48 protein-coding genes (1 of these 48 cut by a window edge) are annotated in these 56,494 nt (G+C 71.4%); 20 read left to right on the top strand and 28 right to left on the bottom strand.

Annotation, left to right across the window (positions count from 1 at the left end):
* Positions 1 to 1,140, top strand: the 3' portion of a protein-coding gene (locus tag CCL05_RS25135; protein WP_086562762.1) for an FAD-dependent monooxygenase. 303 nt of this gene lie to the left of the window's left edge; 1,140 of the gene's 1,443 nt are visible here — the last part of the coding sequence; the start codon falls outside the window, past its left edge; the stop codon is at positions 1,138 to 1,140.
* Between the two features lie 75 nt (positions 1,141 to 1,215).
* On the opposite strand, the gene CCL05_RS25130 is transcribed toward CCL05_RS25135, so the two are convergent.
* The gene (locus tag CCL05_RS25130) at positions 1,216 to 1,734 is read right to left on the bottom strand and encodes a MarR family winged helix-turn-helix transcriptional regulator (protein ID WP_086562761.1); all 519 of its coding nucleotides are present in this window, start codon (positions 1,732 to 1,734) and stop codon (positions 1,216 to 1,218) included.
* 105 nt (positions 1,735 to 1,839) lie between these two features.
* Between CCL05_RS25130 and CCL05_RS25125 the strand changes: the two genes are divergently transcribed.
* Positions 1,840 to 2,811, top strand: coding sequence for an EamA family transporter (locus CCL05_RS25125; protein WP_086562760.1), 972 nt, complete (start codon positions 1,840 to 1,842; stop codon positions 2,809 to 2,811).
* Here the strand turns inward: CCL05_RS25125 and CCL05_RS25120 are convergent.
* Positions 2,783 to 3,106 carry an ArsR/SmtB family transcription factor gene (locus CCL05_RS25120; protein ID WP_086562759.1) on the bottom strand — a complete coding sequence of 108 codons (324 nt, stop codon included), beginning with the start codon at positions 3,104 to 3,106 and terminating at the stop codon, positions 2,783 to 2,785. The two genes, CCL05_RS25125 and CCL05_RS25120, sit on opposite strands and share 29 nt — an antisense overlap.
* A 279-nt stretch (positions 3,107 to 3,385) precedes the next feature.
* Positions 3,386 to 5,959, bottom strand: coding sequence for an aminopeptidase N (gene pepN / locus CCL05_RS25115; RefSeq protein ID WP_086562758.1), 2,574 nt, complete (start codon positions 5,957 to 5,959; stop codon positions 3,386 to 3,388).
* A 157-nt stretch (positions 5,960 to 6,116) separates the two neighbouring features.
* Here pepN (CCL05_RS25115) and CCL05_RS25110 point away from each other — a divergent pair, with 157 nt between their 5' ends.
* Complete coding sequence (locus CCL05_RS25110; protein ID WP_086562757.1) at positions 6,117 to 6,617, top strand: DUF1203 domain-containing protein; 501 nt, start codon at positions 6,117 to 6,119, stop codon at positions 6,615 to 6,617.
* On the opposite strand, the gene CCL05_RS25105 is transcribed toward CCL05_RS25110, so the two are convergent.
* Positions 6,614 to 7,630: an aspartate-semialdehyde dehydrogenase gene (locus tag CCL05_RS25105; protein ID WP_086562756.1), complete on the bottom strand. Its 1,017-nt coding sequence runs from the start codon at positions 7,628 to 7,630 to the stop codon at positions 6,614 to 6,616. The two genes, CCL05_RS25110 and CCL05_RS25105, sit on opposite strands and share 4 nt — an antisense overlap.
* A gap of 361 nt (positions 7,631 to 7,991) precedes the next feature.
* Here CCL05_RS25105 and CCL05_RS25100 point away from each other — a divergent pair, with 361 nt between their 5' ends.
* Both CCL05_RS25100 and CCL05_RS25095 read left to right on the top strand, forming a co-directional pair.
* Positions 7,992 to 8,528 (top strand): RNA polymerase sigma factor, encoded by a 537-nt coding sequence (locus CCL05_RS25100; RefSeq protein ID WP_086562766.1) that lies wholly within the window; start codon positions 7,992 to 7,994, stop codon positions 8,526 to 8,528.
* A gap of 1 nt (position 8,529) precedes the next feature.
* The gene (locus tag CCL05_RS25095; protein ID WP_086562755.1) at positions 8,530 to 9,366 is read left to right on the top strand and encodes a hypothetical protein; all 837 of its coding nucleotides are present in this window, start codon (positions 8,530 to 8,532) and stop codon (positions 9,364 to 9,366) included.
* 63 nt (positions 9,367 to 9,429) lie between these two features.
* Here CCL05_RS25095 and CCL05_RS25090 read toward each other — a convergent pair whose 3' ends face one another.
* Complete coding sequence (locus CCL05_RS25090; RefSeq protein ID WP_086562754.1) at positions 9,430 to 12,726, bottom strand: S8 family serine peptidase; 3,297 nt, start codon at positions 12,724 to 12,726, stop codon at positions 9,430 to 9,432.
* A gap of 237 nt (positions 12,727 to 12,963) precedes the next feature.
* Here CCL05_RS25090 and CCL05_RS25085 point away from each other — a divergent pair, with 237 nt between their 5' ends.
* The 9 genes from CCL05_RS25085 (at position 12,964) to CCL05_RS25045 (ending at position 25,669) form a co-directional block, all read left to right on the top strand.
* Complete coding sequence (locus tag CCL05_RS25085; protein ID WP_086562753.1) at positions 12,964 to 13,413, top strand: NUDIX hydrolase; 450 nt, start codon at positions 12,964 to 12,966, stop codon at positions 13,411 to 13,413.
* 231 nt (positions 13,414 to 13,644) lie between these two features.
* Entirely contained in the window at positions 13,645 to 15,399 is a 1,755-nt protein-coding gene (locus CCL05_RS25080) for a TIGR03767 family metallophosphoesterase (protein WP_086562752.1), read from the top strand.
* Positions 15,400 to 15,492: 93 nt separating this feature from the next.
* Complete coding sequence (locus CCL05_RS25075; RefSeq protein ID WP_086562751.1) at positions 15,493 to 16,635, top strand: serine hydrolase domain-containing protein; 1,143 nt, start codon at positions 15,493 to 15,495, stop codon at positions 16,633 to 16,635.
* Between the two features lie 140 nt (positions 16,636 to 16,775).
* Positions 16,776 to 19,310 carry a Pls/PosA family non-ribosomal peptide synthetase gene (locus tag CCL05_RS25070; RefSeq protein ID WP_086562750.1) on the top strand — a complete coding sequence of 845 codons (2,535 nt, stop codon included), beginning with the start codon at positions 16,776 to 16,778 and terminating at the stop codon, positions 19,308 to 19,310.
* Positions 19,310 to 21,772 (top strand): non-ribosomal peptide synthetase, encoded by a 2,463-nt coding sequence (locus CCL05_RS25065; RefSeq protein WP_086562749.1) that lies wholly within the window; start codon positions 19,310 to 19,312, stop codon positions 21,770 to 21,772. The genes CCL05_RS25070 and CCL05_RS25065 overlap by 1 nt, the downstream gene beginning before the upstream one ends.
* A gap of 30 nt (positions 21,773 to 21,802) precedes the next feature.
* The gene (locus tag CCL05_RS25060) at positions 21,803 to 22,810 is read left to right on the top strand and encodes a TauD/TfdA family dioxygenase (RefSeq protein ID WP_086562748.1); all 1,008 of its coding nucleotides are present in this window, start codon (positions 21,803 to 21,805) and stop codon (positions 22,808 to 22,810) included.
* Positions 22,807 to 23,874 carry a 2,3-diaminopropionate biosynthesis protein SbnB gene (gene sbnB / locus CCL05_RS25055; protein ID WP_086562747.1) on the top strand — a complete coding sequence of 356 codons (1,068 nt, stop codon included), beginning with the start codon at positions 22,807 to 22,809 and terminating at the stop codon, positions 23,872 to 23,874. The genes CCL05_RS25060 and sbnB overlap by 4 nt, the downstream gene beginning before the upstream one ends.
* A gap of 44 nt (positions 23,875 to 23,918) precedes the next feature.
* Entirely contained in the window at positions 23,919 to 24,932 is a 1,014-nt protein-coding gene (sbnA, locus tag CCL05_RS25050; protein ID WP_086562746.1) for a 2,3-diaminopropionate biosynthesis protein SbnA, read from the top strand.
* A 14-nt stretch (positions 24,933 to 24,946) separates the two neighbouring features.
* On the top strand, positions 24,947 to 25,669 hold the full coding sequence (locus CCL05_RS25045) for a 4'-phosphopantetheinyl transferase family protein (protein ID WP_086562745.1): 723 nt from the start codon (positions 24,947 to 24,949) through the stop codon (positions 25,667 to 25,669).
* Between the two features lie 3 nt (positions 25,670 to 25,672).
* On the opposite strand, the gene CCL05_RS25040 is transcribed toward CCL05_RS25045, so the two are convergent.
* The 4 genes from CCL05_RS25040 to pepN (CCL05_RS25025) form a co-directional block, all read right to left on the bottom strand.
* On the bottom strand, positions 25,673 to 26,413 hold the full coding sequence (locus tag CCL05_RS25040; RefSeq protein WP_086562744.1) for an anti-sigma factor: 741 nt from the start codon (positions 26,411 to 26,413) through the stop codon (positions 25,673 to 25,675).
* Positions 26,410 to 27,021: an ECF RNA polymerase sigma factor SigK gene (gene sigK / locus CCL05_RS25035; RefSeq protein WP_167409610.1), complete on the bottom strand. Its 612-nt coding sequence runs from the start codon at positions 27,019 to 27,021 to the stop codon at positions 26,410 to 26,412. Before sigK ends, CCL05_RS25040 begins: the two co-directional genes overlap by 4 nt.
* Before the next feature lie 270 nt (positions 27,022 to 27,291).
* Positions 27,292 to 28,329, bottom strand: coding sequence for a hypothetical protein (locus CCL05_RS25030; RefSeq protein ID WP_167409609.1), 1,038 nt, complete (start codon positions 28,327 to 28,329; stop codon positions 27,292 to 27,294).
* Between the two features lie 196 nt (positions 28,330 to 28,525).
* Complete coding sequence (pepN, locus tag CCL05_RS25025) at positions 28,526 to 31,105, bottom strand: aminopeptidase N (RefSeq protein WP_086562742.1); 2,580 nt, start codon at positions 31,103 to 31,105, stop codon at positions 28,526 to 28,528.
* Positions 31,106 to 31,242: 137 nt separating this feature from the next.
* Between pepN (CCL05_RS25025) and CCL05_RS25020 the strand changes: the two genes are divergently transcribed.
* Positions 31,243 to 31,878, top strand: a complete 636-nt coding sequence (locus CCL05_RS25020) for a mycothiol-dependent nitroreductase Rv2466c family protein (protein ID WP_086562741.1) — start codon at positions 31,243 to 31,245, stop codon at positions 31,876 to 31,878.
* 9 nt (positions 31,879 to 31,887) lie between these two features.
* Here CCL05_RS25020 and CCL05_RS25015 read toward each other — a convergent pair whose 3' ends face one another.
* Genes CCL05_RS25015 through CCL05_RS25000 form a run of 4 tightly spaced genes read right to left on the bottom strand, consistent with a single transcriptional unit; the run spans position 31,888 to position 35,647 of the window.
* Positions 31,888 to 32,109 (bottom strand): hypothetical protein, encoded by a 222-nt coding sequence (locus tag CCL05_RS25015; RefSeq protein ID WP_086562740.1) that lies wholly within the window; start codon positions 32,107 to 32,109, stop codon positions 31,888 to 31,890.
* Positions 32,109 to 33,140, bottom strand: coding sequence for a glycerophosphodiester phosphodiesterase family protein (locus CCL05_RS25010; protein WP_086562739.1), 1,032 nt, complete (start codon positions 33,138 to 33,140; stop codon positions 32,109 to 32,111). Before CCL05_RS25010 ends, CCL05_RS25015 begins: the two co-directional genes overlap by 1 nt.
* Positions 33,141 to 33,166: 26 nt before the next feature.
* Positions 33,167 to 34,591: an FGGY-family carbohydrate kinase gene (locus CCL05_RS25005; protein WP_086562738.1), complete on the bottom strand. Its 1,425-nt coding sequence runs from the start codon at positions 34,589 to 34,591 to the stop codon at positions 33,167 to 33,169.
* 30 nt (positions 34,592 to 34,621) lie between these two features.
* Positions 34,622 to 35,647 carry a 2-hydroxyacid dehydrogenase gene (locus CCL05_RS25000; RefSeq protein WP_086562737.1) on the bottom strand — a complete coding sequence of 342 codons (1,026 nt, stop codon included), beginning with the start codon at positions 35,645 to 35,647 and terminating at the stop codon, positions 34,622 to 34,624.
* Positions 35,648 to 35,706: 59 nt separating this feature from the next.
* On the opposite strand from CCL05_RS25000, the gene CCL05_RS24995 reads away from it, so the two are divergent.
* On the top strand, positions 35,707 to 36,903 hold the full coding sequence (locus CCL05_RS24995; RefSeq protein WP_086562736.1) for an RNA-guided endonuclease InsQ/TnpB family protein: 1,197 nt from the start codon (positions 35,707 to 35,709) through the stop codon (positions 36,901 to 36,903).
* Between the two features lie 36 nt (positions 36,904 to 36,939).
* Here CCL05_RS24995 and CCL05_RS24990 read toward each other — a convergent pair whose 3' ends face one another.
* The 6 genes from CCL05_RS24990 to CCL05_RS24965 are packed head-to-tail and all read right to left on the bottom strand — an operon-like array spanning position 36,940 to position 43,026.
* Positions 36,940 to 38,019 carry an ABC transporter ATP-binding protein gene (locus CCL05_RS24990; protein WP_086562735.1) on the bottom strand — a complete coding sequence of 360 codons (1,080 nt, stop codon included), beginning with the start codon at positions 38,017 to 38,019 and terminating at the stop codon, positions 36,940 to 36,942.
* The gene (locus tag CCL05_RS24985; protein WP_086562734.1) at positions 37,997 to 38,821 is read right to left on the bottom strand and encodes a DeoR/GlpR family DNA-binding transcription regulator; all 825 of its coding nucleotides are present in this window, start codon (positions 38,819 to 38,821) and stop codon (positions 37,997 to 37,999) included. Before CCL05_RS24985 ends, CCL05_RS24990 begins: the two co-directional genes overlap by 23 nt.
* Entirely contained in the window at positions 38,818 to 39,906 is a 1,089-nt protein-coding gene (locus CCL05_RS24980) for an ABC transporter ATP-binding protein (RefSeq protein WP_086562733.1), read from the bottom strand. The genes CCL05_RS24985 and CCL05_RS24980 overlap by 4 nt, the downstream gene beginning before the upstream one ends.
* A complete protein-coding gene (locus CCL05_RS24975; protein WP_086562732.1) occupies positions 39,903 to 40,727 on the bottom strand; it encodes a carbohydrate ABC transporter permease in 825 nt (274 codons plus the stop codon). Before CCL05_RS24975 ends, CCL05_RS24980 begins: the two co-directional genes overlap by 4 nt.
* Positions 40,724 to 41,602 carry a carbohydrate ABC transporter permease gene (locus CCL05_RS24970; RefSeq protein WP_086562731.1) on the bottom strand — a complete coding sequence of 293 codons (879 nt, stop codon included), beginning with the start codon at positions 41,600 to 41,602 and terminating at the stop codon, positions 40,724 to 40,726. Before CCL05_RS24970 ends, CCL05_RS24975 begins: the two co-directional genes overlap by 4 nt.
* 2 nt (positions 41,603 to 41,604) lie before the next feature.
* Positions 41,605 to 43,026 (bottom strand): ABC transporter substrate-binding protein, encoded by a 1,422-nt coding sequence (locus CCL05_RS24965; RefSeq protein WP_086562730.1) that lies wholly within the window; start codon positions 43,024 to 43,026, stop codon positions 41,605 to 41,607.
* 156 nt (positions 43,027 to 43,182) lie between these two features.
* Here CCL05_RS24965 and CCL05_RS24960 point away from each other — a divergent pair, with 156 nt between their 5' ends.
* Both CCL05_RS24960 and CCL05_RS24955 read left to right on the top strand, forming a co-directional pair.
* Positions 43,183 to 44,700 (top strand): FGGY-family carbohydrate kinase, encoded by a 1,518-nt coding sequence (locus CCL05_RS24960; protein WP_086562729.1) that lies wholly within the window; start codon positions 43,183 to 43,185, stop codon positions 44,698 to 44,700.
* Positions 44,697 to 45,311: a histidine phosphatase family protein gene (locus tag CCL05_RS24955; RefSeq protein WP_086562728.1), complete on the top strand. Its 615-nt coding sequence runs from the start codon at positions 44,697 to 44,699 to the stop codon at positions 45,309 to 45,311. Before CCL05_RS24960 ends, CCL05_RS24955 begins: the two co-directional genes overlap by 4 nt.
* A gap of 118 nt (positions 45,312 to 45,429) precedes the next feature.
* On the opposite strand, the gene CCL05_RS24950 is transcribed toward CCL05_RS24955, so the two are convergent.
* The 8 genes from CCL05_RS24950 to CCL05_RS24915 form a co-directional block, all read right to left on the bottom strand.
* Positions 45,430 to 46,077 carry a superoxide dismutase gene (locus CCL05_RS24950; protein ID WP_086562727.1) on the bottom strand — a complete coding sequence of 216 codons (648 nt, stop codon included), beginning with the start codon at positions 46,075 to 46,077 and terminating at the stop codon, positions 45,430 to 45,432.
* 132 nt (positions 46,078 to 46,209) lie between these two features.
* Positions 46,210 to 47,589, bottom strand: coding sequence for an amino acid permease (locus CCL05_RS24945; RefSeq protein ID WP_086562726.1), 1,380 nt, complete (start codon positions 47,587 to 47,589; stop codon positions 46,210 to 46,212).
* 120 nt (positions 47,590 to 47,709) lie between these two features.
* Positions 47,710 to 48,603: a TauD/TfdA dioxygenase family protein gene (locus CCL05_RS24940; protein ID WP_086562725.1), complete on the bottom strand. Its 894-nt coding sequence runs from the start codon at positions 48,601 to 48,603 to the stop codon at positions 47,710 to 47,712.
* A gap of 22 nt (positions 48,604 to 48,625) precedes the next feature.
* Positions 48,626 to 49,969, bottom strand: coding sequence for an LLM class flavin-dependent oxidoreductase (locus tag CCL05_RS24935; RefSeq protein WP_086562724.1), 1,344 nt, complete (start codon positions 49,967 to 49,969; stop codon positions 48,626 to 48,628).
* A complete protein-coding gene (locus tag CCL05_RS24930; protein ID WP_086562723.1) occupies positions 49,966 to 50,700 on the bottom strand; it encodes an ABC transporter ATP-binding protein in 735 nt (244 codons plus the stop codon). Before CCL05_RS24930 ends, CCL05_RS24935 begins: the two co-directional genes overlap by 4 nt.
* Positions 50,676 to 51,560, bottom strand: coding sequence for an ABC transporter permease (locus CCL05_RS24925; protein WP_086562722.1), 885 nt, complete (start codon positions 51,558 to 51,560; stop codon positions 50,676 to 50,678). The genes CCL05_RS24930 and CCL05_RS24925 overlap by 25 nt, the downstream gene beginning before the upstream one ends.
* Positions 51,557 to 52,612, bottom strand: coding sequence for an ABC transporter substrate-binding protein (locus CCL05_RS24920; RefSeq protein WP_086562721.1), 1,056 nt, complete (start codon positions 52,610 to 52,612; stop codon positions 51,557 to 51,559). The genes CCL05_RS24925 and CCL05_RS24920 overlap by 4 nt, the downstream gene beginning before the upstream one ends.
* A 231-nt stretch (positions 52,613 to 52,843) precedes the next feature.
* The gene (locus CCL05_RS24915; protein ID WP_086562720.1) at positions 52,844 to 54,043 is read right to left on the bottom strand and encodes an ROK family protein; all 1,200 of its coding nucleotides are present in this window, start codon (positions 54,041 to 54,043) and stop codon (positions 52,844 to 52,846) included.
* A gap of 451 nt (positions 54,044 to 54,494) precedes the next feature.
* On the opposite strand from CCL05_RS24915, the gene CCL05_RS24910 reads away from it, so the two are divergent.
* The gene (locus CCL05_RS24910) at positions 54,495 to 55,076 is read left to right on the top strand and encodes a biotin transporter BioY (RefSeq protein WP_086562719.1); all 582 of its coding nucleotides are present in this window, start codon (positions 54,495 to 54,497) and stop codon (positions 55,074 to 55,076) included.
* 85 nt (positions 55,077 to 55,161) lie between these two features.
* Here the strand turns inward: CCL05_RS24910 and CCL05_RS24905 are convergent, their stop codons facing one another.
* Complete coding sequence (locus tag CCL05_RS24905) at positions 55,162 to 55,887, bottom strand: LPXTG cell wall anchor domain-containing protein (RefSeq protein ID WP_086562718.1); 726 nt, start codon at positions 55,885 to 55,887, stop codon at positions 55,162 to 55,164.
* 196 nt (positions 55,888 to 56,083) lie between these two features.
* Here CCL05_RS24905 and CCL05_RS24900 point away from each other — a divergent pair.
* The coding region (locus CCL05_RS24900) for a serine/threonine-protein kinase (RefSeq protein ID WP_143589942.1) at positions 56,084 to 56,494 on the top strand (411 nt) is incomplete at its 3' end.

The raw sequence follows: 56,494 nt of genomic DNA, 5'->3' as shown, positions 1-56,494 counted from the left end.
CAGTACGAGGTGGAGAAGGCCCTGGAGCGGCGGGCGCGTCAGGCCGGGGCGGAGTTCCGGTACGAGACCGAGGTGACCGGGCTGACGCAGGACGCACAGGGCGTGACCGTCGAGGTCCGCGGACCCGGCGGCGGCCCGGAGGCGCTGCGCGCGGCGTACGTCGTCGGCGCCGACGGGATGCGCAGCACGGTGCGCAACGCGATCGGGCTGCCGTTCCCCGGCCGTTCGGTGATCCGCTCCGTCATGCTCGCGGACGTACGGGTGACCGAGGAGCCCGGGGAGCTGCTCACCTTCGACGCCGTCGGCGACGCCTTCGCCTTCCTCGTCCCCTTCGGCGACGGCTACCACCGCGTGGTCTGCTGGGACCGCGGCCGCGCGCTCCCCGACGACGCGCCGGTCGGACTCGACGAGATCAGGGAGACCACCCGGCGCGCCCTCGGCCGTGACTTCGGCATGCACGACCCCCGCTGGATGTCCCGCTTCCACAGCGACGAGCGGCAGGCGCCCGCCTACCGGGTCGGCCGGGTCTTCCTCGCCGGGGACGCCGCGCACGTCCACACCCCGGCCGGTGCCCAGGGCATGAACACCGGCCTCCAGGACGCGGCCAACCTGAGCTGGAAGCTGGCCGCCGTCGTCGAGGGGCACGCGGCCGAGGCGCTCCTCGACACCTACCAGGCCGAACGTCACCCCATCGGCAGGTCGGTGCTGCGCAGCAGCGGCGGTATCGTGCGCGCCGCCATGGCCAGGCGGCCCTGGACGATCGCCCTGCGCACCGCCTTCGCCGCCTTCCTCGACACCGTCGGCCCGGCCCGCCGCAGGGCGCTCGGCCAGGTCACCGGCATCGGCTACCGCTATCCCGCTCCCCGCGGCTCCCACCGCTTCACCGGCCGCCGTGTCCCGGACGTCGCCCTGGCCGGAGGCGGCCGCCTCCATGAGGCGATGCGGGGCGGCCGGTTCGTGCTGATCACCCCGGAGCCGTACAAGGCCGGGGCCGGCCGTGAGGACCGGCTGGCCGTGGAGCACTGGGCGGGGGACCGCCGTACGACCGTGCTGGTGCGCCCCGACGGGTACGCGGCGTGGGCGGCCGACGCGGCGGACGCCCGGGCGATCGACGCGGCCGTCACCGCCCATGTGGGATGAACCCAGGCTCCAGTCCTGGCCCGTGTGGGATGAACCCAGGCTCTAGTCCTGGCCCATGTGGGATCAATCCAGGCTCTAGTCCCGCCCGCCCTCCGTCGTCCGGAGCAACTCCCTGAGCAGCTCCGCCAGCTGTCCGGCCTGCTCGGTGTCGAGGCCGGACAGTGCCTCCGTCTGGGCGGCGAGTCCGGCGCCGACCGCCTGGTCGATCAGCTCCAGGCCCTTGTCGGTGAGGGTGACGTGCAGGCCGCGCCGGTCGTGCGGATCGGGGGAGCGGCGCAGCAGACCGGCGCGCTCCAGCTTGTCCAGGCGCCCCGTCATGCCCCCGGTCGTGAGCATCAGCGTCGCGGAGAGCTGGCGGGGCGAGAGCGTGTAGGGCTCTCCGGAGCGGCGCAGTGTCGCCAGGACGTCGAACTCCCCGCGTGAGATCCCGAACCTGGCGTACGCCTTCTCCGACCGGTCGCTCATCGCGCGCGAGAGCCGGTGGATCCGGCCGAAGACCTCCATCGCCCGGGTGTCGAGATCGGGCCGGACCGTCGCCCACTGGCCGATGATCGCGTCGACGGGGTCCGTGCGCTGCTCGGGGCGTGCGTTCATGGCACGAGTATCCGCCGCCTCTCGGTCACCCGCAAGAAAGTAGCTTGACGGAAAGTTGCTTAGAGCTAAGCTACTTTCCATCGACCTACTTGAAGGGCGCCTCTCATGGCCACCTCCCGCCCGGCTCTCATCACCCTCACCGCCCTCGCTCCCGTCTCCTGGGGCACCACCTACGCCGTCACCACCGAGTTCCTCCCGGCCGACCGCCCCCTGTTCACCGGCCTCATGCGTGCCCTGCCGGCCGGTCTGCTGCTGCTCGCCCTCGCCCGGGTGCTGCCGCGCGGTGCCTGGTGGTGGAAGGCGGCCGTGCTCGGTGCGCTGAACATCGGTGCCTTCTTCCCGCTGCTGTTCCTCGCCGCGTACCGGCTGCCCGGCGGCATGGCGGCGGTCGTCGGCTCGGCCGGGCCGCTGTTCGTGGCCGGCCTCGCGGCGCTGCTGCTCGGGCAGCGGCCGACCCGGCGCACGCTGCTGACCGGGGCCGTGGCGGCGTTCGGCGTCAGCCTCGTCGTCCTGCGGGCGGCCGGGGCGCTGGACGCGCTCGGTGTGCTGGCGGCCCTCGCCGCGACCGTGTCGATGTCGGCCGGTACGGTGCTCACCCAGCGCTGGGGCCGGCCCGAGGGTGTCGGCCCGCTGGCCCTCACCGGCTGGCAGCTGACCGCGGGGGGTCTGCTCATCGCGCCGCTCGCCTTCCTCGTCGAGGGCGCGCCGCCGGCGCTGGACGGCCGGGCGGCCGGCGGCTACCTCTACCTCGCCGTCGCGAACACGGCGGTCGCGTACTGGCTGTGGTTCCGCGGCATCGGCCGTCTCACCGCCACCCAGGTGACCTTCCTCGGCCCGCTCTCCCCGCTGACCGCGGCCGTCGTCGGCTGGGCGGCGCTCGGCCAGGCGCTGACGCCGCTGCAACTGGCGGGCATGGCGCTGGCGTTCGGGGCGACGGTGGCGGGGCAGGCCGGGCCGCGGCGGACGGCGGCGGCCCCGCGCACCCTCGCTTTCGGCCGGCCGGTACGGCCTTCTGTGTCCCGGCGCGGCACCAGGCCGGGGGAGTACGTCAGCGCCGGTCCCGGTCCGCGGCGATGACGGCCTGGATCAGGCCGGGGAACCTGCGGTCCAGGTCGTCCTTGCGCAGGCGCATGTACAGCCGGTTGCCCGCGTCGCGCTGGTACACCAGACCCGCCTCACGCAGCACTCGCCAGTGATGGGTGCGGCTGGACTTGCTCACCGGCAGCTCGAAGGAGGCGCACAGCCGCTCCTCGTCCGGCCGTGCGGCGAGTTCGGTCACGACCCGGCGCCGGTTCTCGTCGGCGAGCGCCAGCAGGACCGGCCCGACCTCCAGATCCTCGGCACGAGGGTGCGGCAGCTCGCTCGATCCCATCACTCCACCTCTCGACAAGGTACGCCTTGTGTCGTACCTTCCCTCAGGTACGTCATGAGACGTACCTTACTCCTGGGGGAACCATGCCCGCACCCGTGCCGACACGACTCCGAGGCCTGACGCGCATCCGCTCGTACCTGCGCGCGCTCCTGCTCGTGGAGCACTCGTCCTTCATCAGCCTCTGAATCTCCATCCGACCCTGATTTTCATCAGACCCCGAACAAAGGGGGGCGCCCGGCACAACGCCGGGCGCCCCCACAGCCGTGGCGACGGGAACGGCTACTCCGCCGCCGCGTCCGCCCGCTGCGCCCGCAGCGCGCGCTCGACTCCCGCCCGGGACTCCGACACCAGCCGCCGCAGGGCCGCGTTCGGCTCGGCGGAGGCCAGCCAGGCGTCCGTCTTGTCCAGGGTCTCCTGCGAGACCTGGACCGTCGGGTAGAGGCCGACCGCGATCTGCTGGGCCATCTCGTGGGAGCGGGACCCCCAGATGTCCTTGACCACCTCGAAGTAGCGGTCCGCGTACGGGGCGAGCAGCTCGCGCTGGTCGGTCTGGACGAAGCCGGCGATGACCGCCTCCTGCACGGCGTTCGGCAGCTTGTCGGAGTCGACGACCGACGCCCACGCCTCCGCCTTGGCTTCCGGGGTCGGCCGGGCCGCGCGGGCCGTGGCGGCGTGGCGCTCACCGGCGGCCGTACGGTCACGGTCGTACTCGCCCGCGATCTCCGTCTCGTCGAACCGGCCCACCGCCGCGAGCCGCTGGACGAACGACCAGCGCAGCTCCGTGTCGACGACCAGGCCCTCGATCGTCTGCGAGCCCTCCAGCAGCGCGTCCAGCAGGTCCAGCTGCTCGGGCGTGCGGGCCGTCGCGGCGAACGCGCGCGCCCACGCCAGCTGGTGGTCGCTGCCCGGCGCCGCCGCCCGCAGATGGGCCAGCGTCGCGTCGGTCCAGCGGGCCAGCAGCGCCTCGCGGGCGGCCGGGTCGGCGTACAGGTCGACCGCCAGCTTCACCTGGCGGTGCAGCGACTGCACGACGCCGATGTCGGACTCCTTGCCGATGCCGGACAGCACCAGCGACAGGTAGTCGCGGGCCGCCAGCTCGGCGTCGCGGGTCATGTCCCAGGCCGACGCCCAGCACAGGGCGCGCGGCAGGGAGGACTCGAAGTCGCCGAGGTGTTCCGTCACGAAGGCCAGGGACCGCTCGTCCAGGCGGACCTTCGCGTAGGAGAGGTCGTCGTCGTTGAGCAGGATCACGGCCGGGCGGCGCTTGCCGACCAGCTGCGGTACGGACGTCGACTCGCCGTCCACGTCCAGCTCGATCCGCTCCTCGCGGACCAGCTTGCCGCTGGCGTCGTCCAGTTCGTACAGGCCGACCGCGATGCGGTGCGGGCGCAGCGTCGGCTCGCCCTTGGCGCCGGCGGGCAGGGCCGGGGCCTCCTGGCGGATCGCGAAGGAGGTGACGACACCGTCGGCGTCCGTCTCGATCTCGGGGCGCAGGACGTTGATGCCGGCGGTCTCCAGCCACGCCTTCGACCAGGACTTCAGGTCACGCCCGGAGGTCGTCTCCAGGGCGCCCAGCAGGTCGGACAGGCGCGTGTTGCCGTACGCGTGCGCCTTGAAGTACGCCTGTACGCCCGTGAAGAACTCGTCCTCGCCGACGTACGCGACGAGCTGCTTGAGCACGGAGGCGCCCTTGGCGTACGTGATGCCGTCGAAGTTGACCAGGACGTCGTCCAGGTCGCTGATGTCCGCCATGATCGGATGCGTGGAGGGCAGCTGGTCCTGCCGGTACGCCCAGGTCTTCATGGAGTTGGCGAACGTCGTCCACGAGTGCGGCCAGCGCGAACCGGGCGCGGCGGCCTGGCAGGCGATGGACGTGTACGTGGCGAACGACTCGTTCAGCCACAGGTCGTTCCACCACTCCATGGTCACGAGGTCGCCGAACCACATGTGGGCCAGCTCGTGCAGGATGGTCTCCGCGCGCACCTCGTACGCCGCGTCCGTCACCTTCGACCGGAACACGTACTGGTCGCGGATGGTCACCGCGCCCGCGTTCTCCATCGCGCCCGCGTTGAACTCCGGCACGAACAGCTGGTCGTACTTCTGGAACGGGTACGCGTAGTCGAACTTCTCCTGGAACCAGTCGAAGCCCTGCCGGGTCACCTCGAAGATGGCGTCCGAGTCGAGGTACTCGGCGAGCGAGGGGCGGCAGTAGATGCCGAGCGGGACGGACTGGCCGTCCTTCTCGTACACGCTGTGCACCGAGTGGTACGGGCCGACGATCAGCGCCGTGATGTACGTCGAGATGCGCGGCGTCGGCTCGAAGACCCAGACGCTGTCCTGGGGTTCGGGCGTGGGCGAGTTGGAGACGACGGTCCAGCCCTCCGGCGCCCTCACGGTGAACTGGAAGGTCGCCTTGAGGTCCGGCTGCTCGAAGCTCGCGAACACCCGGCGGGCGTCCGGCACTTCGAACTGGGTGTAGAGGTAGGCCTGGTCGTCGACCGGGTCGACGAAACGGTGCAGGCCCTCACCGGTGTTGGTGTACGCGCAGTCGGCGACCACCCGGAGGATGTTGCGGCCCTCCAGCAGGCCCCGCAGGGCGATCCGGGAGTCCGCGAAGACCTCGGCGGGGTCGAGGGAGTCCCCATTGAGGACCACCTCGTGCACGGCCGGGGCCACCAGGTCGATGAACGACTCCGCCCCGTTCTCCGTGACGTCGAAGCGCACCGTGGTCACGGACCGGTAGGTGCCGCCCTCCTGCGCGCCGGAGAGGTCGAGTTCGATCTCGTACGAGTCAACGGCGAGCAGCTTCGCCCGCTGCTGCGCCTCTTCGCGGGTCAGGTTTGTGCCAGGCACGCGGTCATCTCCTCGGTATGGGTGGGTTGCGCCATCTTTCCACGGCAGCCTCGCCTCAGGCGACGACCTGGGGGTCTTCCATGCTTACCGTTCCTGAGGCACTACGACGTCCGGAATCCGCCGGTACGCAGGCCCCGGGCGAGCAAGCCTGAGGAGCATGACGACGACGTACACCGCACTGCCCATCGCCCCGGGCGTCCTGAAGGAACTCCGCACGACGGACGACGCCGGCCGCCCCGCGGCCCCCTTCGCCGACACCGAGGGCGGCGCGCCCCTGCGCTGCTGTCTGGGCCGCAGCGAGCCCGGCGAGCGCATCGCCCTCGTCTCGTACGCCCCGCTGCGCCGCTGGGCGGGGCGGCAGGGCGTCGACCCCGGCGCGTACGACGAAGTGGGCCCGGTCTTCATCCACGCCGACGACTGCCCGGGGCCGGACGCCGGCGTGGCCCTGCCCTTCACCGACGCCCACCGCACGGTCCGCCGCTACTCGGCCGACGGACACATCCTGGGCGGGCGGCTCGTCGAGGGGCCCGGCGCCTTCGACGAGGCCCTCCGGGAAGCGTTCGACGACCCGGCCGTGGCGCTCGTCCACGTCCGGGCCGTCGAGTACGGCTGTTTCCTCTATGAGGTGCGCAGGGGCAATGAGGTGCGCGGGGACTAGCCCTTCAGCTCGTCCGCCACCAGCTCCGCGATCTGGACCGCGTTGAGAGCCGCGCCCTTGCGGAGGTTGTCGTTGGAGACGAACAGGGCCAGGCCGTTGTCCACCGTCTCGTCGCGGCGGATGCGGCCGACGTAGGAGGGGTCCTTGCCGGCGGCCTGGAGGGGGGTGGGGATGTCGGAGAGCTCGACGCCCGGGGCGTCCTTCAGCAGCTCCGTCGCGCGCTCCGGGGAGATCGGGCGGGCGAAGCGGGCGTTGATCTGGAGGGAGTGGCCGGAGAAGACCGGGACGCGCACGCAGGTGCCGGAGACCTTCAGCTCGGGGATCTCCAGGATCTTGCGGGACTCGTTGCGGAGCTTCTGCTCCTCGTCGGTCTCGTTCAGGCCGTCGTCGACGATGTTGCCCGCGAGCGGCAGTACGTTGAAGGCGATGGGGCGCTTGTAGACGCCCGGCTCGGGGAAGTCGACCGCCTCGCCGTCGTGCGTCAGCTTGTCCGCTTCGGCGACGACCTTCTGCGTCTGGCCGTGCAACTCGGCGACGCCCGCGAGGCCGGAGCCGGAGACCGCCTGGTACGTGGCGACGACCAGGGCTTCCAGGCCGGCTTCCGCGTGCAGCGGGCGCAGGACCGGCATCGCGGCCATCGTCGTGCAGTTCGGGTTGGCGATGATGCCCTTGGGGCGGTTCGCGATCGCGTGCGGGTTCACCTCGGAGACGACCAGCGGCACCTCCGGGTGCTTGCGCCAGGCGGAGGAGTTGTCGATCACGACGGCGCCCTGGGAGGCGACCTTCTCGGCCAGTGCCTTGGACGTGGCACCGCCCGCGGAGAACAGCACGATGTCCAGGCCGGTGTAGTCGGCGGTGGCCGCGTCCTCCACCGTCACGCCGTCCAGCTCCGTGCCCGCCGAGCGGGCCGAGGCGAACAGACGCAGCTCCGTGACCGGGAAGTTCCGTTCCGTGAGGATCCTGCGCATGACCGTGCCCACCTGACCGGTGGCTCCGACGATTCCGACCCTCACGGTGACTCCCTCTCCTGCGTCTCTTCACGTGCTCGTTGCTTGGCCGAGGCTTTTCCATCATGCGGCCGACCAAGGCCCGCCTGTCCACTTCTTTCCCCGGTCTGCCCGGAGAGTGGGACGACGTGTCCCGTTCCATGGTTGCGGACGTCCGGCGCCCACCCCGGCTGAGCTGGAGGAATTCATCCGCCGGGGGTCATACGCCGCAAGGTCGCCTGCCCCTGTTGTTCTCGGCCACACGGGAGTGTGACGTACGCCTCTGTCGCTCCGCCATCGTCCTGCCGTCGCCCTGCCGGAAAAAAGACCGAACGTTCCGGGCCGTGCCGGCGTCGTAGGAGAAACACGGCGAGGGGGGTGGCTTGTGCTGCTGCGGGGAAGGGCCCGGCGGGGCCGGGAGGCGCACGCCGGTACCGGTGACGATCCGCTGGACGCGGCACAGGAGCGCCGGGTGCGGGCGGTGCTCGCGCTGGGCGGGGTACCGCAGGCGGACCTGCCGGACGGGGTGCAGCAGGTCCGCCTGCGGTTGCTGGAGCGGGCCGCGAGCGGCCGGGAGGCGCCGCGGGACATCTCGGCGTGGGCGGCGGTCGTCGCCTCCAACCTCGCCATGGACTGGCACCGGGCCAAGCGCCGCCAGGAGCGCCTCGGGGAGCGGCTGGCCGCCCTGCGGCAACTGGAACATCCCTCCGGCGAGGACACCAGCGTGCTGTCCGTCGCCGTCGCCCAGGGCCTGGACGAGCTGCCCGACGCCCAGCGGCAGGTCGTCGTGCTGCGTTTCTACGCCGACCTGCCGGTCCGGTCCATCGCCGAACAGCTCGGCGTCCCGGAGGGCACGGTCAAGAGCCGGCTGCACACGGCGGTACGGGCCCTGCGCGCCCGCCTGCACGAGGACGAGGTGGTGTGACGTGACCGCCCGGAACGACGACGACCGGCGCGACGCCGACTACGACGGCATGGACGCGCTGATGGCAGCGCTCGTCGACGACCCGCTGCCGGAGGGGGCCCGGCGGGACGCGGCCTTCATGGCAGCCCACCGCGCGGCCGCGGCGGACGTGGCACTGCTACGGGAACAGCTGCTGCTGATGGGGGACACCCTGGCGGGCGACACCCGGACGGAGGTGACCGAGCCCAGGGGGGAGCCCCGCGCGGGCGAGCCCGGGGCGGTCGGCGACCCGTCCGTGAGGGTGGTGCTTCCCGTGGGACCCCGGGCACATGAGGGGCTGTCCGGGCGGCGTAGCCGGCCCCGCGCCCTCGATGTGGTCCTGCGTGGGCTCGTCGCTGCCGTGGCCGCGACCGTCGTCGCGGGGATGGGATGGCTCGTCGTGCAGGGCGATCACGGGTCGGGGGCGGACTCGGACTCCGGCTCGACCGCCGATGCCGCGGCCGGTGCGCCGCGGGGCGACGAGGCAGCCAAGCTCTCTCACGCCGGTTATCTCGCCTGCGCCCGGCTCGTGGCCGAGGGCACCGTGGCCGAGGTCGAAGCGGTTCCCGGCACCGGACAGGACCGCGTCACCCTCGACGTGGACCGCTCCTACAAACCCGCCAAGGGGCAGGACCGGATCGTCTTCCCCTTGGACGAGGACGTCGACCCCCTGCTGCGGCCGGGCGACCACGTCCTCGTCGGGATCACGCGCGGGCAGGCCCAACCGGACCTGTGGAGCGTCGGCGAGAAGGAGATCGCCCGCGCACGCGCCTGGATCACCGCAGCCCTGCCCGAGTCGGCGACCCTGCCCTGCGAGTGAAGCAGATACGGAAAGAGGGCGGGCGCCCAGCCGGGACGCCCGCCCTCAGATGCCGTCCAACCGCTACGGCACGACCTTCTCGATCTTCACGCTGCCCACGCCCGCGGCCGTCCCGCGCGCGTTGACCAGCTGGACCTCGCCGAAGAACTCACGCCCCTCGGGCGCGGCCGCCGCGGCGGTAATGCCGGCCGAGACTGTCGCCGAGTCACCCGTACCGAGCTTCACCGGCGCCGACCCGTCGACGGTGATGCTGCCGAGGGAGGGGGCGAAGAACACATCCCGGTAGTCGTACTCGGTCGTGCCGGCCGGCACCGAGTAGCCGACGACCTGGACGGTGTACTTGCCGGCGGCCGGCGAGGGCACGGAGACCGACTCCTCCGAGTCGCCGTCGGCGGAGCTGCCGACCTGCTTGCCGGCGGCGTCGTAGACCGCGAGGTCCAGGTCCGCGGCGGCGTCCGAGACGCGGCCGATGGCGACGTCCAGGGACTTCGCGCCCGCGGGCACCTCGACCGTGGTGCTCTGCGTCTCGCCCTGCTTGATCGACGGCCGGGTCGTCTTCGACGAGCCGAGCGGACCGCCCACCAGCTTTCCGTCGATCGCGGCGAAGCCGTTCGTCACCTTCCAGGAGGCGGCGGCCGGGGTGCCGACCTTCGCCTCGGGCACGGTCACGGTCTCCGGGTCGAACGCCACGCCGAGCACGGCGACATCCAGCTTGTACGGGTTGTCCAGCAGCGGCGACGTCCGCCGCGACTCGACCTCGATCTCCCACACGCCGGGCTGCGGGTCCGCGTAGGAACGCAGGTCCGGGCGGCAGGTGTTGGCCGGGTTGGAGTAGTTCGGGTAGCAGTTGACCGTCGAGGTCGGGTCGGACGGGACACCGTACGGGTGGATGGCGATGAACCGGGTCTGGCTCTTGTCCTTCAGCCCGCCGAGCGCCACCTCCAGCGTCTTCGCGCCCTCGGGCACGGTGACGTAGTAGTGCCGCGAGCTGTTGCGCTGCACCGAGTCCGACGCGGAGAAGGTGTACTTCAGCGGCGCCGAGACCACGACCGTGTTCAGGACCTGCTGGTCGATGCCCTCGGTCTTCGGGTCGTCGACCTCCAGGATCGCGCTCTTGAGCCCCGCGGACTTCGGCGCGGCCTGGACCTTGACGGTGACCGGCTTGTTCAGCGGCAGCTTCACCTCGTCGGAGCCGACGATCCGGAACGTGCCGCCGGCGTTGTTCTCGAGGTGCAGTTCGTGCCGGACCGCCTTGTCGGCGCCGGACGTACGGGTGACGGTGATCTCGTACGTCTTCTTCTGGCCGGCCTTCAGGCCGCCCTCACGGTCGTACAGACCCGTGCCGTAGCCGGGCGTCTTGAGCTTGTCGTCCATCGCGGTGTCGACCGGCGCCTTCACCGTGTACGCGTGGGAGGTGGCGCCGTCGCGGATCGAGTCCCAGGCGTCCTCGATGTTCATCAGGCCCGCGCCCTCCTCGTACGCCTGCACACCCTTGATGTGGTCGGCGGTCGAGGTGAGGGCGGTGCGCAGGGTCGCCGGGGTGAGGTCGATGCCCTTGTGCTTCGCGGCCGACAGCAGCAGCGCGGCGGCGCCGGTGGCCTGCGGGGAGGCCATCGAGGTGCCCTGGAGCATGGCGTAGCCGGCCGGCAGGGAGTAGCCCGCCTCGGCGACCGGGGCGCCCGGCATCCAGGTCTGGATGGTGTTGATCGCGGCACCCGGGGCGACCAGGGTCGGGGTGAAGCCGCCGTCCTCACGCGGGCCGCGCGAGGAGAACGGCATCAGCGCGTACTTCTTCTCCACGGCCGAGCCGTAGTTGGCGGCCCAGGTCTCCTTGGAGACGGACGCGCCGACCGAGATCACCTTGTCGGCCAGGGCCGGGTCGCCGATGGTGTTGGCGCCGGGGCCGGAGTTGCCCGCGGAGATCACCAGCTGCACGCCGTACGTGTCGATGAGACGCGTGTACAGCTCGGCGCGCGCGTTGTTGCCGTCGTTCAGCGCGGGCAGGCCGCCGATGGACATGTTGACGATGTCGACGCCGCGCTTGGTGACGAGGTCGATCATGCCCTCGGTGAGCGCGACGTTGGTGCAGCCGCCGGACCAGGTGCAGGCGCGCGAGGAGACCAGCTTGGCGCCCGGGGCGGCGCCGTCCATCCTGCCGCCGAACAGGCCGTTCGCGGCGGTGATGCCCGCGACGTGCGTGCCGTGCTCGGACTCGACGACGCCGATGTTGACGAAGTCGGCCTTCGCGCCGGCGCCGTTGTAGACGACGTCCTTGCGGATCTCGACGACGAACGGCTGCCGCTCGGCGATGTCCGTCTTCGGGTCGTCGGTGCCGAAGTACCCGATCTGGAAGCCGTCCTTGTACGGCTTCATCGCGGTGTCGTCGGCGAAGTCGAAGTTGTTGTTCAGGTCGACGCGGACCGTGCCGGCGGCCGGGTCGTACAGCACGCCCCAGGAGTCCGTGGTGTCGCCGTCGCGGTTGGCGTCACCCGCGGCGTCACCGCCGGTGGTGTACGCCTCCTTGAAGGTGCTCACCCGGTACGAGCCCGAAGGTGCCTTCCAGGTCCTGCCGTCGTGCGTGAACGTGGGGCCCGCGACCGGGGTGTCCATCCGGCGCCACGTGTTGTCGTTGTCGACGACCGGGTCCGTCGCCGTCACCCAGTCGACGATCTTGCGCTCGCCGGTGGTGGTCTTCTGCAGCGCCGGGTGACCCAGGTCGACGCCGGAGTCCAGGATGCCGATGGTGACGCCGCGGCCGTCCGCCTTCGGGTGGTCCTCGACGAAGTCGACCGCACCCGTCTCGAAGGACGGGTTGTACGGGTTCTCCGCGGGGGTCTTCTTCCCCGGCGCCGGGTACGTCCCCGCTGCGGCCCTGGCGCCCTTGGCGGTGTCCCCGGCCGGCGTCGGGTCGTCCAGCGGGATCTCCTCGCGCAGGTCGATGCCGTGCACGGAGGAGAGCTTGGCGGCGGCGGCGATGGCCGAGTCCGCCCGGGACGTCGGGACGGTGGCGCGGACGTAGCCCAGCTGGTCGTCGGCCCGGCCCACCGAGCCGCCCTTGACCGCGTCCAGCTGCCCGGCGACCTTTTCGGTCTGCCCGGGCGCGGTGGCGATCATCATCGTGACGTTCTTGTCGCCGTCGGCCTTGGCCTCGGCGAGCAGGTCCGCGTCGCCCGAACCGAGCTTGTCGTGCGCCGACTTGACGTCGGTGTCGGCCGGGGCGGACGCGCCCGGCTCGTCGGCGGCGAAGGCCAGGGGGACCGGCCCGGCCGCACAGAGCGCGGCGACGAGACCGGCGGCCACGGCGACGCGCGCCACCCGTCTGCGGGCCGATATCGGGTCACGCTGGGGGGTGTTGGTCATCGGCATCCCTTGGAGGTAAAGGAACGAGCGGGAGCGACCGGAACCGATCGGCCCTGGTCGCGACCGTCCGGATCGCAGGCCCGGACGATCGCACAGCTTTACGCAAGGTGAGGTTCTTTGGGGAGGGTTGACCGAAACGAAATGGATGTATGGGGAAAACCCCCGATGCGTTTTGCGGGCATGAGTCCCGAAGGCGGCGAAATCGGTTAACGTCCCGGAGTGCGACAGAAGTTGAGGGTGGCGGCCTACGCCATATGCGTCCGTGACGGACAGATCCTGCTCGCCCGCTCCCCGGCCCCCGACGGCACCCCCGAGTGGGTCGTGCCCGGCGGCGGCATGGAGCACGGCGAGGACCCCTACGACACCGTGCGGCGGGAGGTCGAGGAGGAGACCGGGTACCGCATCGAGGTCACCGGACTGCTCGGCGTGGACTCCTCCCGCCGCGTCTTCCGCGAAGGCCTCGGACGCGCCGTCGACCATCACGCCGTCCGCTTCGTCTACGAGGGCCGGATCACCGGCGGCGAACTGCGCAACGAGGTGAACGGCTCCACCGACCTCGCCGCCTGGCAGGACCTGGACGCGGTGCCCGGACTGGTCCGGGTGGGTCTGGTCGACATCGCGCTGCGCCTGTGGCGGGAACGGCCGCCCACCGGACGGCTCGCCGACGTCCTGGAGGACGCCGAATAGGTTCAGTACCCCGGAAGATGAACACGGCGTGACCGGTTCCCGGCCGTTCCCGGAGCGGCCGACGACGCGCAGGGTAGTCCAAGATCCACGTACGGTGATCGGCGCTGCGCGTTGCCGCCCCGTTTACGCGCAGGTCATTCCCGGTGCCAACGATCCAGTACGAGCGGGATGTTCGCGTGTCGAGCATCCCGCGACCACTGCCGACGCGTTCGCACTCGGGGAGAGAAGCGCATGTCGCGCACACGCTCAGTCGCCGGCTCCGGCCAGGGCATCCACCGTCGTTCCGTCCTCGCCGCCACCGGAGCGGTCGCCCTGTCCGCGGGTGTCGGCTACGCCCTGCGGCCCAGCGACAGCCAGGCCGCCACCGCCACGGAGACCACCGAGGCCGTCGCCGCCTCCTCCCGCCGGGCCCCGGCCGCACCCCTGGCCCCCTACACCAAGGGCACGACCCTGGCGAACGTCGCCACGCCGCGCGGCTCCGGCTACCGGCGCCTGGGCGACGGCCCCGGCTGGCAGCGGGTCGTGCGCTCCGACCTGGCCGCGCCCAAGTCCGGCCGTGCCGGGCGGCGTACCGCGCTCGCGGCGTTCGTGCAGCTCACCGACCTGCACATCATCGACGCCCAGCATCCGCTGCGCCTGGAGTACCTGCGCTCGGCCGACGTGCACGCCTGGCGGCCGCACGAGGCGCTGACCGTGCAGGGCGCGATCGCGCTCGTGGAGCGGATCAACGCGCTGCGCGGCGCCCCCGTCACCGGCGCCCCGCTGCACTTCGCCATGACCACCGGCGACAACACGGACAACAACGCCAAGTCCGAGCTGGAGTGGTTCCTGAAGATCATGAGCGGCGGGCGCATCACACCCAACTCCGGGGACCCGCGCCGGTACGAGGGCGTCCAGAACAGCGGCCTCACGCAGTACTGGCAGCCGGACGCCGCGGTCCGCGACACCGACAAGCAGGCCGGCTTCCCGCACCTCGACGGCTTCCTCGAGGCAGCCATCCGCGAGGTCCGCAGCCCGGGTCTCAACCTGCCCTGGTACTCAACGGTCGGCAACCACGACTCCCTGCCGATGGGCTGCTACGCCTCGCACGGCGACTCCTACCTCACCGAACTCGCCGTCGGCGGAAAGAAGCTGATGGACGTGCCGGCGGCCGAGGCGCAGCGGCTGCAGACCCTCATCAAGAAGGCCAGAGACCCCAAGGGCGTCCGTTACGAGGACTTCCTGAAGTCCCACGCCCGGGCCATGCGTTCGGTCACCCCGGACGAGAGCCGCGCCCCCTTCACCCCCGCCGAGTACCTCCAGGCGCACCTGGACCCGGCCTACCGCGGCATCGGCCCGGCCGGCCACGGCTACTCCTCCGCCAACCTCGACGCGGGCACCCAGTACTACGCCTTCCGCATCTCCGACGACGTCATCGGCATCAGCCTGGACACCACCGACGCGGGCGGCCACTACGAGGGCTCCCTCGGCACGGCCCAGCTGAAGTGGCTCGACCGGACCCTGCGGGAGAACAAGGACTCCCACGCGGTGATCTTCAGCCATCACACCAGCAAGACGATGACCAACACCCGCATCGACCCGGCCCGCCCCCAGGAGCGCCGGCACACCGGCGAGGAGGTCCTCGCCCTCCTCGGCGGCCACCGCAACGTGCTCGCCTGGGTGAACGGCCACATCCACAAGAACGTCATCACCCCGCACTCGCTGTCCGGCGGCGGTTCCTTCTGGGAGATCTCCACGGCCTCCCACGTCGACTACCCCCAGCTCGCCCGGGTCGTCGAGCTGACCGACAACAAGGACGGCACGGTCTCCCTGTTCACCACGCTGGTGGAGTCCTCGGCCCCGCACCGCACGGACTTCTCCGACCTCTCCCAGACCGGCCTCGCCGCCCTCTACCGCGAGCTGTCCCTCAACGCCCCCGGCGCGAGCACGACCCTCGGCGGCGACCCGCAGGACCGCAACACCGAACTGGTGCTGAAGAAGGGCTGAATCACGCCCAACCCCGCCGGGGCCGGTCAACTCCGGCCCGCCGACTCGTGGTCCCACCCCCTGACAGCGCTCGACATGACGGGGGTACAGGACATGAACAGACGCGTACGCACGATCCTGACGGCGGTGACGGCCGTGGCACTGTCGGCGGCCCTGGCGGGGCCCGCGGTCGCGGCCCCGCCGTCAGACCACCACGACGCGACCCGGCAGGCGATGCGGGCCGCGGTCGCCGACGGCGTCCCGGGCGTCACCGTGGGAGTGCGGCAGGGGCACGGCAGCTGGGCGGCCACGGCCGGAGTCGGCGACCTCGAGACGGGCAAGCCGCGTTCGGTGCGCGACCACTACCGCGTCGCCAGCATCACGAAGACGTTCGTCGCCACCGTCGTCCTGCAGCTGGAGGCGGAGGGGCGGCTGTCGCTGGACGACACGGTGGACACGTGGCTGCCGGGCGTGGTCCGGGGCCACGGACACGACGGCCGCGAGATCACCCTCCGCCAGCTCCTGAACCACACCAGTGGCATCTTCGACTACCTGGCGGACCCCGGTTTCCAGCGGACGTACATGACCGCGGACGGTTTCATGAAGCACCGGTTCGACGAGGTCGAACCGGAAGAGCTGCTGGCCTTCGCCCTGGCGAACGAGCCGTACTTCGCGCCGGGCACGTCGTTCGAGTACTCCAACACGAACTACCTCCTGGCCGCGCGGGTGATCGAGAAGGCCACGGGCAACGACGACTACGGCGACGAGATCGACCGGCGCATCATCGCCCCCCTGCACCTGACGTCCACGTCCGTCCCCACCACCCGCGTCACCCTGCCCCGGCCCGGCAGCCGCGCCTACTCCAAGCTGGCCCGGACGGACACCGGCCCGACGTACGACGTCACGGAACTGAACCCGCGTCTGGCCTACGGCTCGGGCCAGATGGTCTCCAGCTCGGCCGACCTGAACCGCTTCTACTCGGCGCTGCTCCGGGGCAGGCTGCTCCCGCCCGAGCAGCTGAAGGAGATGAAGACCACGGTGCCCTCCAGCCGGGAGACCAGCCGCTACGGCCTCGGGCTCGTCGACCGCAAGCTCGACTGCGGCGTCCACGTCTGGGGCCACGACGGCGGCATCTTCGGTTCGAACTCGGACGCCGTGACGACGCAGGACGGCCGGCACTCCCTGGCCGTCAACTTCAACGGCGACTGGTCGGGCAGTACCGACGCGGTCATCGAGGCGGAGTTCTGCGGCAGGTAGGACGGTGCCGTCCGTCCGCCTGGTGAGAGGCCCGCTCATCATGCGAGAAGAACAGGATGACCTTCCATCCCTCGGCTGCCCGGCTCCGAATCCCTAGCGAGGAAGGGCACGCGACAGTCGCAGCCGAGGGGGTCCTCCTCATGAAGGGACAGCAACTCCAGCAGGCGGCCAGGGGCGTCATGGAGGGAGCCCGGTCATACGAAGCGCCGCCACATCCCGCGGTAACCCCCGCGGCGGAGCGGCTCGCCGCGCTGCTGGCGGATGTCGCCCGTCTGGACGAGGTGCCGCTCGACAGCAATTTCTTCGATGATCTCGGCGCCGACTCCCTGGTGATGGCGCACTTCTGCGCGCGCGTGCGGAACCGCCCGGACCTGCCGCCGGTGTCGATGCGCGACGTCTACCGGCATCCGACCGCCCGCGGCCTCGCGGTCGCACTGCTCGACAGCACCCCGACGCCACCCGGATCCGAGAGGCCCGCCCCGCCGGCACTGCCCGGGGGACAGGCCGAGGCCCCGGCACCGGCGCCGCCGACGGGCCGCCCCCACCGCGTGCTCTGCGGGGCACTCCAGCTTCTGGCCTTTCTCGGCTACGCGTTCCTCGTCGCCGCCGTCACCGCGCAGGGCTACGAATGGATCTCCGCGTATACGCACCCGCTCGACGCCTACCTGCGGAGCGTCGTGTCCGGCGCCGCGCTGCTCCTCGTGCTGTGCGCCCTGCCCGTGATCGCCAAGTGGCTGCTGTTCGGCCGGTTCACACCACGCCGGTTCCGCGTCTGGAGCCTCACCTACTTCCGGTTCTGGCTGGTCAAGACACTGATCCGGTCGAGCCCGCTGATCCTTTTCGCCGGGTCGCCGCTCTACCCCCTGTACCTGAAGGCCCTGGGCGCGCGGATCGGCTCAGGGGTGACGATCCTTTCCCGCTCCGCCCCCGTCTGCACCGATCTGCTGACCATCGGCGACGGCGCGCTCGTCCGCAAGGACGCGCTGATGAGCTGCTACAACGCGGCCGACGGGGTCATCCAGACGGGGCCGGTCACCCTGGGCCGCGGCGCGGTCGTCGGTGAGGTGACCGTGCTGGACATCGGGACCCGGCTCGGCGACGCATCCCGGCTCGGGCACGCGTCCTGCCTGCACACCGGCCAGGCGGTCCCCGACGGCGAACACTGGCAGGGCTCTCCGGCCCAGCCCGCGGACGACGACTTCCGGGAGGTGGAGCCCGCCCGGTGCGGCACCGCACGGCGAGCGGTCCACGGCACCCTGCTGGTCCTCACGATGCTGCTGGTGTACCTGCCGCTGGCGGTGGGCCTCCTGGACGTGCTGCTCATCCGGGTGCTGGAGGGATCCGCGGTGGTCAAGGGCGGGGCCACGGTGCTCTATACCGACCTGCTGGTGGTCACGGCCGTGGTCTTCTTCGGCGGTGTGATCGCCGCCCTGGTGGTCCTGGCCACCGTCCCACGGCTGCTGGGCCGGCTCGTCCGGCCCGGCCGGACCTACCCGCTCTTCGGGTTCCACCACTCCGTGCACCGGGCGATCGTCCTGATGACGAACAGGAAATCCCTGACGCGTCTGTTCGGCGACAGCTCCTGCATCGTGCACTACCTGCGCTGGATCGGCTATCGACTGACTCCCGTGGAGCAGACCGGCTCGAACTTCGGCACAGCGGTCAAGCACGAGAACCCCTACCTGAGCAGGATCGGCACCGGGACCATGGTCGCGGACGGACTGTCCCTGATGAACGCCGAGTACTCCAGCACCTCCTTCCGGTTGTCGCCGACCGCGATCGGGGCGCACAACTTCGTCGGCAACCGGGTCGCCTACCCCGCCGGCGGCCGGACCGGTGACAACTGCCTCCTCGCCACCAAGGTGGCGGTGCCCGTCAGCGGACCGCTCCGGCATGACGCGGGACTTCTCGGCTCCCCCTGCTTCGAGATCCCGCGGTCGGTGGCGCGGGACAGCACCTTCGACGAGCTCACGGACGGGACCGGCCTGCGCCGGCGCCTCGCGGCCAAGAACCGGCACAACGTCGTCACCATGGCATGCCATCTGCTGGCGGGATGGCTGTTCTTCTTCTGCGTCACCCTGTTCTTCGCGTTCGCCGCGAGCCGGTACCCCGCCTGGGGCACCGTGGCCCTCGCGCTCGCCAACACCGCCCTGCTGCCGTTCACCTTCCTGTACTACGTCCTCCTCGAGCGGGCCGTCATCGCCGCGCACCCACCGGAGCCGTTGTTCTGCTCGATCTACGACCGCCGCTTCTGGCGCCGTGAGCGGTACTGGAAGGTCCCGTCCGAGAGCTATCTGCACCTCCTCGACGGCACCCCGTTCAAGACCGTCGTATGGCGCCTGCTGGGCGTCCGGATCGGGGCGCGGGTCTTCGACGACGGCTGCCACATGACGGAGCGCCCCATGGTCACCATCGGGGACGACTGCACCCTCAACTCGGGCAGTGTCCTGCAGTGCCACTCCCAGGAGGACGGCACGTTCAAGTCGGACCGCAGCGCGCTCGGCGCCGGCTGCACCGTCGGCGTCGGAGCGCTCGTGCACTACGGAGTGACGGTCGGTGACGGCGCCGTGCTGGCGGCGGACTCCTTCCTCATGAAGGGCGAGACGGTTCCCGGGAACGCCCGCTGGGCGGGGAATCCGGCCCGTCCCCTCGACGAAAGCGGAGGTGCGCGGTGATGGCGGCGACAGTGACCGACGCCCGCGTCCTGGGAAGCGACAGCAGGGCCGAGGGCGGTTTCACGGCCCTGCCCCGATGGGCGAAGGAGCCGGTGCCCGGCACCGGGGAGCACGTCAGGAGCGTCCCCCGCGACGTGACGGTGGCCCTGCGCGGGCGGGCTCGTGCACTCGGCGTGCCGCTCACCGCGATCCTCCTCGCGGCCCACGCGAAGGTGCTCGCCCTGCTCTCCGGCGATCCCGAGGTGCGCAGCGGCTGCCTGCTCCCGGGCCGGACCGGGCCGCTGCCCTTCGAGCTGACGGTCGGGCCCGGCACCTGGCGCCGGCTGGTACGGGAAGCCGGGCGGGCCGAGGCGGCGGTGCCGTCGCCCGGGACCGGCTCACCGTCCGCGGCCGGAGCCGAAGCGGTGTTCGCCCCGGCCGGGCAGGAGGTCACCGTCCCGGCCGACGGCAGCGTGCTCCTCGGCGTCTCGGCGGGCGAGGAGGGCGGCCGGCTCGTACTGCGCCTGCGGCACCGGACGGACCTGCTGGACGCGGACTGTGCCGCGCGGATCGGCGGCTACCACCTCGCCGCGCTGGAGGCGATCGCGGACGACCCCGACGCCCCGCACGACCGGCGCAGCCTGCTGTCCGCGGAGGAACTCCGGTTCCAGGTCGACGGGCTGGCGGGGCCGCGCCGTGCGCTGCCGGACCGCCGGTTCCACGAACTGTTCGAGGAACAGGTGCGCAAGGCTCCGGACGCCGTCGCCGTGGTCCACCAGGGCCGCAGCCGGACGTACGCGGACCTCAACACGCGGGCCAACCGGCTGGCCCGCGCCCTGCTGGCCGAGGGGCTCGGACCCGAGGACACGGTCGCCGTGGTGACCGAGCGCGACCTCCACTGGGCGGCCGCCGTGCTCGGCGTCCTCAAGGCAGGCGCCGGGTACCTGCCCGTCGACCCGCGTCACCCGGCCGGCCGCATCGCCGCGATGCTCACCCGGGCCGGCTGCTCGTACGTCCTCACCGAACCGGACAGCACCGGGCAGCTGGACCGGGCGCTCGCATCGCTCCCCGGGACCCGGCGGCTGCTCGTCCCGGACGTCACCGACCGGGCCGCCGACGGAACGGACCTCGGCCTGGACATACCGGCGGACCGGCTCGCGTACGTCTTCTTCACCTCCGGCTCCACCGGGGAGCCGAAGGGCGCCATGTGCGAGCACGCCGGCCTGCTGAACCACCTGTACGCCAAGATCGACGACCTGGGCATCGGCGAGGGCACCGTGGTGGCGCAGACGGCCTCGCAGTGCTTCGACATCTCACTGTGGCAGTTGCTCGCGGGGCTGCTGACGGGCGGGCGGACCCTGCTGGTCGAGCAGGACGCCATCCTCGACGCGGACCGGTTCCTGGACACGATCACCGAGGGCCGCGTCAACGTCCTGCAACTCGTGCCGTCCTACCTCGACGTCATCCTGTCCGCCCTGGAACGCCGCCCCCGGGATCTGCCGGACCTGCGGTGCGTGTCCGTCACCGGCGAGGCCCTGCGGGGGGAGCTGGTCCAGCGGTGGTTCGCCACCGGTCCCGCCGTACGACTGGTCAACGCCTACGGACTGACCGAGACGTCCGACGACACCAACCACGAGGTGATGGACCGGGCGCCCGGCACCGACCGGATCCCGCTCGGCCGGCCCATCGCCAACGTGTACCAGTACGTCGTCGACGACAACCTGCTCCCGGTTCCGCTCGGGGCGCCCGGTGCCATCGTCTTCTCCGGGGTGTGCGTCGGTCGCGGCTACGTCAACGACGCCGAACGCACCCGGCTCGCCTACCTGCCCGACCCCCACCGCCCCGGCCAACGGCTCTACCGAGGCGGGGACTTCGGCCGCTGGCGGCCCGACGGGAAACTGGAGTTCCTCGGCCGCCGGGACGCGCAGGTGAAGATCCGGGGCTTCCGGGTCGAGATCGGCGAGGTCGAGAACGCGCTGCTGCGCGTGCCCGGTGTCACGGACTGCGCGGTCGTGGTGACCGGTGCGGAAGGGCACGGCCGCCAGCTGGCGGCCTTCTGCACGAGCGCGGGTGCGGTGACCGCCGAGGAACTGCGGGAACGGCTCGCGGACCTGCTCCCCGCCTACATGATCCCGGTGTCCTTCCACCAGCTGGACCGCCTGCCGCTCACCGCCAACGGCAAGACCGACCGCAAGGCGCTCGCGGCGCTCGCCGAGGACCTCGGTCCGGCCCGGGACGCCCGGGGCGCCCCGCGGACGCCGGCCGAACGGCGGCTCGCGGCGCAATGGGAGGCGGAACTCGGCCTGCCGTCCGGACGGATCCGCCGGGACGACAACTTCTTCGACCTGGGCGGCACCTCCCTGTCGGCGGTACGGCTCGCGGTCTCGCTGGGCCGGGTGATCTCCCCGCGCGACCTCGCCGACCGCCCCGTACTGGCCGACCTGGCCCGGCTGATCGACAGCCGGACCGGCGGAGAACCGTGACGGACACGAGGAGTACGAGAGGAGATCCCCATGCTGTCGGCACTCTTCCGGAAGAACAGGGCCACCACGGCACCGGCTCCGGACGGCCTTGCGGTACTCGATGCCGCAGACACCCGGGACGCGGCGGACTGGGCGGCCGGCCGACGGGACGCGCTGCGTGAACTCGTCGCCGAGCGGGGAGCGCTCGTCGTCCGGGGCCTCGGCCTGCGCACCCCGGCCGACGTCGAGTCGGTCCTGCGCCAGGTGGCCGAGCGCCCCGTGGCCGAACGCGAGGGGTTCGCCGCCCGCGACCGCCACGCCGACGGCGTCTACTCGTCCTCGGCATGGCCGCCCAACCAGCCCATGTGCATGCACCACGAACTCAGCTACGCCTTCGAGTGTCCCGGCCTGCTGATGTTCGCGTGTCTGGAGCCGCCCGTCGAAGGCGGTGCCACCGCGGTGGCCGACGCCACCGAGGTGCTGCACGCGCTGCCCGCCGAACTCGTGGACCGTTTCGCCCGGGAGGGCTGGCTGCTCGACAGGGCCTACAACGAGGGGATCGGCGCGACGCTCGGTCAGTCCTTCGGCACCGACGATCGCGGCGCGGTCGAGGCCTACTGCCGTGCCCACGCGATCGACTGGTCCTGGCAGCCGGACGGTTCGCTGCGGACGCGCCAGCACCGGCCCGCCGTCGTGCCGCACCCGGTCTCCGGCCGGCACTGCTGGTTCAACCAGATCGCCTTCCTGAACGAGTGGACGATGGCACCCGAGGTCAGGGAGTTCCTGATCGAGGAGTACGGGCCGGACGGGCTGCCCTTCAACACCCGTTACGGCAACGGCGACCCGGTGCCCCCGGACGTCGTCGAGCAGATCAACAAGACGTACGAAGCCCACACCGTACGCCGGGCCTGGCAGCGCGGGGACCTGATGCTCGTGGACAACATCCGCACCGCGCACAGCCGGGAGGCTTACCGGGGACCGCGGAACATCGTGGTGGCGATGGCCGACCCCGTGCGTCCCGGCCTTCCCGGACCGCGGACGGGGAGGGAAGCGGCATGACCACCCTGCACACCGCACCGCAGACCGCCCCGACGGACACCCCCGCCGTGCCGTCCTTCGCCGTGATCCCCGGAAGCCAGGTCAAGGAAGTGCTCCAGGGCCGGGAGAAGACCGTGGTGGAGGTCGTCGAGGCGACCTACCGCCTGCACGGCGCCGGCCGCACGGTCAACCCGCCGTCCTCCTTCCTGCGCTTCCCCGACCGGCCGACGTCACGGATCATCGCCCTGCCCGCCTCGCTCGGCGGCGAGGGCCGGGTGGACGGACTGAAATGGATCTCCAGCTTCCCCGCCAACGTCGCCTCGGGCATCCCCCGGGCGTCAGCCGTCCTCATCCTCAACGATCCCACCACCGGCTACCCGTTCGCCTGCATGGAGAGCTCGATCATCAGCGCCGCCAGGACCGCGGCCTCCGCCGCGTCGGCCGCCGACCGGCTCAGCAGGGGACGACCCCGCCCCATCCGCCTGGGGTTCGTCGGGGCGGGCCTGATCGCCCGCTACATCCACACCTACCTGGAGGGCACCGGCTGGTCCTTCGACACCATCGGTGTGCATGATCTGTCTCCCGACAGCGCTGCCGGCTTCCGCACCTACCTGGAGCAGTCCGGGGCCGTCGGACGCGTCACCGTGCACCGCAGCGCCGAGGAGCTGATCCGGCTCAGCGATCTGATCGTCTTCGCCACGGTCGCCGACCGGCCGCACATCAGCGAGCCGTCGTGGTTCCGGCACAACCCGGTGGTGCTGCACGTGTCGCTGCGCGACCTCGCGCCGCAGGTGCTGCTCAGCGCGACCAACGTCGTCGACGACATCGACCACTGCCTCAGGGCCGCCACCTCGCCGCACCTCACCGAACGCCTCACCGGCAACCGCGACTTCCTGCTCGGCACGCTCGACGACGTGATGGCCGGCCGCGTGACGGTGCCGCCCGACCGTCCGGCGGTCTTCTCGCCGTTCGGCCTGGGCGTGCTGGACCTCGCGGTCGGCTCCTACGTCTACGACGAAGTGGCCCGCTCCGGAGGACTGCAGGTCATCGACCACTTCTTTCACGAACTGAGCCGGCACGGCTGAGGACGGCACCCGGCCACCGTCCGGCCCTGGACGAGGAGAACATCGTGCCAGTCATTTCCGTACCCCAAGCCTTCAACGAGGAGGACCTGTACGTCGACCTCGAGCCGATCACGGGACACCGGCTCTTCCTCAAGTGCGAGGGCTTCAACTTCGCCGGTTCCATCAAGCTGAAGGCCGCGACCGAGATGGTGGAGTCCGCCGAGCGGAGCGGGACCCTCAGGCGGGACTCGATCCTGATCGAGTCCTCCTCCGGCAATCTGGGCGTGGCGTTGAGCATGATCGCCGCGAGCAAGGGCTACCGCTTCGTCTGCGTGACGGACTCCCGGTGCAACCTGGCCACCCGGCTGATGATGGAGGCCCTGGGCAGCCAGGTCCACGTCGTCTCCGAGGAGCACGCCACGGGTGGTCTGCTGGGCGCGCGGCTGGCGCACCTGCGCGATCTGTGCGCCGCGGACGACCGTTATGTGTGGCTGAGTCAGTACACCAACCCCGACAACTGGAGGGCCCACTACTTCAGGACGGCCCCGGCCATCGCCCGCTGGTTCCCGCACCTGGACGTCCTGTTCATCGGTGTCGGCACGACCGGCACGCTGATGGGCTGCGCACGCTGGTTCCGCTCCTGGCACCGGCCGGTGCGGATCGTCGCGGTGGACAGTGTCGGCTCCGCCATCTTCGGCGACCCGCCCGGACGGCGGATGATTCCCGGACTGGGCATGAGCCTCAGGCCTCCCCTGCTCGACGAGAGTTACGTCGACGAGGCGGTCCGCGTCGAGGAGGCCGACGCCATCCGTACCTGTCAGAACTTGGCGAGGCGGGGCTTCCTGTTCGGCGGTTCGACCGGCACGGTCGTCAGCGGAGCGACGAGCTGGCTCGCCCGGCACGGAACGCCGGGCCTCACGCCCGTCGCGATCGCCCCGGACCTCGGTGAGCGCTACCTCGACACGATCTATCAGAGCAACTGGGTGCAGGCCCTGTACGGCGGCGACGCGCTCGCCCCGCCGGTGTCGCCCGCCGGCGGAATCGAAGACCCCCGCGCCGTGCGAGCCCCCTCCGACTGAAGGCGGCCGTCGCCGTGTGCCCCCTCCCCGCGAGACCGGTCCCGCGTCCCGAACGGCTCACGCCCGCCGCCTGGACCCGGCTCCCGGAGCCGCCCCGCCCCGGTCGGCCCCGGCTGTGGCTGGCCCGGGTGGAGGAGCTCCGCGGCGTCGTGGCCCCGCTCGCGGATGTGGTCCTGGACAGCGGGGAAAGGGCGCGGGCCGCGGCATTTCACCGGGCGGCGGACAGGGACGGCTACCGGGTCGCCCACGTGTGCCTGCGCCTGCTCCTCGGTGCCTACCTCGGCGTCGAGCCGTCGGAGGTACCGCTGGTGCGGCGCCCCTGCCCCGTGTGCCGGGCCCCGCACGGCCGGCCCGACGTGCCCGGTGTGCCCTTGTGCTTCTCCGTCTCCCGGACCGCCGGGCTCTGCCTTCTCGCCTTCGCGGACACAGCGGTCGGCGCGGACATCGAGCGGCTGCCCGCCTGCGACGTCGTCTCCGCCCTCACGGCGACGCTGCATCCCCGGGAGGCCGCCGAACTCGCCGCGTGTCCGCCCGACCGGCGCCCGGCCGCCTTCGCCCGTGTGTGGACGCGCAAGGAGGCGTATCTGAAAGGGCTCGGCACCGGACTGGGACGTGACCTCCGCCGCGACCATCTCGGCGCTTCCGCGCGCGGGCCCAGCCGGGTGCCGGGCTGGGCGATCGACGACGTGGCGGTGGGGAGGGGGTGTGCGGCCGCCGTGGCGGTGGCCGAGCAGTGATCGTCAACGGGGGACGGAGATGAAGGCGACGGGGACGGTGGTGGGCTGGGCGGAGCCGCCGGCCGGTTCCACGGTGACACAGACGGCAGTGGCCCCTTCGAGGCGCCCGTCCAGCACAGATGCCTGATGTCCGCCCGCGGAGGACAGCAGTCCGGCCGGCCGGTACCGTCCCGATTCGGCGTACCAGAGTTCGTAGACCCGGTCGCCGGTGAGCTGCGGCAGTCCGGAGGCGATGAGCGCGGACCGGCCCCGCGCCCGGGAGGCGACCACGCTGGCGGTCCCGCCGCCCGTGAGTTCCTTGCTGCTGATCGTGGCGTCGGGGGCCGTGAGGACATCGGCGAGGTGCCGGTACTCGGCACGCTCCTGCGCGGACTGCTCGCGTGCGGTGTCGGCCTCGGAGCTCTGCCACCAGGCGACGCCTCCGAGAGCCGCGGCCACCGCCACGGCCGCCGCCAGCGCCGGCTTCAGACCCCACCGGCGGCGTCGGCGCCGGGCCCCGCCTGTGCGGGACCGGCCCTTGCGTACGGTGACGATCTCGTCGAGCACGCGGCGGCGCAGGTCCGTGGAGGGTGTGCTCGTCTCGGCCGCCCCCAGCCGAACGGCCGCACTCGACAGCTGATCGACTTCCCGACGGCATGGGCCGCACACGGCCAGGTGCTTCTCGAAGTCGGTCTCCTCACCGGGCGGCAGCGCGTGCAGCACGTACGCTCCGACTGCGAGGTGGGGGTCGTCGGTGAGGTTCACGAAGCGGCCTCCATGCAGTCGTGCAGGCGCCGCAGCCCCTGGCGCATCCGTGACTTGATGGTCCCCGCCGGTGTCGAGAGCGCCTCGGCGACCTCCGCGTACGTCAACCCCTGGTAGTAGGCCAGCACCAGCGGCAGCCTCAGCTCGCGGGCCAGCTGGGCCAGGCAGCGGAAGACCGTGCGCTGCTCCTCGCGCACCTCGACCTCCTCGGCGACGGTGTCGAAGGACCGTTCCTGCTCCATGACCGCGGCGCGCAGCTCGCGGACGCGGCCCGCGGTGACGGACCGTACCCGGTCCACCGCGCGGCGGTGCGCGAGGGTGAGCACCCAGTTCCGGGCGGCTCCGCGCGCCGGCTGGAACCGGTCGGCGGTCCGCCACACCTCCACCATCACGTCCTGGGTCACCTCCTCCGCCTGGGCCTTGTCCCCCACCACACGGCAGGCCAGCCCCAGCACCGTGTGCGCCAGGGCGTCGTACAGCTCGGCGAAGGCCTCTTCGTCGCCGTCGGCGGCGCGGACGAGCAACTCGTCCAGCCCGGGGTCGTCCCCCGACCCTCCTCGTCGCCCTTGCGTGTCGCCCTCCCTCCGGTCTCCGGCTCCTCGGTCCATCGCGCCTCCTCGCCTCAGCTCGACACTGGCCCCCTTCCGCGAGCGGCGCATCCGGTCCGAGGCCGTCCGTCTGACAGATTCACCTGCCTGCCGCAGCGAACGGCGGGCCTCGCACCGGGCGGGGCGGCACGGGGAGTTTCCCCTCACCTTTTGTTCGAAGCTGCCGCCGCGACAGATCATGATCAGTCACCGCCGGAGTGCGAGGAGGGGCCGCCGGGCGACTCCGGCGGCCCCTCCTCTCCCCTCCTTGGTCCTGCCCCCGCTCCGTCACTACCGGGGCAGCACCTCGACATACGCGGCCGGGTCACGGTCGGCCGAGGCCATCAGGGCCGTGCGGACCACCGTCGCCTGCTGTTCCGGACTGTCGCGGAGCTTCCTGGGCGTGATGTGGACGACCGTGATGCCGAGGCGCTCCAGGTGCCCCCGCTTGCGGGCGTACTCGGACCACAGGGCGTCGTCGTCCTGCCGTGGCGCCCGCGTGTCCAGCTCCACCGCCACCGCGTGGTCCGGCCAGTACGCGTCCAGGCCGCCGAGGTAGGGGCCGCCGGGCAGACGCAGGTCCACGTTCCAGGCCGGGTCGGGCAGGCCGTACTCCCGCACCATCCGGTACAGGCGGCCCTCCGCGATCGCCCGGCCCTCGGCCAGCAGGGACTCCACCGCGTCCACCACGTGCGGGCGGCTCAGCAGCCGCGCCTGGTTCAGCTCCCGCACCACCGCCGCCGGCTCGCAGTGGGCGCCGCGCACCGCCTCCGTCATCAGCCGCCGCACGAGGCCGGCGTCCGTCAGGCCGGCCACCGCGTCGGCCAGCGCGCGGGCGACGGGGGCCACCGGCAGGCCCGTGACCTGCTCGGGGGCGGGCAGCGCGGCGCCGCGGACGATGCGCGCGCAGCCCGTCGAGCGCAGCCGGCGCAGCCGCGGGACCAGGACGTCGATCGCGTCCAGGGACGGCAGCGGGGGAGTGGAGGAGAAGCCGTGCAGCGTCAGGGCGGCCAGGCCGGTGATCATCGCCTCCGGGTGGGCGGCGTGCCCCTGGCCCGCGCCGGGCTGGGCGGGGACACCCGTGCCGCGCTCGCGCGCCGCGTACATCAGCACCGCGTGCAGCCGCTCCTCGCTGGTCGGCGGGCCCGGGTGGAGCAGCACGACGCCCGGGAGGAGCTGCTGCCAGGGTCCGCCGGGGCTGCACTGCTCGTTCGTCTCGGACGTCGTCACGCCGTGCGAGCGGAGCTGCGCGACCGTCATCACACGGAGCCGGCCGCGGCCGGACAGGTCGTGCAGGGGGCGCGGGGAGAGCGGGGTGTTGTGGGTCATGACCGGCAATTTCCCGTGCTCCGACCGGTCTTTAACCGCTGTTACAGGCCCGTCGACAAATACGGACAACCCAGCCCTAAAGGACGGGTGTTCGGATGCCGAAAGCCCCTGGTCCGTTCGGGTGCGGACCAGGGGTTACGGCTCGCGGGGCACGCATCTCGTAACGATGGCGGAACGCCCCGATCTCAGGCCAAAGCTACTGGCCGGCGGCCTCGTCGCACTGCTGCGCGCGCAGCGCCCGGGCCAGGTCGTCCCGGGCCTCCAGCACCAGCCGGCGCAGGGCCGGGGCCGCCTCCCGGTGGGCCTGAAGCCACGCGTCCGTGGCGGCGAGGGTCTCCGGGGACTGCTGGAGCGACGGGAACATGCCCTGCACCACATGCATCCCGATCTGGATGGACCGCTCGGCCCACACCCGCTCGATCGCCGCGAAGTACTTCTGCGCGTACGGCGCGAGCAACTCCCGCTGCGAGCCCTGGGAGAAGCCCGCGATGGTCGCCTCGACCATGGCGTTGGACAGCGCGTCCGACTCCACGACCTGTGCCCACGCCTGCGCCTTGACCGCCGCCGACGGCCGGGCGGCCAGGCAGCGCACCTGGTGGCGCTTGCCGGAGGCCGTGTCGTCCCGGGCCAGTTCCTCGGCCAGCGCCTTCTCGTCGACCGCCCCGTGCGCGGCCAGCGGCTCAAGGAACACCCACCGCAGCTCCTGGTCCAGGTCGAGGCCCTCGACCGAGGCCGTGCCCGCCAACAGGTCACTCAGGAGCTCGAAGTCCGCATCGGCGGTGGCCGTCCGGGCGAAGAACCGCGCCCACGCCAGCTGGTGCTCGCTGCCCGTCCCGGCCGCGTACAGCTCGCGCCGCGCGCCCTCGGCGAGGAGGCGGGCGGTCGTCTCCCGCCGTGCGGGCGCCGCGTAGTGCGTGACCGCCGACTCGGCCCACGCGTGCAGCATCTGCACCACGCCGATCTCGGACTCGCCTCCCGCGAACCGCAGCACCAGGTCCACGAAGTCCCCCGCCGGGAGCAGCGCGTCCCGCGTCATGTTCCACAGCGCCGACCAGCACAGGGCACGCGCCAGCGGATCGGTCACCGACCCCAGGTGCTCGCGCAGCGTCGCCAGCGAGGTCTCGTCGAAGCGGATCTTGCAGTACGTCAGGTCGTCGTCGTTGACCAGGACCAGGTCGGGCGCCTCGGCGCCGGACAGCTCCGCCACGACCGTCCGCGGACCGTCGACGTCCACCTCGGCGCGCGCGTACCGCTCGACCGCCCCGTTGTCCGTCGCCCGGTACAGGCCCACCGCCACCCGGTGCGGGCGCAGTTCCGGATGCGACTCGGCCGCCTCCTGCACCACCGCCAGCTCCTCCACGCGGCCCTGCGGATCGAGCAGCAGCTGCGGGGTCAGCGCGTTCACGCCGGCCGTCTGGAGCCAGGACCGCGCCCAGGCGCTCATGTCCCGGCCGCTGGTCTCCTCCAGCACCGACAGCAGGTCAGCGAGGCGCGTGTTGCCGTACGCGTGCCGCTTGAAGTAGCGCCGGGCGCCCTCCAGGAACGCGTCCTGGCCCACGTACGCCACGAGCTGCTTCAGCACCGACGCGCCCTTGGCGTACGTGATGCCGTCGAAGTTCAGCTTGGCGTCCTGGAGGTCGCGGATGTCGGCCGTGATCGGGTGCGTGGAGGGCAGCTGGTCGGCCCGGTAGGCCCAGGACTTGCGGCGGTTGGCGAAGGTGATCCAGCCGCCCGCGAAGCGGGTCGCGCCGACCAGTGAGAACGCGCCCATGAAGTCCGCGAACGACTCCTTCAGCCACAGGTCGTCCCACCACTCCATGGTGACCAGGTCGCCGAACCACATGTGCGCCATCTCGTGCAGGATGACGTTGGCCCGGCCCTCGTAGGACGCCTGCGTCACCTTGCCCCGGAAGATGAACTCCTCCCGGAAGGTGACCAGACCCGGGTTCTCCATCGCGCCCAGGTTGTACTCGGGCACGAACGCCTGGTCGTACTTCCCGAACGGGTACGGGTAGTCGAAGTGGTCGTGGAAGAAGTCCAGGCCCTGCTTGGTGACCAGGAAGACGTCCTCGGAGTCGAAGTGGGGCGCGAGGCCCTTGCGGCACAGGGCGCCGAGGGGGATCTCCAGCGTCGTGCCGTCCTCGAACGTACGGGAGTACGTGTCGGTCACGTAGTGGTACGGGCCCGCCACCACACACGTGATGTACGTCGAGATCGGCTTGGTCTCGGCGAACCGCCACACGCCGTCGGCCCGTTCGCCCACCCCGTTGCTCCACACCGTCCAGCCCTCCGGCGCCCGCACCTCGAAGCGGAACGGGGCCTTGAGGTCCGGCTGCTCGAAGTTGGCGAAGACGCGGCGGGAGTCGGCCGGCTCGTACTGCGTGTACAGGTACACCTCGCCGTCCTCGGGGTCGACGAAGCGGTGCAGGCCCTCGCCGGTGCGGGAGTAGGCACACTGCGCGTCGACCACCAGCTCGTTGTCGGCGGCCAGGTCCTCCAGCGTGATCCGCGAGCCGTCGAAGACCTCGCCGGGGTCCAGATCCCGGCCGTTGAGCGAGACGGCCGTCACACTCGGGGCGATCAGATCGGCGAAGGTGCTCGCGCCGGGCTCGTTGCAGCGGAACCGGACGGTCGTGACCGACCGGAACGTGCGGGGCCCGTCGGTGCCGTCCTCACCGACCGCGGACCGCAGGTCGAGGGACACCTCGTACCCGTCGACGCCGATCAGGGCGGCCCGCTCGCGGGCCTCGTCGCGGGACAGATTCTCACCGGGCACGGGCGGAACTCCTCAAGCGTCGTCGGATACGGCTGAACAGCAACGATCCTGCCACGTGCCCCTGACACGAGGCAGCCGGGAATGACCGGAGCGCGCGGAGACGTTGCCGGAGAAACGGTTTCCTCACGAGGAGAGACATGTCGGACAAGACCCCCGTCGACTTCTGGTTCGACCCGCTGTGCCCGTGGGCGTGGATGACCTCCCGCTGGGTGCTGGAGGTGGAGAAGGTCAGGGACATCGAGGTTCGCTGGCACGTCATGAGCCTCTCCGTGCTCAACGAGGACAAGCTGGACGAGCTGCCCGAGAGGTACCGCGAGCTGCTGGAGACGGGCTGGGGCCCTGTCCGGGTCGTCATCGCCGCACAGCAGGAGCACGGCGCCGAGGTGCTCGGCGACCTCTACACCGCGCTCGGCACCCGTATCCACAACCAGGGCGAGGGCCACGGCAAGGAGACCGTCGCCGCCGCCCTGAAGGACGTGGGCCTGCCCGATTCCCTCATGGAGCACTGGGACGGCACCCGGTACGAGCCCGAGCTGCGCGCCTCCCACAAGGAGGGCATCGACAAGGTCGGCCAGGAGGTCGGCACCCCGGTCATCGCCGTGCCCGGCGCGGACGGCGAGCAGCTCGCCTTCTTCGGCCCGGTCGTCACCCCGGCCCCCAAGGGCGAGGAGGCCGCCCGCCTCTGGGACGGCACCCTCGCCGTGGCCTCCGTCCCCGGCTTCTACGAGATCAAGCGCACCCGCACGAAGGGCCCGGACTTCTCCAACCTCTGAGTCCCGGAGTCACACCGAGGCGTCGGCTCCCGGGTTCTGCAGTTCCTCCGGGAGCCGGCCCCCGCCGGCCTGATGGCCCCAGGGCTGATACCACCGGCAGCCCGGGGCGGTGCAGCGCCACAGGTCGGTGCGGTGCGTCCCGAGCGCCTTTCTCTCCTCGGGCTTGAGCGGTGTGAACACCTGCGTACCGCTGCCGCCACAGGTCGGGCAGTGCTTGTCCCTGAAGAACATCAGCCCCTCCTCGCCATCACCGCCAGGTCCGGGAAGTCGGTTACGACCGCATCGACCCCCATGCGGTAGTACAGCGCGTATTCGCCGAACGCGTCCCCGAAATCGTTCGGTCCGGTTCCCCGTCGCAAGTCCGCCGGCAGGAACTGGTTCTCCGCCCGGAAGGTGTACGGCCCCACACGCAGGCCCGCCGCGTGGGCGTCCGCGAGGAGTGACGTGCCGACGAGCGACGACTTGTCCGGGCCGATCCACTCCGCGTACTCCGCGATGTCCGCCAGCCCGTCCGGGGTCATCATCTCCCGGTAGGTCGTCGTGGCCAGGTCGTACGGCCCGCCCGTCGTCCCCAGCGCCTGCCACAGCGGTACGCCCAGGCCCGTCATGCGCCGCAGGCTCGTCGGCTCGAAGGACTGCACGACGCACTCGCGCGGGCCGAGCCGGGCCCGCCGGATCGCGGCCGCCAGCTTCGGCTCCAGCGGCAGCCCGATGGACCGGAAGTACGTCGGGTGCTTGGTCTCCGGGAAGACCGCGATCGTCCGGCCGTGCGCCTTCGACAGCTTCCGCGCCAGAGCGACGACCTCCTGGAAGGTCATGACCTCCTCGCGCCCGTCGAAGACCGTGTTGCGGTCGCGGACCTGCGGCAGCCGCTCCACCGCCCGCAGCGTCTTCAGCTCGGCGAGGGTGAAGTCCTCCGTGAACCATCCGGTCACGGACCGGCCGTCGACCGTCTTCGTCGTGCGGCGGCCGGCGAACTCCGGCCGGCGGGCCACGTCGGTGGTCTGGGAGATCTCGTTCTCGTGCCGGACCACCAGTACATGGTCCTTCGTCGGCACCAGGTCCGGTTCGATCCAGTCGGCGCCCGTCTGCACGGCGTACGTGTACGAGGCGGCCGTGTGCTCGGGGCGCCAGCCGGCCGCGCCGCGGTGGCCGATGACCACCGGGCCCCCGCGGGGTTCGGCCGCCGCTGTGGCGGCTGTGGCGGCTGTGGCTGTTCCCGCGGCCGCCGCGAGCAGCAGAGATCTCCGTCCGAGCCGCATGCGACTCCCTTTCCCGGTAGGCGGATTCATGTACGGGCCCGGGCCCGCGCCTGCGCGAGCCGGACCAGGTGCTCCTCATAGCCCTTGGTGTAGTACGCCGCCCGGGCCGGGTCCGGCTCGACGACCTCCGTCGGCCGGGTCCACGCCCGCGCGTCCAGCGGCACCCCGTACCGCTCGGCCGCCGCGAGGACCGCGCCCCGGGCACCGACCTCGCCCTCGACGACCCGCAGCGGCCGGCCGAGCACGTCGGCGAGCAGCCGCATCCAGGCGGGGCTGCGGGTGCCGCCGCCGCAGACGGCCAGATTCCCGTCGAGGCCCGCCGCCTCCAGGCAGTGCCGGGCGGCGTACCCGATGCCCTCGCAGGTGGCGCGGACCAGATCGCCCCGGGTCGACTCCAGACAGACACCGGTGAGTTCGGCGCGCAGCCGGGGCTCGACGAAGGGGGCCCGTTCCCCGGAGGGCGCGAAGTACGGCAGCACACGGACGCCGTTCGCGCCCGGCGGCGTCTGCGCCAGCAGGCCGTCCACCTCCTCGTGCCGCACGCCCGTCGTGGACAGCACCCAGTCCAGGGCCGCCGTGCCGACCATCGCGGGCATGGCGCGCAGCCAGTGGCCGGGCCGGTCCGTGGAGATGTACAGGCCCGCGGGCTCGCCGCTCAGGTCCAGTTCGGTCGTGGCGACCAGGCTGGCCAGACAGGTGCCGACGATCAGCAGACCGTCCCCGGGGGCCGTCACCCCGGCGCCCAGCGCGCAGGCGGGCAGATCGTACGGGCCGTTCGCGATCCGGGTGCCGGACGGCAGGCCCTCTCCCCGCGCCTCGGCCGTCGCGACCGGGTCGCTCACCGGGGCGAGCAACCCGCGCCGGTGCGTGAGCCCCAGCAGCTCCACGACCCGGTTGTCGTACGTCCGGGTGCGCGGGTCCAAAAACGGCATCGAGGCGTCCGACACATCCGTCGCCGGGCCCGCCCCCGTCAGCCGCTGGAACACCATGTCCTTGCAGTACAGGGCGGCCTTCGCGGCATCCAGCGCCTTCGGTTCGTTGCTGTCCAGCCAGGCCAGCAGCGGCCCCGGGCAGCCCGGGAACATCGCGCTGCCGGTCCGCCGGAACACTGTCTCGAACGTGCCGTCGGCCAGCCACCGGTCGACCAGTTCGTGCGCCCGCCCGTCCATCCAGGAGGCCGCCGCCCGCACCGGCCGCCCCTCCCCGTCGACCAGCCACACCCCGTCGCCCTGCCCGGTGAGCCCGGCCAGCTCCACCGGCCCCGGGACCCGCCCGGTGACCTCGTCCAGCACCGCGACGACCGCCCCGTACACCTCGTCCATGTCCTGCTCGACGAACCCGCCGTGCAAGGTCAGGTCCACCGGGCGGGAGGACACGGCCAGTTCCCGGCCCGTGTCGTCGAAGGCCGCCGCCTTGACCATGGACGTGCCCACATCGATACCGACGTACATGCGGCTCCCCTCAAGGGTCCTCTCAAGACCTCAGGTCAGGCAGTGCGCGAGCGGCTCGCCGCGCACCCAGCGGCCCACCTCTTCGGCGGCGATCCGCGCCGCCTTCTGCGCCACCGCGCGCGACGCACCACCCAGATGCGGGGTCAGGACGACACGGTCGGCCAGCCCGACAAGCCGCGAATCCGCGGGCAGCGGCTCCCGCTCGTAGGTGTCGAGCGCCGCCGCCGACACCCGCCCGCTCTCCAGCGCGTCGCACAGCGCACCCTCGTCCAGCAGCGGGCCCCGGGCCACGTTCACCACCACCGCGCCGGACGGCAGCAGCCCCAGCTCCCGGGCGCCGATCAGCCCCCGGGTCTCGGGGGTGAGCCGGGCGTGCAGGGTGATCACCTGGGAGCGGCCCAGGAGTTCGTCCAGCGAGGTCACGCGCAGTCCGTGGATCTCGCCGTGCACATACGGGTCGTACACCATCACCCGCGCCCCGAACGCGCACAGCACCCGGGCCACCCGGCTGCCGACGGCCCCGTATCCGACCAGCCCGACGGGCAGGTCCTCCAGCTCCAGACCGCTGCGCTCGTACGTGTAGTACGTCGCGCCCTCCCAGCTGCCCTGCCGGGCCAGCGGGTCGTGGGCCTGGGGGATGCGGCGCAGCGCGGCCAGCATCATGCCGACGGTGAACTCCGCGGTGGCGGCGGCGTTGCGGCCCGGCGCGAAGCACACCCGCACGTCACGCTGCTTGGCCGCGTCCAGGTTGACGTTGACCGGCCCGCCCCGGCAGACCACGACCAGCCTCAGGTCCGGACAGGCGGCGAGCACCCTCTCGGTGACCGGCCCCATCTGCGTGACCAGCACCTGCGCCCCGGCCAGCGCCTCGATCATCTCGTCCTCGGCGTCACTGGCCTCCTGCACCTCGGCGACCGGCCCGAACGGCTCCAGCGGCCAGCCGAGTGTCACTTCCGTCACCCGGGCCCGCTCCACCTCGTGCTCCACCGCCCGTGTGATCAGCGACGGCAGGACGAAGTGGTCACCGGCGGCCAGGACACGTACTGGTTCGGTCATTTGCTGTCCCTTCCAAAGCCTGGCGGCATTTCACAAGATGCCGCGCTACCTTGTGAGTCGTGAAGGCCAAGCATGTGAAGCGGGCATTCAAGTATCGCTTTTATCCGACCGATGCCCAGGCAGCCGAGCTGTCGCGCACGTTCGGGTGCGTGCGCAAGGTCTACAACATGGCGCTGGCGGCCCGTACGGAGGCATGGGCGCTGCGGCGGGAACGTATCAACTACAACACGACATCCGCGATGCTGACTGCGTGGAAGAAGACGGAGGAACTGGCCTATCTCAACGACGTTTCCTCTGTACCGCTTCAACAAGCGTTGCGACATTTGCAGACAGCGTTCACAAACTTCTTCTTGAAGCGGGCAAGGTATCCCCGGTTCAAGTCGCGCAAGAGGTCGCGGAAGTCTGCCGAGTACACCACGAGCGCGTTCCGCTTTCGCCACGGCAAGCTGACGCTGGCCAAGATGGCGGAGCCGCTGGAAATTGTGTGGTCTCGGCCGCTGCCCGAGGGCGCGCAGCCATCGACGGTGACAGTATCTCAGGACGCGGCCGACCGCTGGTTCGTGTCCCTTCTTGTCGAAGATCCCGGAATCAGGCCGCTCCCCGACGCGGAAGCGGCGGTTGGTATCGACGCAGGGCTGAACCACCTGCTGACCCTCTCGACCGGGGAAAAAATCACCAATCCCCGACATGAGCGAAGGGACCGAAAACGCCTCGCGAAATCCCAGAGGGAACTTTCCCGCAAGGCCAGGGGAAACGGTTCCAACCGGGCCAAGGCCCGCAGGAAGGTTGCACGAATCCACGCCCGCATTGCGGACCGTAGACGTGACCACCTGCACAAGATCACTACTCGGCTCGTTCGTGACAACCAAACGATCGTGATCGAGGACTTGAGTGTTCGAAACCTGCTGAAGAACCGCAATATTGCCCGCGCTATCTCCGACGCGGCGTGGAGTGACTTTCGAAGCATGCTGGAATACAAGGCCCAGTGGTATGGCCGCGAAGTGATCGCTGTCGACCGCTGGTTCCCTTCCTCCAAGCTGTGCTCGAACTGCGGAATGCTGCAGGACAGGATGCCGCTTCACATGCGTACCTGGACGTGCGGCGGATGCGGTACCAGCCACGACCGCGACGAGAACGCGGCGAAGAATCTTCTGGCCGCCGGGCTGGCGGTGTCGGCCTGTGGAGCCGGTGTAAGACCTCAACGGAGCACTCCGGGCGGGCAGTCGGCGATGAAGCAGGAAGCCCTACGGGCGTGAGCCGTAGGAATCCCCTCCTGACGGAGAGGATGGAAGTCAACGCAGGGCTTCTCCTGTCTCGGCGTCGAAGACATGGGTGTGCCGGAGGTCGGGGGCGACCCGGACCCGCTCGTCGTGGGCGAGCCGTACCTCGGGGTCGGTGAGGACGACCAGGTGCCGTTCGACCCCGTCGAGGGCGAGGGTCGCCAGGCCCGACTCCAGCAGGGGTTCATGGGCGACGACCCGGGCGGGCAGGCCGTCCTCGGCGGTGAGCCGGACGTCCTCCGGGCGGATCCCGACCACCACCTCCCGCCCCTCCTCCACCGGCACGGGCAGCGCGATCCGCACCGTGTCGGAGAGGCGGGCCCGGCCGTCGCGGTCGGCGATGCCGGGCAGCAGTGTGATCGCGGGCTCCCCGACGAAGTCCGCGACGAACACGTTGGCCGGGCTGTCGTAGATCTCGTAGGGGGTGCCGAGCTGCTGGATGACGCCGTCCTTCATCACGGCGATCCGGTCGGCGAGGGACAGGGCCTCCTCCTGGTCGTGGGTGACCAGGATCGTGGTGTGGCCCAGGTCCTTCTGGATGCGCTTGAGTTCGCGCCGGGTGGTGTCCCGCTGGGCCGCGTCCAGATGGGACAGCGGCTCGTCGAGCAGCAGCACGTCCGGCTCGCGGATCAGGGCCCGGGCCAGCGACACGCGCTGCTTCTGACCGCTGGACAGGCCGGCCGGGCGGGCGTCGAGGAGGTCGGTCAGACCGACCCGCTCGGCGATCTCCTTCACCTTGCGGTCGACGTCCCCGCGGGCGGCTTTGCGCCGGGCCTTCAGCCCGAACGCCAGGTTCTCCGCGACCGACAGCGGCGGATACAGCGCGTAGTTCTCGAACGCGACCCCGATGTTCCGCTGCTGCGCGGGCCGCTCGACCACCGACGCCCCGCCGACGAGGATGTCCCCGCCGGTCACCGACTCCAGCCCGGCGATCATCCGCAGCGTCGTCGACTTGCCGCAGCCCGACGGGCCGAGCAGCCCCAGCAGTTCCCCGGAACGCAGGGCCAGGTCGAGGCCGCGCACGGCGTCCACGCCCGGACGGCCCCGGGCCCGGTAGGTCTTGCGCAGATCACGTAGCTCCAGCTCGGTCATCGCTGCCCTTCGTCGCACAGACCTCGTAACGGACCTTGTGCTCGTCCAGGTCCCGCAGCGCCTCCGCCGACGCCCCGTCGTCCACGAGGAGCGTGTCGAAGCGGGACAGCGGGACGACCCGGTGCAGGGCGACCCGGCCGAGCTTGGTGTGGTCGATCAGCAGGACGTTCCGTGCCGCCGCGTCGAGCATCGCCCGCTTCACGGACACGATGTGCTGCTCCTGGTGGTAGGCGTAGCCCGCGTGCACGGCCGACGTCGACGCGAAGCACACGTCCACCCGCAACTGCTCGACCGCCTCCACGCAGGACACCCCCAGGAACGAGGAGTGCAGCGGGTCGTAGTCGCCGCCGAGCGCCATCAGGTGGATGCCCCGCTGGTCGGCCAGCAGGTTGATCGCCTCCAGGAAGTTGGTGACGACCGTCAGCGGTGTCACCTCGCCCGTGCGCAGCCGCCGGGCTATCTCCAGGGTGGACGTGGAGTCGTCCAGCAGGATCGCCATGCCGGGCTCCACCATGCGCAGCGCGTGCTCGGCCACGGCGGCCTTCTCGGCCCGCATGGTCTTCAGCCGGTACTGCACGTTCGACTCGAAGACCCCCGACGGCTGCGCGGTCACCCCGCCCCGGAACTTCCGTACGATGCCCTGCCGTTCGAGCTCGTCGAGGTCCCGGTGGATGGTCATCAGGCTCACCCCGAACCGCTCGGCGAGCTCCGCCGCCGTCGCCGATCCGTCGGCCAGCACCCGCTCGGCCATGGCGGCCTGCCGCGCCGCCGGCCCCTGCTGTCCACCACTGCTGCTGCTCATCGCTGTGTCTCTATCCGTCGTCCCGGTCGCTCCGGCCGGTCGGCCTCGAACAGCAGCAGGTTCTCAGGCCGGACCGCGAGCCGTACCGGATCGTCCGGACGAAGGCGTGCCGCGTCCGCCCGGGGGGCCACCAGCGACACCCGCTGCTCCCCGGTCCCGAGCCGGACGGTGACCTCGACGGACCGGCCGAGCACCTCGGTGACGTACACCGTCCCGGACACCTCGTGGCCCTCGCCGTGCAGGGCGATGTCCCGGGGGCGGATGCCGACGAGGACCTCGGTGCCCGCCGGGGCCTGCGCCCGGACCGGCAGCTCCACCCCGCCGTCCGACCGCACCCCCCTCTCCGTCACGACCCCGGGCAGCAGATTGATCCGGGGCCGCCCGAAGGCCCGCGCGACCTCCGTGTCGTACGGCCGGTACCAGATCTCCTCCCGCGTGCCCGTCTGCACGATCCGCCCCTGCCGGATCACCCCGATCCGGTCCCCGAGCGCCAGCGCCTCGACCGAGTCGTGGGTGACGTACAGGGTGGTGGTGTGCTGCACGGCCCCGATCGCCTTCAGTTCGGCCCGCATCTGCTGGCGGAGCTTGGCGTCGAGGTGGGAGAGCGGCTCGTCGAGGAGGAAGGCCCGGGCGGGGCGGACCAGCACCCGGCCGAGGGCGACGCGCTGCCGCTGCCCGTTGGACAGCCGGCCCACGGGCCGGTCCAGCAGCCCCGATATCCCCAGCAGTTCGGCGATCGCGCCGATCCGCTGCCGGGCCTCGGCGGCGGGCAGCCGGTGCCGGGGCGAGCGCAGCGGCGAGGCGAGGTTGTCGTAGGCCGAGCGGTGCGGGTAGAGGGCGTAGCTCTCGAAGCACATCGCCACACCCCGGTCGTAGGGCTCCACACCCCGCATGTCCTTGCCGTCGAGCGCGACCGTGCCGGAGTCGGGCTGTTCGAGTCCGGCGACGGTCTTCAGCGTCGTGGTCTTGCCCGCGCCCGAGGGGCCGAGCAGGCAGAAGAACTCGCCCTCGCGGACCTCCAGTTCGAGCTCGTCGAGCGCGACGGTCTTCCCGTACGCCTTCCGTATCCCGCTCAGCCGGATCATGACTTCACCGCCCCGAACGACAGTCCCCGCACCAGATACCGCTGGATCGTCAGTGCCAGCAGCAGCGGCGGTACGACGGACACCAGCGCGGCGGCGGCCGTCAGGTTGTACTTGGGCCGGTCGCCGCCGAGGAAGGACAGCGCGCCCACGGTCACCGTCTGGGCCTCGTTGGAGGTGAGGATCAGCGGGAAGACGAAGTTGTTCCAGGCGAAGATGAACGCCAGCAGGGACACGGCCGCGATGCCCGGCTTGACCAGCGGCAGGGCCACCTTGAAGAAGGCCTGCTTGCGGGTGTAGCCGTCGAGCAGGGCCGCCTGTTCCAGCTCGGGCGTGAGGTCGGCGAAGTACGACCGCATGATCCACACGATCAGCGGCAGGGTGACCAGTTGCAGCACCCACACCATGCCGACGTACGTGTCGAACAGCCCGAGCTTCTGGTACAGCACGAACAGCGGGATGATCACGGTCAGTTCGGGCGCGAAGCGGAACGACAGCAGCGTGAACATCAGGTTCTCCGAGCCCTTGAACCGCCACCGCGCCGAGGCGTACGCCGCCGGCAGCCCGACGACCAGCGACAGCACGACCGCCCCCACCGACACCACCAGGCTGTTGACGAAGAACCGCACGAACGGGATGCCCTCGCTGTCGCCGAGGACCGTCCGGTAGCCGTCGAGGGTCGGGGAGAAGGAGAAGTACGTGCTGAAGAGCTGGTCGGCGGGTTTCAGGGAGAGGATCACCATCCAGGCGATCGGGAACAGCGCGAAGACGAAGTAGAGGACGAGAGCGGCGTCCGCGAGCCACCCCAGCAGGCGTTTCCTCATGTGGTGACCTCCGCGGCCTTCCGCTGGATCTTCCCCAGGTGCTTCACCAGCACCATCGCGGCCAGATACACCACGGCCCACAGCACGATCGTGTAGCTGATCCCGAAGGAGTAGCGCTGGAAGCGGATGGCCTCCAGATACGCCCGGATCTGGAGGACGACGGTCGAGTCACCGGGCCCGCCCTCCGTCAGGGCGTAGATGATGTCGAACACCTTCAGCGAGTCCATGAACCGGAAGATCACCGCCACCAGCACGTACGGCCACAGCATCGGCAGCGTCAGCCGCCGGAACGTGTACCACCACCCCGCGCCGTCCACGGCCGCCGCCTCGAACGGGGAGGTGGGCAGCGACCGCAGACCGGCGAGGGCGAGGATCGCCACGAACGGCGTGTAGACCCACACGTCCACGGCGATCGACGACAGCAGGGCGCCCGTCGGGGTGTCCGTCCACTGCACCCCGCCCAGACCGAAGGGGCGCAGCAGGTGGTTGACGACCCCCACGGACGGCTGGAGCATCAGCTTCCAGATGATCGCCGCGATGACCGGGGCGATCATCAGCGGCAGGATCAGGATCTTCTCCAGCACCCGGCCCACCAGGGTCGAGCGGTGCAGCAGCAGGGCGACGGCCACCCCGAGCAGGGTCTCGGCGAGGGCCGCCCCGACCGCGTACAGCACCGTCACCCACGCCGAGTTCCAGAACGCCTCCTGGGTGAAGACGGTGGTGTAGTTCTCGAACCGCACCATGTCCGGCTGCGGTTTGCTCGCCGAGAAGTCGAACAGCGTGTAGTACAGGCCGAGCCCGAACGGGTAGAGGATCCCGCAGGTCAGCAGCAGCGCGGGCACGATCAGGAGGTACGGACGCAGCGCGAGCCGCATGGCTAACGCACCTTGTCGGCGAGGTCGTCCGCCAGCCCGTCCAGGACGGACTGCGCGTCCTTGCCGCCGTAGATCTCCTGGAGGGCGGCGGCCCAGCTGGTCGTCGCGTCGAAGAACTGCGCCTGCGGGGTGAACTGGATCCTCGTCTGGTCGACGACCGTCTCGAAGGTCTCCAGGAAGCCCGGCAGATGCCGCATCTTGTCCTTGTACGCGGCGTCGCCGGCCACCGACTTGCGCACCGGGTCGATGTGGTTGTGCGTGATCGCGCTCTTGCGCAGGTGCTCCTTGCCGGTCGCCCACTGCAGGAACAGCCAACTGGCGCTCTTCTTCCTGCTCTTGGCGTTCATGCCGAGCGACCAGATCCACATGTTGGTGGCCAGGGACCCGTCGGGCCCCTTCGGGCCGGGGTGGAAGGCGATCTTCCCGGAGGCCGGGCTGGCGCCCTTCACCGCCTGGAAGTAGGCGGCCGTGTCGGCGTCGAACAGCATCCCGGCCTTCTTCGCGCCGAGGTCGCTGGAGCACTGGTACCAGGTGTACGACGTCCAGGACGGCGGCCCGCCCCGCTTGACCATGTCGGCCCAGTCCTCGGTGAAGGCGACGGCGTCGGAGCTGTTCATGACGGGGGTGAGCTTCCCGCCGTCGACCCTGAAGTCCGTCAGCCCGTTGCGGGCGTACATTGTCATGAAGCCGGGATGGATGGTGGCCCAGCTCCTGGACCCGCGTACGGCGATCCCGTACATCCCGTCGAAGCCCGCGCCCGGTGCCCTCTGCTTGATGCCGTCGGCGAGTTCGGTCAGCTCCTCGAAGGTCTCGGCCGGCTTCAGGCCCAGCTTCTTGAAGACCTCCGTGTTGTAGGCGACGACGTTCGTCTCCCAGCCCCACGGCAGCGCGTACTGCCCGCCTTGCCCCAGCGGCGCGCCCGCCTTCAGCGACCACTGGTCGGCCTGGAGCAGGTTCGGGAAGAAGTCCGCCTGGTCCCACTCGGCACCCGTCGCGGAGGAGTTGCGCATCCAGGGCCCGAGGTCCTCCAGCCAGCCCGGCGGACCGTACTGCCACACCATGTACGCGCCGAGCATGAAGACGTCGTAGGAGGCACGCCCGCTGGACAGGTCCACGGTGAGCTTGTCGAAGTAGTTGTCCTCCGGGAAGACGTCGTACTCGACCTTGATGCCGGTCTTCGCGGTGAAGGACTTCAGGTCGGCGATCAGCGCGTCCGTGTACGGGTGCTTGTTGAGCAGGGCCTTGACGGTGGTGCCCTTCTCCCGTTTCCAGTCGAAGGAGCCGGTGACGTCGTCCGCGGCGGAACCGTCGCTCTTGCTGTCGTCCCCGCCGAAGCCGGCGCCGCAGGCCGTGAGCAGCGGGGCCGCGGCAGCCCCGGCGGCGAGCGCGAGGAAGCGCCGCCGGTCGTGCACGTGCGTGTCCATCCGTACCTCCACGTGGGGGCTGGTTAACACGTCGAGTCGACTCGCTAACAGAGGGTGGAACGGCTGAAGTTGGGCGTCAATCCCTCGCGCACGGGAAAATATCGGGGCACAGTGAGAAGTTCACAGATCCGGCTGCGACATCGTGGGAGGTTCCGGATGGCGGACGAGGGTGCGGGCTGGCTGGGCATCGACCTGGGCACACAGAGCGTCCGCGTGCTGCTCGTCACCGCCTCCGGCCGGGTCCTCGGCAGCGGCTCGGCCCCGCTGACCGGCCGGCGGGACGGGGTGCGGCACGAGCAGGACCCGGAGCAGTGGTGGTCGGCGCTGTGCACGGCGTCCCGGGCGGCGCTCGGCTCCGCGCCCGGCGTGCCGGTCGGCGGCCTCGCGGTGTGCGGCACGTCCGGCACGGTCCTGCTGACGGACGGCTCCGGCCGCCCGGTGAGCCCCGCGCTGATGTACGACGACGGCCGCGCGACGGCGGAGGCCGGGCGGGCCCGCAGGGCGGGGCTCGCGGTCCAGGACACCTGGGCGCTTCCGAAGGCGTTGTGGCTGCTGGGGGAGTACGGCGGCGGGGCGGGTGCCGGCCGGGCGGCCGGGGCCGGCGGGCGGACACCCGCCCCGCGGCTCCGCCTCGCCCACCAGCCCGACCTGGTCATCGCCCGCCTCACCGGCGAACCGCCCCCGGCGGACTCCAGCCACGCCCTCAAGACCGGCTACGACCTGCACGCGGAGGCCTGGCCGGAGGCCGCTCTGGCCCAACTCGGTCTCCCCGAGATCCTGTTGCCCGACGTCGTACGACCGGGCACCCGCCTCGGCGAGGTCCGCCCGGACGCCGCCGACGCCACCGGCATCCCCGCCGGCACCCCGGTGCTCGCCGGGATGACGGACGGCTGCGCGGCCCAGATCGCCTCGGGCGCGCTGCGCCCCGGCTCCTGGAACTCGGTGCTCGGCACGACCCTCGTGCTGAAGGGAGCGGCCCGGGACCCGGTCCGGGATCCCGCCGGCGTGGTCTACAACCACCGCGCCCCCGACGGCACCTGGCTGCCCGGCGGGGCGTCCAGCGTCGGCGCCGGAGTGCTCGCGGCGCACTTCCCGGACGCCGATCCCGCCGCGATGGACGCACGGGCGGCGGCGTTCGAGCCGTCCCGGGCGGTCGCCTACCCGCTGGTCTCGCCGGGGGAGCGGTTCCCGTTCCGGGCGCCGGACGCGACCGCCCTGGTCCTGGGCGAACCCGAGGGCGACGCCGGCCTGTGGGCCGCGCTGCTCCAGGGCGTCGGCTTCGCGGAACGCCTGTGCCTGGACTATCTGCACCACCTCGGCGCCCCGCTCGACGGCCCGCTCACCTTCACCGGCGGCGGCGCGCGCAGCCGCTACTGGAACCAGCTCCGCGCCGACATCCTGGCCCGCCCGGCCCGCGTCCCCGAGCAGACCGAACCGGCCCTGGGCATGGCCGCGCTGGCCGCGTACGGGGCGTCGGGGGCGGGCGCGCTCGCGGACGTCACCGAGCGCATGGTCCGCGTCCGGACCGTCCTGGAACCCCGCCCCGACCGCACGGCGGCCCTCGCCGAGCCGTACGCCCGCCTCGTCCACGCGCTGCGGGAGCGAGGCTGGCTGCCCGCCCCCGTAGCGGAACACGCCCTGACCCGTCTGCACCTGGACACTGGGGAGTCATGACCACCACGCTCCTGCTGGCCCGCCACGGACAGACCGTCTGGCACGCCGAGAACCGGTACGCCGGCGTCAGCGACATCGGCCTCACCGACACCGGCCGCGCCCAGGCCGAGGCCCTCGGCCGCTGGGCCGCCGCCCACCCCGTCGACGCGATCTGGACGTCCCCGCTCTCCCGGGCCGTCGCCACCGCCGAGCCCGCCTGCCGTGCCCTGGGTCTCGTCCCGCGGCGCGAACCCGGCCTCGCCGAATGCGACTTCGGAGTCGTGGAGGGCCGTACGCTCGCCGAGTTCGAGGCCGAGAACCCCGACCGGGCCGCGGCCTTCCGCGCCGATCCCGTCGCCCACCCCTTCCCCGGCGCCGAGGACCCCGCGGCGGCAGCGGCCCGCGGCGCCGCCGCCCTGCGCCGCATCGCCGACGCCCACCCCGGCGGACGCGTCCTCGTCGTCGCCCACAACACCCTGCTGCGCCTGGTCCTGTGCACCCTGCTGTCGATCCCGGCCGGGGAGTACCGCCGGGTGCTCCCGCGCCTGCGGAACGCGGCGCTCAGCGAACTGCGCATGAACCCCGACGGTTCCGCCGCACTCCTCTCCCTCAACGTGCCGTGCGAGTCCTAGAGGGAGCGCGGAAAACCCCCGCGAGTCACGTCCTCGCGGGGGCTTCCTTCTCTCCGCCTGCCGTCGTGAAGGGTGAGAAGACGATCACGAGGCAGGACGACTCGACGGCACGCCGCCGTCAGGGCGTCAGCAGCAGCACGTCCGCGCGGGACTTGGCGGCCTCGTAACGCCGCGCGACGTCCTGCCAGTTGACGACCTGCCACATCGCCTCGATGAAGTCGACCTTCTGGTTCCGGTACTGCAGGTAGAAGGCGTGCTCCCAGGCGTCGAAGACGAGGATCGGGGTCGAGCCCTGGCCGACGTTGCCCTGGTGGTCGTAGACCTGCTCCACGATCAGCCGCCCGCTCAGCGGCTCGTAGGCCAGCACGCCCCAGCCCGAGCCCTGGGTGGTCGCCGACGCCTTGGACAACTGCGCCTTGAACTTCGCGAACGACCCGAACGACTCGGCGATCGCGTCCGCGAGCTCGCCCACGCCGTCCTGCGCCAGCGGCTCACCGCCGCCGTCCTTCGGGCCGGTCATGTTCTGCCAGTAGATGCTGTGCAGGATGTGCCCGGACAGATGGAAGGCCAGGTTCTTCTCCAGCCCGTTGACGGCTCCCCACGTCTCCTCGTCCCGCGCCTGAGCGAGCTGCTCCAGCGTGTCGTTGGCGCCTTTCACATAGGCCGCGTGGTGCTTGTCGTGGTGCAGCTCGATGATCTCGGGGCTGATCACGGGGGCGAGCGCGGAGTAGTCGTACGGGAGCTCGGGCAGCGTGTAGACGGGCATGACGGGGAACCCTCCGAACCTCTTATTGCAACAGGCTTGCAACTGCACGCTAGCAGCAAGAGAGGGGGACGGGTGCCCAGGGCACACAAAAAGGCCCCCGCGTGTGTCGCGGGGGCCCGGGTGCCGGGTTCCCTACTGCCGGGCGCGCGCCTTCTGCCAGCCGTACCCGACCGCCGCCAGGACCAGAACCATCCCGCCCGTCGAGTACAACTGCACGCGCGTGTCGGGCTGGCGGGCCATCAGGACGAAGACGGCGGCCATGCCGGCCAGCGCGACCCACGTCAGCCACGGGAACGCCCACATCCGCACGACCAGCTTCTCCGGAGCCTCCCGCTCCAGACGTCGCCGCAGCCGCAGTTGCGAGACCGCGATGAAGATCCAGACGACCAGGATCACCGCGCCGATCATGTTCAGCAGCCAGGAGAAGACGTCGTTCGGCCGCCAGTAGCTCAGCAGCACGCACACGAAACCGAAGACGGAGGACGCGAGAACGGCGATCCGCGGGACCCCGCCCGAGACCCGGCCCAGCACCTTCGGGCCCTGGCCGCGCCCCACCAGCGAGTAGGCGATGCGCGAGGCGCCGTAGATGTTGGCGTTCATGGCGGACAGCAGGGCCACCAGCACGACGACGTTCATCAGCTGGCCGGCGCCCGGGATGCCGAGCTCGTCGAGAGCGGCCACGTACGGGCCCTTCTCGACGACCTCCTTGGAGTCCCACGGCACCAGCGTGACGATGACGGCCATCGAGCCGACGTAGAACAGCGCGATCCGCCACATCGCGGTCCGGACCGCGCTCGCCACGCCCTTGACGGGGTTCTCCGACTCGGCCGCCGCGATGGTGACCGTCTCCAGCCCGCCGTAGGCGAAGACCGAGGCGAGCAGGCCGATGACCAGGCCCTCGCCGCCGTTCGGCAGGAAGTCGGACAGATGGCTCGTGCCCGGCGAGTCCGTGCCCGGCAGGATCCCGAGGATCGCCAGGACGCCGAGCACCAGGAACAGGGTGATCGCGCCGACTTTCAGGGCCGCGAACCAGAACTCGAACTCGCCGAAGTTCTTCACGGCCGCGAGGTTCGTGCCGCAGAACACGACCATGAACAGCGCCACCCACGCCCACTCCGGCGTGCCCGGCAGCCAGCCGCTCACGATCTCCGCGGCACCGATGCCCTCCAGACCGACGGCCGTGCACAGCAGCACCCAGAACGCCCATCCGGCGGTGAATCCGGCCCAGGGGCCGATCGCCCGCTCCGCGTGCGCCGAGAACGAACCCGACGACGGATACGCGGCCGACATCTCGCCGAGCATCCGCATCACCAGCATCACGAGGAGGCCGGAGAGGGCGTAGGCGACCACGATCGACGGACCGGCGGCGGCGATGCCCGCGCCGGAACCGACGAACAGTCCGGCGCCGATCACCCCGCCGAGGGCGATCATCGACAGGTGGCGCTGCTTCAGGCCGTGGGAGAGGGAGACGTCGTCCCTGCGGGGCGTCTCCGTGGTGGTGCTGCTGGGCATGGGCGCGGCTCGTCCAATGCGTGAGAGGCGTGCGAGGGCAAAAACGCCGCCAGTCTCGGATGCCTCCCCGGGAAACGGAGAGGCATCCCACGATCCGGACGGCCGCGTCGCTCTTCGTGACTACGCGGCGACCGGCGTGTAGTGCGAGGCGTCGCCCTCGATGACGTAGCTCTCCTTACCCTCGATCCCCACGGGGATGTCTCCCGCGACCGTGACCCGGTGCAGACGGCGCGGCAGACCGTCGTAGTTGTCGACGGCGTAGTGCTGGGTGATGCGGTTGTCGAACACGACGAGCTGGTTCGGCGACCAGCGGTGCCGCAGGACGTTCTCCGGCCGCACGACGTACGCCTGGAGCAGGTCGAGGATCTTGCGGGACTCGCCCGGCGACAGGCCCACGATCCGCTGCGCGAAGCCGCCGATGAACAGCCCGCGCTCGCCGGTCAGCGGATGGACGCGGACCACCGGGTGGACCGTGCGGTACTTGATCGACGTGAACTGGGCGCGCCGGGCGGCCTGCACGTCGTCGACGTCCTCGTCGGGGACGGCGTAGTCGTAGTCGTTGGTGTGCTCGGCCCACAGCGTGTCGGCGAGGTTGCGCAGCGACTCCGGCAGGTTCCGGTAGGCGGCGGCCGAGCTGGCGATCAGCGTCTCGCCGCCGTACGGCGGGACCGTGATGCTGCGCAGGCTGGTGGCCTGCGGCGGGTTGAGGACGAAGGTGACGTCGGTGTGCCAGTGGTTGGCGGCCCGGCCGCCCTCGCTGTCGACGGGCAGGACGTTCGGGGCGCCGTCGACGGAGGACACCGTCGGATGGGCGGCGGTGATCTCGCCGAAGTGACGGGCGAAAGCCTGCTGGCCCGCGTCGTCCAGCCCCTCCGCGTCGAAGACGAGGGCCTTGTGGGCGTTGAGCGCCTCACGCAGAGTGCCGTACGTCTCCTCGTCGAGGGGCCGGGTGATGTCGACGCCTTCGATGCGGGCGCCGATGTTCGCGGTGACCTTGTGGATCTCGATGCTCATGGCGAAGTTCCCTTCCGGTGGGTCAGACGAGTGCCGGTGCGAGGACGTGCTGGTTGGCGGGGCGGGGGAGGCCGTACCGCTCCCGCAGGGTCCGGCGTGAGCCGCCGTACTCGGTGCGGAGCAGGCCCCGGGCGCGCAGGATGGGGACGACGTGCTCGACGAAGGCCTCCAGGCCGGACGGCAGGACCGCGGGCATGATGTTGAAGCCGTCGGCGGCGCCCGAGGCGAACCACAGCCCGATCGTGTCGGCGACCTGCTCGGGCGTCCCGGCGAAGGTGAGGTGCCCGCGCCCGCCGCCGAGCCGCCCGATCAGCTGCCGCACGGTGAGCCGCTCGCGCCGGGCCAGCTCGACGACGAGCGTGTAGCGGCTCTTGGCGCCCTCGATGGCGCTCTCCGGCGGCAGGTCGGCGGGGAGCGGGCCGTCCAGATCGAGGGTGCCCGGCGTCAGGTGCAGCAGCCGCTCCAGACGGTCCACTCCGTGCGTGTGCACGATGTGGTCCTCCAGGACCCGCTCGTGCGCCCGCGCCTCGGCCTCCGTCGAACCGATCACCGGCACGATGCCCGGCAGCACCTTGATGTGGTCGGCGTCCCGCCCGGCCGCGACCGTCCGGGACTTGAGGTCGGCGTAGAAGGCCCGCGCGTCCTCGACGGTCTGCTGGGCGGTGAACACGGCTTCCGCGTACCGCGCGGCGAACCGCTTGCCGTCCTCGGAGGAGCCGGCCTGCACGAGCAGCGGGTAACCCTGGGGCGTCCGGGGCACGTTGAGCGCACCCTCGACGCTGAAGTACCGGCCCTGGTGCCGGGGCGGGTGGATCTTCGCGTCGTCGCCCCACACGCCCGCCGCCTTGTCGGCGACGATCGTGTCGTCCTCCCAGCTGTCCCACAGCTTCAGCGCCACGTCGAGGAACTCGGCGGCCCGCGCGTACCGCTCGGCGTGCGCCGGCTCGGCGTCCAGACCGAAGTTGCGGGCGGCCTCGGCACCGGCGGTGGTGACGATGTTCCAGCCCGCCCGGCCGCCGCTGATGTGGTCCAGGGTGGCGAACTTGCGGGCCAGGTTGTACGGCGAGTTGTACGAGGTGGAGGCCGTGGCGATCAGGCCGATGTGCTCGGTGGCCGTGGCCAGGGCGGTCAGCAGGGTGATCGGCTCCAGCGCCCCCGCGGGCCGCTGGGCCACACTGCCCCACAGCTGCGGGCCGTCGGCGAGGAACAGCGAGTCGAAGGTGCCGCGCTCGGCGATCCGGGCGAGCCGCACGTAGTGCGCCAGGTCCACATGCGCGTACGGGTCGCTCTCCGGCAGCCGCCACGACGCCTCGTGGTGGCCGGTGGTCATCAGGAACGCGTTGAGGTGCAGCTGTCTGCGGGTCATCGATGGTCCTCCGTGACACCGAGCGCGGCCAGCAGCCGCTCCCGGTACTCGCCGAGCAGGGGGTCGCGGTACGACCGCGGGTGCGCGCGGTCGATGGTGAGGTCGAGGCCGATCCGGCCCTTCTCGAGGACGAGCACCCGGTCGGCGAGCACGATCGCCTCGTCCACGTCATGGGTGACCAGCAGCACGGAGGGGCGGTGCCGCTCCCACAGCTCCCGGAGCAGGCCGTGCATCCGGATCCGGGTGAGCGCGTCGAGCGCCCCGAACGGCTCGTCGGCCAGCAGCAGTTCCGGTTCGCGGACGAGCGAGCGGGCCAGTGCGGCACGCTGCGCCTCCCCGCCGGACAGCTCGCCCGGCCAGGCCCGCTCGCGGCCCTTCAGCCCCACCTCCTCCAGCGCCTCACGGCCGCGCCGCTCGGCGTCCTTGCCGTCGAGTCCGAGCAGGACGTTGGCGAGCACCCGCCGCCAGGGCAGCAGCCGGGAGTCCTGGAAGACCACCGACACCCGCTCGGGGGCGGTGAGCTGCCCGCTGCCGGTCACGCCGTGGTCGAGTCCGGCGATCGCCCGCAGCAGCGTGCTCTTGCCGGAGCCGCTGTGCCCGAGGAGGGCGGTGAGCTGCCCGGCGGGCAGATCGAGGTCGATGCCGTCGAGGACCGTGCGGCCGTCGAACGACCGGGTCAGGCCCCGCAGTTGGACGGCGGGCTGGGTCAGCTGCTCAGTGTGCGGCGCCATGACAGCACCCTCCGTTCGACGATGCGGACCGTGCTGTCGGAGATGAGGCCGAAGATGCCGTAGACGACCAGGCCGACCAGGATGACGTCCGTCTGGCCGTAGTTCTGCGCCTGGAACATCATGTAGCCGAGGCCGCTGGTGGCGTTGATCTGCTCCAGCACCACCAGGCCCAGCCACGAGCCGGTCACGCCGAGCCGCAGCCCGACGAAGAAGCCGGGCAGCGCGCCGGGGATGACGACCTGCCGGATGAACCGGTACTTCGACAGGCCCTGGACCTCGGCCAGTTCGACGAACCGGCTGTCGATCCCGGACAGCGCGGCATGCGTGTTGAGGTAGACCGGGACGTAGACGACGATCGCGATGATGGCGATCTTGAAGGTCTCGCCGATGCCCAGCCAGAGGATGAACAGCGGGATCAGACCCAGGGTGGGGATCGCCCGGTTGAGGTTGACCGTGCCGTCGATCAGTGCCTCGCCGGTCCGGGTGAGCCCGGACGCCAGCGCGAGCAGGATGCCCACGGTCAGGCCGATGGCGAAGCCGGCGGCCGCGCGCTGCAGCGAGGTCAGGATGTCGTCCGGCAGCGTGCCCGCGCTCCACAGGCGGCTGCCCGTCTCCAGCACCGTCCAGGGCGCCGGGATCGCGCCCGTGTCGAGCAGTCCGGCCGCGGAGGCGACGACCCACAGGGCGAGGACGACGGCGGGCCCGATGAGGCGGGTGGCGGGCAGCCGCCTGCCGGGGGCCAGCCGCCGGCGCCTGCGCACCTGGCGGGTGTCCTCCTCGGCGGCGGCGCCGGCGAGCGGTGCGGCGGTGGTCGTGGTCGTAGTCGCGGTCGTGTGCGTGGTCGTGGTCACGGTGGTCACCTCCGGTACTCCGCGGGTACGGCCTTGGCCGCGATGGACTCGAACCGGTGATCGAAGAGCTCGGAGACGTCGAACTTCTTCACGAAGCCGCCCTCCGCGAGCAGATCGGCGGTCTCCTGCTCCCACGCGATCGCCTCGTCCCAGCGCGGCGGGAACAGCGGCTTGTTGGCCAGCGCGGTGACCGCCTTCGCCTGAGCCAGGGTCAGGTTCTGCGTCCCGACGTAGAACTGCTCGTTCCACTCCTCGGGGTGCTCGTACGTCCACACCTGGCCCTTCGCCCAGTACGGGATGTACGCGGCGATCGCGGCGGCCTTCGCGGAGTCGTTCAGCACCGAGACCGGCGCCCACAGCAGGTTGAGCAGGTCCACCACGTCCGTGGTGATGGTCCGGGCGGACTTGTACTTCGCCAGGTACGCCGGCGCCTGCGTGTTGCCGAGCGGGGCGATGTCCACCTGCCCGGACTGCAGGGCGGTGAGGAACTGGTTGCTGGTCAGCGGCACCAGCTCCACGTCGTCGTACGCCAGCCCGGCCTTCTTCAGCGCCCGCAGCAGCACGACCCCCTGCGCCTGCCCCTGGGAGAAGGCCAGCCGCTTGCCCTTGAAGTCGCCGACCTCGCGAATGTCGCTGCCGGGCTTCGTGGCGAACAGGTAATTCGGCTTGCGGGTGATGTTGATCGCGACGATCTTTGCGTCAAAGCCCTGGTAGTGCGCCTGGATCGGCGGAATGCCCGCGTTGTTGGCGACCTCCAGCGACTTCGCGCGGAAAGCGTTGATGACATCGGGGCCCGCGCCGATGTTCAGCCAGTGGGACACCTTGAACGGCAGGTCGCGGAACCCGGCCAGCTTGAACTGGAGTTGCTGCGCGTTCTGGTACGAGGCGATCTGCAGACTCGTACCCGCGGGAACCTTGGAGGCCAGAGGGGCGTCGGACGCCGTCTCGGCCGCGGCGCTGTTGTCCGCGCAGCCGCTCAGTCCGGCCGCCGCGGCCGTCACGCCGAGCAGTGAGGTCAGGAACAGTCGCCGGTCGACACCGGGAACGGGGGACGAAGGCATGGGAGTACTCCCTGGGGATGGAAGACGGCACAGCACGCGGAATTCCGGGCAGGAAAGGCCGGGCAGGGGAATTCACGTGAATTTCACACGGGAAGGAGAAGGCGCTCCGTGAACGGGCGCCGGGGGCGCGTCAACGGGTCAGCAACAGAGAGTGCGACAGCTCGTGAGCGGGCTCATGAACAGGATGTTCCCGGCCCTGCGCGACTCCTGTCAACATTCCGAGTTTCTGAATTAAATGACCTCAGGTGACATGCCCAGCGGATCCCGGTAGAGGACGTCGAGCGCCACCGCACCACCCGCCACGGCCAGGACGGAATCCGGAAAACTGATCGGTGACACGGTCGCGGCGCGATCGGCTTCGACCTCTTCCCGCAACGCGGTCAGACAGTCCTCCCGGTGCATGATGCCGATCTCCGTCACGACCACCCGCTCCGGGTTGAGCACATCGAGCAGCAGCCGCACCGCACGCCCGACCCTCCGCGACCGCTCCAGCAGCAGCCGTACGGCCACCGGGTCACCGGCCGCGGCGGCGCCGACCACGTGCATCGGGTTCACCCCGTCGACGATCCCCGCCTCGCGGGCCCGCCGGCACAGCGTCCGCTCGCTCAACTCCGCCTGGATGCAGCCGACACGACCGCAGTCACAGGGCTCCGTGCCGCCCGGCACGGGCAGATGGGCGATGGCCCCGGCCTGGGAGCGCGGCCCGTGGTGCACCTCGTCGTGGGTGGCGAACGCCGCGTCGACCACGTTGCCCGCGAACAGGTGCAGCACGCTGCGGCTGCCCCGTGCCCCGCCGAACAGGCGCTCCGCGTTGACCAGCGCCCGCGCGTGCCCGTCCACATGAACCGGCAGCCCGGTGTGCACGCCGAGCACCTCCCGCACCGGCACCTCGCGCCAGCCCAGCAGCGGATGCTCGACGACGGTGCCCGAGTCCCGGTCCACCCAGCCGCCCGCGGCGAACCCGACGCCCAGGGACCTGCGGCCGGGAGTCCCGGCGAGCAGTGCCGCCAGCCCGTCGGCGGCCCGCGCCAACGCCACCGCGGGCTCGGTGCGTTCGTGCTTCATCTCCCGCCGGGCCACCACCCGCCCGCGCAGATCCAGCAGCGCGACGGTGATGTGCGGCACCGCCACGTGCACGGAGCCGACCACGAACCGGGTCTCGTCCAGGTCGACCGGCAGATGCGGTCGCCCCACGCCCCTGGAGCGCCGGAGCTCGGCGGACTCGCGGATGAGCCCCGACTCGGCGAACCGGGCACAGTAGTCGGTCACCGACGCCGGCGACAGGCCGGTCAGCCGGGCGATGGTGCTGCGCGCGACCGGCCCGTGCTCCAGCACGGCCCGCAGGACGACACTGGCGCTGGTACGGCGCCGGTCGCTGTCGGCGACACGGGGGATGGGAGACGTCAGAAGGGGAGCCGCGGCACGGGGCATGGGAATCTTCCTGGAGGCCGGTCCGACACTGCGCCGTCTCGTGCGGCGAGCCGGATCCCTCCGCCCCGCCTCACACCGGGCGGCGACAGGTGGCCGTGCCCTGGCGTCGCAGGTCGACGTAGCGACGCGACGAGAAGTACCGGGCCTGGGCAACCATGTCCGCGACGCTAGCAAAGCGGCCCGGGGCTGCCCAGACGGTGACCGACGGGCGAGACGGCGGACCCGGCGCCGTTGGGGGAAACCTACAGACGCCCTTCGACCGGTATCGGTGTCGCGCACCACCTCATCACCGTGACCGGCGTCACCTCGTATCCGGTGTAGGCCGCACCCTTTGTCTGGAGCCAACCAACCGCGTGTTGGCGCCTTTGTCGACCGCAGACGGTGATCGCGGTACGGACGCTGGGATAGCGTCACGGTGTCCCGACCGGCCCTCACTCCCGCGGAGTCCCCCATGAGCACCGCTGCCGCCACACCCGCCCGCACCGGGCAGGTCCTCGCCGACCTGCTGCCCGTCTCCCGAGTCCGGGACGCGGCCCTCGTGCTCGGCGGAGCCGCGCTCACCGGCCTCGCCGCCCAGATCTCCGTGCCCGTGCCCGGCTCCCCGGTGCCGGTGACCGGCCAGACCTTCGCCGCCCTGCTCGTCGGCACCGCCCTCGGCGCCGGCCGCGGCTTCCTCGCGCTGGCGCTGTACGCCGTGGCGGGCCTCGCCGGTGTGCCGTGGTTCGCGAGCGGCACCTCCGGCGTCGCCCCCTCCTTCGGCTACATCCTCGGCATGATCCTCGCCGTCACGGTGGTGGGCGCCCTGGCCCGCCGCGGCGCCGACCGCTCGATGCTGCGCATGGCGGGCACGATGCTGGTGGGCGAGGCGATCATCTACGCCGTCGGCGTGCCCTACCTGGCCCTCGCCACCGGCATGTCCGCGACCGCCGCGATCGCGGCCGGCCTCACGCCGTTCCTGATCGGCGACGCGCTGAAGGCGGCGCTGGCGATGGGGGCGCTGCCGACGGCATGGAAGTTCGCGAACAAGCGCTGAACCCGTAGGCGTTGCCAAGAGGCCCGCCGGGGGCGTCACGCCCCCGGCGGGCCTCTTGGTGCAAACACGGTCGGCAGGGGCCGAATCAGCCCTCCTGAGCCCCTGGCCGCCGCCGCTGCGCCCACCACATCCCGGCCGCGCCCGCCGCGAGCAACGACGCACCGGCCGCGCCCAACGGCAGCAGATCACGGGCCGGACCCGTCTTCGGCAGCTCCTTGCGGCCCGGGCCCGCCGGCTCGTTGTCGGTGCCGAGCAGCAGCGGCGTGGCCGGGGCGTCGGGCGACGGGTTGCTCGTGCCGAACGGCACCGGGCCCTGCTGCCAGAACGTCTTCTTCCCGTCGCCCGTCTGCACGGGCAGACAGATCTTCCCGGTCTTGCCGAGGTCGAACGTCGCGTCGACGGCGTACGACTTCGACTTACCGGCCGCGAGATTGTCGATCGGGCATGCGAATCCGCTGTTCGAACCCTCCGGAAGTCCGTTTTCGGGTATCGTCGAACATCCCTCGACGCCCTTGACGGCAAGTCCGTCGAATCCGACGACCAACAGCCTGATCTTCCCGCTGTCCTTGCTCCCCTCGTTCTTCACCGTGGCGGTCATCGCCGTCTTTTCCGAACCGTTGTCGACCGAGATTTTTCCGGGCAGCGAAGTGGTGAGCTTCACCCCGGCCGGTGTCTCGTCGACCACCTTCCCCCCTTTGCTGCTCGGCGGTCCGTCGTCCTCCGCGCCGGCCGTGCCGGAAAGGATCATCACCGCCGAGAAAGATGCCATGACCAGCGATCCCCCGATCGCCGCCGTATGACGAGAACTCATGTTGGGCCCCCCTGCCTCCCCCTGGGCTGCGCCTGAATTCGCAGCACTGAAAGAGGTACCACAAGATTTCGCCGCACTATCCTGGTACGGCACGAAGTGTGACCGTTGTGTTTCACTGGAATCGGTCGCGGCGTCGCGGAGGGGGTGCAGCGGATTGCCGGGGAATGCGAACATCGGCGGTGTTCCAGGGATATTGGTGACGGGGCGCTATCGGCTGGTCGAAAGTATCGGCCAGGGGGGAATGGGGCGGGTGTGGCGAGCCGCCGACGAAATACTCGACCGGCAGGTCGCCGTCAAGGAAATGCGTATCGACGGCCTCGACGCGGAGGACAGCAGGACGCGCCGCGAACGCACACTGCGCGAGGCCAGGGCCACGGCCCGGATCGACCACCCCAACGTCGTACGGGTCTACGACGTGGTCGACGAAGGCGAACGCCTGTGGATCGTCATGGAGTTGGTCGCGGGCCGCTCCCTCGAACGGATCCTCGCGGAGACCGGCCCACTGGGCCCCCGCGACACGGCCTGGATCGGACTCGCCCTCGTCGCGGCGCTCCGGCAGGTCCACGCACGGGGAGTACTGCACCGGGACATCAAGCCGGGCAACGTG

It is taken from the genome of Streptomyces africanus (genome assembly GCF_002150735.1).
GTDB lineage: Bacteria > Actinomycetota > Actinomycetes > Streptomycetales > Streptomycetaceae > Streptomyces > Streptomyces africanus.
This window is presented reverse-complemented; position numbering and strand designations above follow the sequence as displayed.

What these genes read in the sequence shown, in the direction of transcription:
- CCL05_RS25010 (WP_086562739.1), bottom strand. Translation starts at nt 33,140, where the DNA reads ATGCGGCTCGGACGGAGATCTCTGCTGCTCGCGGCGGCCGCGGGAACA.
- CCL05_RS25000 (WP_086562737.1), bottom strand. Translation starts at nt 35,647, where the DNA reads ATGACCGAACCAGTACGTGTCCTGGCCGCCGGTGACCACTTCGTCCTG.
- CCL05_RS24990 (WP_086562735.1), bottom strand. Translation starts at nt 38,019, where the DNA reads ATGACCGAGCTGGAGCTACGTGATCTGCGCAAGACCTACCGGGCCCGG.
- CCL05_RS25065 (WP_086562749.1), top strand. Translation starts at nt 19,310, where the DNA reads ATGGCGGCGACAGTGACCGACGCCCGCGTCCTGGGAAGCGACAGCAGG.
- CCL05_RS25020 (WP_086562741.1), top strand. Translation starts at nt 31,243, where the DNA reads ATGTCGGACAAGACCCCCGTCGACTTCTGGTTCGACCCGCTGTGCCCG.
- CCL05_RS24910 (WP_086562719.1), top strand. Translation starts at nt 54,495, where the DNA reads ATGAGCACCGCTGCCGCCACACCCGCCCGCACCGGGCAGGTCCTCGCC.
- CCL05_RS25030 (WP_167409609.1), bottom strand. Translation starts at nt 28,329, where the DNA reads ATGACCCACAACACCCCGCTCTCCCCGCGCCCCCTGCACGACCTGTCC.
- CCL05_RS24930 (WP_086562723.1), bottom strand. Translation starts at nt 50,700, where the DNA reads ATGGCGCCGCACACTGAGCAGCTGACCCAGCCCGCCGTCCAACTGCGG.
- CCL05_RS24985 (WP_086562734.1), bottom strand. Translation starts at nt 38,821, where the DNA reads ATGAGCAGCAGCAGTGGTGGACAGCAGGGGCCGGCGGCGCGGCAGGCC.
- CCL05_RS24950 (WP_086562727.1), bottom strand. Translation starts at nt 46,077, where the DNA reads ATGCCCGTCTACACGCTGCCCGAGCTCCCGTACGACTACTCCGCGCTC.
- CCL05_RS24980 (WP_086562733.1), bottom strand. Translation starts at nt 39,906, where the DNA reads ATGATCCGGCTGAGCGGGATACGGAAGGCGTACGGGAAGACCGTCGCG.
- CCL05_RS25005 (WP_086562738.1), bottom strand. Translation starts at nt 34,591, where the DNA reads ATGTACGTCGGTATCGATGTGGGCACGTCCATGGTCAAGGCGGCGGCC.
- CCL05_RS24955 (WP_086562728.1), top strand. Translation starts at nt 44,697, where the DNA reads ATGACCACCACGCTCCTGCTGGCCCGCCACGGACAGACCGTCTGGCAC.
- CCL05_RS25130 (WP_086562761.1), bottom strand. Translation starts at nt 1,734, where the DNA reads ATGAACGCACGCCCCGAGCAGCGCACGGACCCCGTCGACGCGATCATC.
- CCL05_RS25075 (WP_086562751.1), top strand. Translation starts at nt 15,493, where the DNA reads ATGAACAGACGCGTACGCACGATCCTGACGGCGGTGACGGCCGTGGCA.
- CCL05_RS24975 (WP_086562732.1), bottom strand. Translation starts at nt 40,727, where the DNA reads ATGAGGAAACGCCTGCTGGGGTGGCTCGCGGACGCCGCTCTCGTCCTC.
- CCL05_RS25090 (WP_086562754.1), bottom strand. Translation starts at nt 12,726, where the DNA reads ATGACCAACACCCCCCAGCGTGACCCGATATCGGCCCGCAGACGGGTG.
- CCL05_RS25125 (WP_086562760.1), top strand. Translation starts at nt 1,840, where the DNA reads ATGGCCACCTCCCGCCCGGCTCTCATCACCCTCACCGCCCTCGCTCCC.
- sbnB (WP_086562747.1), top strand. Translation starts at nt 22,807, where the DNA reads ATGACCACCCTGCACACCGCACCGCAGACCGCCCCGACGGACACCCCC.
- CCL05_RS24905 (WP_086562718.1), bottom strand. Translation starts at nt 55,887, where the DNA reads ATGAGTTCTCGTCATACGGCGGCGATCGGGGGATCGCTGGTCATGGCA.
- CCL05_RS24920 (WP_086562721.1), bottom strand. Translation starts at nt 52,612, where the DNA reads ATGCCTTCGTCCCCCGTTCCCGGTGTCGACCGGCGACTGTTCCTGACC.
- CCL05_RS24960 (WP_086562729.1), top strand. Translation starts at nt 43,183, where the DNA reads ATGGCGGACGAGGGTGCGGGCTGGCTGGGCATCGACCTGGGCACACAG.
- CCL05_RS24945 (WP_086562726.1), bottom strand. Translation starts at nt 47,589, where the DNA reads ATGCCCAGCAGCACCACCACGGAGACGCCCCGCAGGGACGACGTCTCC.
- CCL05_RS24940 (WP_086562725.1), bottom strand. Translation starts at nt 48,603, where the DNA reads ATGAGCATCGAGATCCACAAGGTCACCGCGAACATCGGCGCCCGCATC.
- CCL05_RS25015 (WP_086562740.1), bottom strand. Translation starts at nt 32,109, where the DNA reads ATGTTCTTCAGGGACAAGCACTGCCCGACCTGTGGCGGCAGCGGTACG.
- CCL05_RS25060 (WP_086562748.1), top strand. Translation starts at nt 21,803, where the DNA reads ATGCTGTCGGCACTCTTCCGGAAGAACAGGGCCACCACGGCACCGGCT.
- CCL05_RS24970 (WP_086562731.1), bottom strand. Translation starts at nt 41,602, where the DNA reads ATGCGGCTCGCGCTGCGTCCGTACCTCCTGATCGTGCCCGCGCTGCTG.
- CCL05_RS24935 (WP_086562724.1), bottom strand. Translation starts at nt 49,969, where the DNA reads ATGACCCGCAGACAGCTGCACCTCAACGCGTTCCTGATGACCACCGGC.
- sigK (WP_167409610.1), bottom strand. Translation starts at nt 27,021, where the DNA reads ATGGACCGAGGAGCCGGAGACCGGAGGGAGGGCGACACGCAAGGGCGA.
- CCL05_RS25080 (WP_086562752.1), top strand. Translation starts at nt 13,645, where the DNA reads ATGTCGCGCACACGCTCAGTCGCCGGCTCCGGCCAGGGCATCCACCGT.
- CCL05_RS24915 (WP_086562720.1), bottom strand. Translation starts at nt 54,043, where the DNA reads ATGCCCCGTGCCGCGGCTCCCCTTCTGACGTCTCCCATCCCCCGTGTC.
- CCL05_RS24965 (WP_086562730.1), bottom strand. Translation starts at nt 43,026, where the DNA reads ATGGACACGCACGTGCACGACCGGCGGCGCTTCCTCGCGCTCGCCGCC.
- CCL05_RS25070 (WP_086562750.1), top strand. Translation starts at nt 16,776, where the DNA reads ATGAAGGGACAGCAACTCCAGCAGGCGGCCAGGGGCGTCATGGAGGGA.
- CCL05_RS25110 (WP_086562757.1), top strand. Translation starts at nt 6,117, where the DNA reads ATGACGACGACGTACACCGCACTGCCCATCGCCCCGGGCGTCCTGAAG.
- CCL05_RS25120 (WP_086562759.1), bottom strand. Translation starts at nt 3,106, where the DNA reads ATGGGATCGAGCGAGCTGCCGCACCCTCGTGCCGAGGATCTGGAGGTC.